This window comes from Deinococcus yavapaiensis KR-236 (genome assembly GCF_003217515.1).
In the GTDB taxonomy this organism is placed as follows: Bacteria; Deinococcota; Deinococci; order Deinococcales; family Deinococcaceae; genus Deinococcus_A; species Deinococcus_A yavapaiensis.
On sequence record NZ_QJSX01000027.1, the window covers coordinates 1 to 43,222 of the forward strand.

Here is a 43,222-nt window from a genome sequence, read left to right on the forward strand (position 1 = left end):
GTGCGGGGGTTTTTTGCGGGAGTAGCTCAGTTGGTAGAGCACCACCTTGCCAAGGTGGTTGTCGCGAGTTCGAATCTCGTCTCCCGCTCCAACCTCAGCTCACGCTCGAACGAGCGTGAGCTTTTCATTTTATGGACGGTACAGTATGTCGGTGTTCGATTTCTCGGTGATTGCAACTTCAGGACGAGCCCGAAACGCGTTGTTCACGACGCCGCGAGGAACTGTCCGCACGCCGATGTTCATGCCAGTCGGGACGCAGGGCACCGTAAAGGGAATCAGTCCTGAAGAACTGCGTGATATCGGCTCCCAGTTTATTCTTGCCAACACTTACCACTTGCTTCTGCGTCCGGGCCCGGAGATGGTCGCGCGGCACGGCGGCTTACCTGGTTTTACAGGTTATCCCGGTCCGTTCTTGACGGATTCGGGAGGCTTTCAGGTGATGAGCTTGGGGCATATGCGCCAGATCACCGAGCAAGGGGCCGTTTTCAAGAGCCACATTGACGGCAACGTCGTGGAGCTTCCACCCGAGCGGTCGATCGAGGTGCAGGAGGCGTTGGGAGCGGACGTTATCATGGCGTTCGACGAGTGTCCGCCCTATCCAGCTACAGAGGAGTACGTGTCCGCCAGCTTGGAGCGAACTGCTCGCTGGCTTGAGCGGAGCTTACGTGCCAAAACCAAGTCGGAGCAGGCCCTGTTCGCTATCGTGCAAGGCGGCGTGTTCCCCCACTTGAGAGAGCGTAGCTTGGCGTTGACGCTCCCTTTCGACACCCCAGGCTTCGCGATCGGTGGATTGGCGGTCGGGGAGGCAAAGGAAGACATGTACCCGGTCGTCTCACAAGTAACGAACGCGCTCCCAAGTGGAAAGCCACGGTACTTGATGGGAGTCGGGCATCCTGAGGACCTCGTGGCCAGCATCGCATTAGGCGTTGATATGTTCGATTGCGTGTATCCCACTCGAACCGGCCGCTTCGGCTACGCACTCACGGATGACGGGCGCTTGAACTTGAACTCGAGTAAGCCGCGAGGAGAGTTGATTCCTCTCGACGCCGATTGTGATTGTTACGCATGTCGGCACTTCACGCGTGCTTACATTGGCCATTTGCTTAAGGCTGAGGAGATGCTGGGACCGCGCATGCTTTCACTTCACAATCTGCGGTACCTGCACCGCTTGGTGGAGCGCGCCCGCTCAGCGATCGAGCGCGGAGGCTACACCGAGTGGGCGTTTGCTTGGGGCGAGCGCTACTTCAAAGGCCGAATTCCTTCATGGTTCGCCGCGGCACTGGATTCTTCCTGCTAAGAATTCTTACCCACCTCTTAACTTGTCCCTTGCCCTCACATGTGGCGGCGATTGTAATTTTCGTGCGGAACGCTGCTGGTCGCTCTTTTCAGATTCGAATCATGAAGAGTGACGGTATCTTATCTTCTCATCTTAGACTTGACCTGGTGTTCTTCATACGAGTATCATCACCGTGATCCTGATCGTCCCCGATTCTCACAAAGTGAGAGGAGCGATCTGGGTCGCGCGAAGATTCATCCGACGTCATGCATTGGGAGAGGAAACTCGGCAACTCGCCCCAGCGTCTTCTCAAAGTCGGAAGGATACAAGCGCGACAAGAGGGGGTTTGGTATGAAATTGAAGGCTCTTCTCACGTTGACCGCCGCGCTGTCGTTCGGCGTTGCTGCTGCCCAAGAGTCCGCGCCCGCGGCTCCGGCACAAGCGCCTGCGACGGCAGCCCCGGCGCTCAGCGACGTTCCCGCTGGCCACTGGGCCAAGGACGCCGTTGATCGCCTTGTTCAGCAAGGAATCGTTCTGGGCTTCCCGGACGGTACGTTCCGCGGCACCCAGAGCTTGACTCGCTATCAAGCGGCCGTCATTATCGCTCGCTTGCTCGACCAAATCGCCAAGAACGAGCCCGCCGTGCAGCAACTTGATCCGGAAACGATCACGTCGCTGCAAAACGCCGTTCAAGAACTCGCCGCCGACCTCGCGGCGCTCGGCGTCCGCGTCGCAGACCTCGAAGAGAACGCCGCGACCAAGGACGACCTGTCCACCCTCGAAGAGACGATCAACTCGTCCGTCGACTCCAAGATCGAAGAGGCCATCAACAACCTCGAGATCCCGGGTAGCAACGACGACGCGATCGAAGAACTGCGTGCGTCCATCGACGAAGTCAACACGCGCATCGAAGAGCTTTCGGGTCGCGTGGACGAAGTCGCCGGTAGCGTCGACGAAGTGTCGGGTCGCGTGGACGAAGTCGCCGGTAGCGTCGACGAAGTGTCGGGCCGCGTGGACGAAGTCGCCGGTAGCGTCGACGAAGTGTCGGGCCGCGTGGACGAAGTCGCCGGTAGCGTCGACGAAGTGTCGGGTCGCGTGGACGAAGTGTCGGGCCGTGTGGACGAAGTCGCCGGTAGCGTCGAAGACCTCACCGGTCGCGTGGACGAGCTCGCCGACAACTACGACGCGCTTCGCGCCGATGTCGACGATGCCGCCAGCAGCATCGCCGCGCTCAACGACCTCACCGTCTTGCTCAACCAAGACATCCTGAGCCTGCAAGACCGCGTGAGCGCGATCGAAGCCGACTACGTGCCTCGCGCCGACTTCGACAACCTCACCGCTCGCGTCGGTGCGGTCGAGACGCGCGTCACGACGGCCGAGACGAACATCACCAACCTGACGAATCAGGTCAACCAGCTCAACCGCTTCGCGTTCCGCGTGTCGGGCAACATCTCGCTGTCGTACTACCAAGCGCAGACCTTCGGCGATCTCGATCAAGACTTCGACATCGACCGCTTGCTGCCCGGTACCAACCTCAGCTCCGGCACGAACGGCGCGGACAACTCGAACCCGCGTGACTTCGCCGACTTCGCCCGTAACACGGGCAACGTCGTCAACACGCGCGACAACTTCGCCTCGACCAACTCGGGCGACCGTTCGGGCGCGGCGAGCGTCGGCGCGAGCGTCAGCTTCGGCTTCCTCAACAACCCCGTGCTGCGCGGAGCCAACAACACGACCCTCACCTTCGGGATTCGTCCTCAGAACGGCTCGGGCACGCTGACGGCCGCTCCTGATGGTGCCCTCGAGTCCGCGCCGCTGGTGTTCTTCGTCACTGGCCTCGCGTCGAACTTCACGTTCGGAAACGCTCCTGTGACGATCACGGCGGGCCTGTCGCCCACGGTGAAGTTCACGGAGTACGTGTTCGACAACGACGTGAACAGCCGCGGCCCCGGCATCGTCGCCACGGTCGACGGTTCGAACTTGCCCGTCATCGGCGCTTTCCGCCCGACGATCACGGCGACGTTCGGCACCACGAACAACTCCAACATCGGCGTTCCGGCGACCGTGAACGCTCCCATCACGCCCACCCCGGCGAGCGGCCCGACCACGTCGCCCGTCAACGTCGCGGCTGGCGCTGCCAACTACTTCGGCGTTCGCGCGGCGATCACGCCGATCGACACGCTGCGCCTCGGCATCAACTACGTCCAAGAAGGCTTCAACGCCAACGGCGGCGTCGTTCCGGGCACGGCCACGACGCTTCCCGTGCAACTCGGCTACCAAGGCGTTGCGGGCGCCACGGGCCGTACGGTCTTCGGCCTGAGCGCCAACGGTGGCCTCGCGGGCGTCAACATCGACAGCGAGTACGTCACGAGCCAGTTGAACGGCACGAGCCAAACCGATCAAGCGTTCTACGCTCGCGTTGGCACGACGATCGCCGGCATCTCGCTCGGTGCGAACTTCCGTAGCATCGACCCCGACTTCGCCAATGGCGGCGTCACGACGGGTAGCCCCACCAACGCTGGCTTGTCCACGGACGGCTTGCGTCCCGACTCGAACGGCGACGGCGTGTTCGGCGGCGCGGGCGACAACAACCAAGCGTTGTTCGGCGCCAACCAAACGGGCTTCGGCGTGCGCGCTGGCGTCACCATCGCTGGCATCGACCTGCGCGGCTACTTCGACCAATCCGCTCCCTACACCACCTTCGGCACCATCGGTACCACGAGCGGCGCCAACGGCACCGGCACGCGCTTCGGTGCGAGCCTCGCCACGACGCTCGGCCCCGTGACGGTGGGCGGCTACTTCGAAAGCCGCTCGGACAACGACGGCGTGGGCGTGGCTGCCGCGCAACGCTTCGGCGTCGGCGCGACCGTCGCCCTCCCGGCTGGCTTCCGCGCCTCGGCGGGCTACAACCAAGCGTCGGAAGGCGGCGTGCAAGTCGAAACGACGGGCTTCTTCGCCGGCGCCTCGGCCCTCGGCATCGACCGCAACATCGTCGTTCCGGCCGCCATCACGGCCGCCCTGCCGACGGTGCCCGCGTTCGCCGCGACGCCCCTCTCGGGCTTCGTGCCCGCTATCCCTGGCTCGAGCAACACGTTCTTCGGCGTGACGCTCCGTCACGACGGCACGGCGTCCGACGCGCTCATCCGCGGCCTCAACCTCGACTTCGGCTACCGCAGCCAATTCCGCGCGGCGACGGGCGGCTTCACCCGCACGGTCCTCAACGCGGGCGCCTCGTACAGCGGCAACCTCCTCGGTGCGACGCTCAACGCGGGCGGCGCTTACATCGCCGACAACTACGGCAGCGAGACCTCGGCGACGACCGACTCCAGCACGACCCTCATCGCCGCTGCTTCGCTCACCACGCCGACCTTCGACTTCATCTTCCGCCCGGCCCTCACGGCCGAAGTGCAAACGGCTTCGCGCGCCTTCCAAGCGCAAGCCTACACGGCCAGCTTGACGCGCACCGCCTTCGGCGTGACGCTCAACGACGTGTTCGGCCTCGCCAACACGACGGCCAGCGTTCAAGCGGCGAACCTCGACACGAACAACGTCATCTACAACGTGTTCACGTCGGGCGGCGCGGGTAGCTTCTCGCCGAGCGCCGCCGCTGGTGCCAACAACCTCCGCGGGATCTACACGAACCTCGCGATCGGTGGCGCCAACGTCTCGTACGGCCTCTTCACGCTCACGACGGACAGCGACGCCGCCGCGCCCCAAAGCACGACCGGCCAAGCGTTCCGCGTCAGCTACAACATCCCCCTCACGTTCTAAGCCTCAGCGCTTCGAACTTCGACTCCCCGCCTCGCGCGGGGAGTTTTCGTGTCTTTATAATTCGAGTCATGATCGCCGTATTCGGACATACCAACCCGGACACCGACGCCATCACCGCCGCGATGGTGTACGCGAACTTCTTGCGACGCACCGGAAAGGCGGCGGCGGCGTACCGCCTCGGAGAACTCAACAAGGAGACGGAGTTCGTCTTGCGCGCCGCGGGAGTCGAGGCGCCGCCTGTCTTGACGGACCTGCCTGGCGGTTCGACCGTCGCGCTCGTCGATCACAACGAGAGCGCCCAATCCGCGCCGAGCCTTGACGAGTCGAGCGTGAAGTTCGTCGTGGATCACCATAAGCTGGGTGACCTCAGCACGAACGAACCGATCTTCATGCGCTTCGAGCCGGTCGGGAGCACGGGCACGATCCTCACGAAGATGCACCGCGAGGCGAACCTCGCGATCCAACCGCTCGATGCACGCTTGATGCTGTCGGCCATTCTTTCGGACACCTTGCACTTTCGCAGCCCGACGACGACGCCCGAGGACCGCGAGGTGGTGTCGTACCTCGCGCAGATCGCCGACGTTGGTGATATCGGGGCCTACGCGGGCGAGATGTTCGCCGCGAAGAGTGATCTTGGTGACGTGCCCGCCGAGCGCCTCTTGAAGATGGACTACAAGGTGTTCGAGTTTGCCGGGAAGCCGTACGGATTGGGCGTTGTCGAGACGACCAACCCCGGCTACGTGATGGGGCGGGCGTCGGAGTTGCTCGCGGCGATGGACCGTGAGAAGGCCGAGGCGAACCTCGCGGGCGTGTTGCTGTCGGTCGTCGACATTCTCAACGAGACGAACAAGACGCTCGTGTTGAGCGCGACCGAAGAGAAGGTGTTGCGCGAAGCCTTCGGCGCTGGGATCGAAGGGCAAGTTGCAGACCTCGGGTCGCGCATTTCGCGCAAGAAGCAAGTTGTGCCGACGCTGGAGGCGTACTTCGGGTCTTGAGTCACGTCGATTGGTTGTTCTCCCGCCAACGCTTTGGCGTCACGCCGGGCTTGGGACGTGTTGGGGCGTTGCTGGATGCGCTCGGCTTGAGGCGACCGCCCTTCGACGTCATCCTCGTGGGAGGCACGAACGGCAAGGGCAGCACGAGCGCAACCCTGGCGAGCATTCTGACGGCATCGGGACGCCGGACGGGCTTGTTCACCTCTCCGCATCTCACGCGCTTCTCCGAGCGCTTCGTGGTGAATGGGACCGAACTGCCCGAGCTTGTCGTAGACGCGGCGCTCGGGGAGGTTCGGCCCCTCGCGGAGCAAGTGGGTGCGACGTTCTTCGAGATCGTGACGGCGCTCGGCGTGAAGCTGTTCGCCGACGCTCGTGTGGACGTCGCTGTCATGGAAGTCGGGCTGGGCGGACGACTGGACGCGACGAACGCGCTGGACCCTCTCGCGAGCGTCGTGACGAACGTCGGTTTGGACCACGTGGAGGTGCTCGGCTCGAGCGTGGAGGAGATCGCTCGCGAGAAGCGCGGAATTCTGCGCCCGCATCGGCTCGCCGTGACTGCCGTGACGGGAAGGCCCTTGGCCTTGCTCGAAGAGATGCGGGCAGACTTGTGGGCGCTCGGGCGGGAAGCGACGTTGGAGACGCGCTTCCTCGGGTGGGAAGGGTGGGACGTTCGCTTGCGTGATTCCTCGGGTGAGCTGGCCTTCGAGACGCCGCTGCTCGGCCTGCACGGGGCGAGCAATGCCGCGTTGGCTGCCCTGCTCGCGCGTCGGTTGGGCGTGGTGGACACGGCGATCGTTGCGGGCGCGCGGGCCACAAGGTGGTCCGGTCGGATGGAGCGGTTGCCGTGGCGGCGTGGTCACATGTTGCTCGATGGAGCACACAATGCCGATGGCGTGCGAGCGCTGGTCAGCGCGCTACGGCGTCTGGGCGTGGAGCGCGTCCCGGTCGTGTTCGGTGTGGCGAGGGACAAGGACATCCGCGAACTTGCTCGCGCCTTGCAGGAAATCGCCTCGGAAGTGATCGTGACGCGGGCTCTGCTCTCGCCCAGGTCGGCCGATCCCGAGGAACTCGCGCGTCTTTTCTCGGTGCCCGTGAAGGTCGCTTCGACGCCCGCCGAAGCGCTCGCACGGCTTCCCGACGTCCCGGACGGGCTCGCCGTCGTGGCAGGAAGTCTCTACCTGCTGGGCGAAGTCCGGCCCCTCGTCTTGGGCGAGTCGGGCGAGGCGCGCGAGCGTTGGCAGTGAAGCGCCGAGCTGAGAACGCGAGGACCGTGATTCGGGAATCGTTGGTACGCTGAAGGGCATGACTTCAATCGACGAGCTGAAGACGCTGTTGGGTGTCGTGAGCGATTTGAACGCGGCCAACGGACTGTTGTCGTGGGAGCAGGAGACCATGATGCCGCCCGCCGCCGCGCGCGTTCGCGGCCTACAGATTGCGACGCTGGCCAGCGTCGCGCACGAGAAGTTCACGTCTGAACGCATCGAGCAACTGCTGGCCGCACTCGAAGGCGCCAACCCCGGAGGCGACGACGCGGCGCTCGTGCGCGCGACGCGCCGTGACTACGACCGGGCCACGAAGCTTCCCGTCGAGTTCGTCGAGGAGCGTGCGCGGACGCAGAACGAGGCGCACCACGCTTGGATCGAGGCGCGCGCGAAGAGCGACTTCAAGACGTTCGCGCCTTATCTCGCGAAGATGTTCGACCTCGCTCGGCGTTACGCGGATTTCGTGGGGTACGAGGCGCATCCGTACGACGCGTTGCTGGACGACTACGAGCCGGGCGCGCGCGCCGAGGAAATCCGTCGCGTCTTCGGTCAACTGCGCGAAGAGACCCTACCGTTGCTGAGGGCGATCGTGGCAGCGGGTGACGCGACGGATTACGACGTGCTGACCCGTGACTTCCCGATCGATCTTCAGCGGACGTTCGCCCTCGAAGTCGCGCGCGACTTCGGTCTCGACCCGGAGTTCTCGCGACTCGACGTGAGCGCGCACCCGTTTCAGACGAACTTCAGCCGTGACGACATTCGCATCACGTCGCGCTTCGACGCTCGGTACTTTCCGATGAGCTTGTTCGGAACGTGGCACGAGACGGGCCACGCCATGTACGAGCGCGGCGTGTCGGCGGCCTTCGAGCGAACGCCGCTTTCGAGCGGAGCGAGCCTCGGCGTGCACGAAAGTCAGTCTCGATTGTTCGAGAATCTCGTGGGACGCTCGCGCGCCTTTTGGGAAGTTTATTTCCCGCGTTTTCAAGAGCTTTTTCCCGAACAGCTCGCCGACCAGACGGGCGAAAGCATCTACAAGGCCGTGAACCGCGTGCAGCCGAGCCTCATTCGCGTGGAGGCGGACGAGGTGACGTACAACTTCCATATCATGCTGCGCTTCGAGCTCGAGCTCGACCTGCTCGAAGGACGGCTCGCGGTGGCCGATTTGCCCGAGGCGTGGAACGCGAAGATGGCCGAGTACTTGGGAGTCACGTCGCCGAACGACGCGGATGGCGTCTTGCAGGACATCCACTGGTCGTCCGGGCTCATCGGGTACTTTCCGACGTACAGCCTCGGCAACTTGCTGAGCGTGCAACTGCTCGAGGCAGCCAAGAGCGCCGATTCTGCTGTTGCCGAAGGCTTGCGCGCGGGCCGCTTCGCGCCGCTACTGTCGTGGCTGCGCGAGAACGTGCACCGCTTCGGTCGCTCGCTGCTGCCGCGCGAAATCACCGAGCGCGCGACGGGCAAACCGCTGGAGGCGGGAGCGTACGTGCAGTATCTCAAGTCGAAGTACGCCGACATCTACGGCTTGAACTCGTGAGATGAACGAGGCGCGGGACCACCCCGTTTCAGGTGGTCCCGCCTCGTAGGTGTGCTCAAACAGCTTGGCGACGTTCGGCGTGCGCGATAAGGTAGGCGCGGGTGGCGTCGAGCCAGGCACGTGCGAGGCCGCTGTGCGGATGTTGGCGAGCTTGGAGGGCGCTTGCGGTGCGGTCGAGGTGCCGTTCGACTTGCCGCAGGGCAAGCGAGCCGCCTTCGTTTTCGACCTCGATCAAGGTGTTCATCACGAGCGTCGGATGGACTTTACCGACTTTGATGGTGTGAGCGATCGTCTCCAATGCGCGCATAACTCTCCTCCTCAGAAAACCCTTAATGTATTCTGATCTTAACGTACTCATTCGCCAATTGCAATAGAGCGACCCCTTATTCTGTCTTGACCAGATCGCAGAGCAGTGTTACACTCCGACTAACGGTGGGCCATTCTGTCAAGACCCAACCCGATCGGCGCCGCCCCAAGGGACGACGTCGCAGCCAGGAGGTGGCCATGAAATTGCACGAACGATTGCGCGAACTTCGCAGCGAGCGCGGGCTGCGGCTCAAAGACGTCGCCGAGATGGCGGGCATCAGCGTTCCGTATCTTAGTGACCTCGAGCGCGGACGCACGAACCCCAGTCTCGAAACGCTTCAAACGCTTGCCGGCGCGTACAGCATCACCGTTCACGATCTGCTCGAAGGCGTCGAGTTCTACGGCAGTCCCACGACGGGCGCCTTGCCCAAGGGGCTCTCGGACCTCGTGAACGACCCCGTCCTCGGTGTTCAGATCACGCCCGACTGGGTACAGACCCTCGCACGCATCGAGTTGCGCGGCAAGCGCCCGCGCGACAAAGGTGACTGGTACGAGATTTATCTGCACCTCAAGCGCATTCTCGACTGAATCATCAGATCTCACGTTTCGAAGAGTCCGGCATGTTGCATACTGCTGGGCTCTTCGTCGCTATAGTGGTGAGAAGCTTATGAAGAAGATTGTTCGTTTCACCCTGCTCGGACTCGGCCTCCTCGTTCTCGGCGCTTGCGCCCCCGCTCCTGCCGGCTCCGGCATCTCCTCCCCGATCGCCGCCTCGGCTCTGCAAACTGTCACCGTTCGCCCCGGCCAGAACCTTTTCGTCTCCACTCTTCTCAATCCCACTTATCTCGGAATCGACGACAGCCAAATCGACGCGACCGTGCCCGTCAATTGGGAGCGTCGCGACGTCAACAACAACGTTCAGAGCATCGAGACCCCCATCGACTGGATCCTTCTCGGAGAACCCGACGTTCCCGCCGGATGGAGCATCAGCCTCGCGAAGGCCGAACTCGTCCGCCAGATCCTATCGACGCGTGAAGACCGCGCGCGCGGTGAAACGTCCATCCGTTACCGCGATCAAGTTCGCCTCGTGTACAACGTCAAAGTTCCGCAAAACGCCCCCGAGGACGTGTACAATCTGAGCTTCAAGCTGCGCGCCCTCCCCAAGGAAGCGCAGCCGGCGATTTTGATCGTCAACGTCGAAAAGAACGCGAAGTAAGCTTCACATAATACGCTTGCCGAGCAAGCTTTCCGCCATGCCCACCATCAGGTGGGCTGTTTGGTTTTGAGCGTCGAGAATCGGATTGACTTCCACGATGTCCATGCTCGTCACGCGCCCGCTTTCGGAAAGCAACTCCATCAGCAGATGTGCTTCGCGGTAAGTGAGACCTCCGGGTACCGGCGTGCCGACTCCCGGAGCGAACGAGGGATCGAGGGCGTCCGCATCGAACGACACGTGCACGCGCTTCAAGTCCGAGAAGCGCTCCAACGTCTCCTCGGTGATGCGCGTCATGCCGAGCTGATCGACTTCCTTCATGGTGTACACGGTGATGCCGTGCTCGCGCACGAGGTCACGCTCGCGGCGATCCACGCTGCGAATGCCGATCATGACGATGTCCTCGGGCCGCATGCGCCAACCGCCGCCGATGGACGAGAGGTGCTCGTCGCCCAAGCCGACGAGATGTGCGACGGGCATGCCGTGGATGTTGCCGCTGGGACTGCTGCTCGGCGTGTTGAAATCCGTGTGCGCATCCACCCAGATCAAGCCCGCGCGCTCGCCACGGGCCGCGCCGGGCACCGTGCCCATGCTGATCGAATGGTCGCCGCCGAGTGAAATGGGGAAGACGTCGCTCGGCAAATCCAAAAGCCGCTGACACGTGCTCGAGCACGCCGAGAGAATCGCGTCGAGGAAGATCAAACCCTGATTCTGATGCTTGTCGAGGGTCTCGGGAATCGGAACGGTCACGTCTCCCAAATCGCGCACGACATGCCCCACGTCGCGCAGGGCAGCGGCGAGGCGCGCGTTGCGCAAAGCGCTGGGACCCATGTCAACTCCGCGACGGCCCGCGCCGAGATCCATCGGAACGCCGAGGATGGCAATATTCATGAAAGCCACTCTAGCAAGGCGCGCTCGGTATGCCTCACGGCGAGAAAAAGCACGGCGTCCGCTCGTCGCACATCCTGGAAAACACTGTTGGAGACGAACGCTAGGAAAGAGCGCGTGTATGAAGATGCGACTTCCAATCGAGACGCGCGCCTCCATAGACCCCCTCGTCAAGCCTTAAGATACGGAGATGACGAACGAAGCCCCTATTCTCAATGTCGCGCGATTGCTGCGCTCTCAAGGAGACGTCGAAGTCTCCGGCGAGCTGAGCGAGCTGCGCTACGAACAAGGCGGTGAGGAGCGCGTCCTGCGCTTCGCCGAGCCTGCCAAATTCCAACTGTCCGCCAACACCCTCGGCGGAGACGACATGTGGCTCTCGGGGCGCTTCCGCCCCACGTTGGTGCTGGAGTGCGGCCGTTGCTTGCGGCCGGTCGAGACGCCCGTAGGCGTCAAGGTCGGCACCCTGATGCGCTATGACCCCAGCGTCACCGAGCCGCACCTCGACGAGGGGGAGAGCGGTGAGGAAGTCTTCTTGTTCGGCGATACGAACGTCGACCTCAGCGCCCTGCTCGCCGAAAGCACCCTGGTCGAGGCGCCCGCCGTCGTGCTGCACGACCCGAATTGCAAAGGATTGTGCCAAGTGTGCGGCACGGACCTCAACGACTCGACGTGCGCCCACGAGGCCGTCGTACCCATCGAAGCGCCCGGTCAGGCGCACGAATTGCACCTCGAAGAAGACTCGCCGTTCGCGAAGTTGCGCGGCCTCGAACTTCCCGACGAGTGACGTTGACCTCCACTGCCCGCCGGACGAACGTCCGGCGGGTTTCGCGTTCCGGGACCTCCTCGTTCCACTACACTCGGGCCATGACCGAGTCGACGCCTCCCGACCCCCCGATCCTCACGCACTTCCGCGACGGCGAACCGCGCATGGTGGACGTCACCGACAAGGCTCCCACCGTGAGAAGCGCGACCGCCGAAGCCTGGGTACGCCTGCCGCCCGAGGCGAGGCGAGCTTTGGAAAGCGGCACGAATCCGAAGGGCGATCCTCTCGGCGTCGCGCGTCTCGCGGCCATCACGGGCGCGAAGCGCACCTCCGACCTCGTGCTGCTGTGTCATCCCTTGCCGATTTCCGGCGTGGACGTCGACGTGACGCTGAACGAGGAAGGCGTGCATGTTGTCGCCACGGTGCGCACGACGGGACGTACGGGCGTCGAGATGGAAGCCCTCACGGCGGTCACGGCGGCCGCCCTCAACGTCTACGACATGCTGAAGGCGGCCAGCAAGGCCATCGAGATCGACTCGGTGCGTTTGTTGTCGAAGAGTGGCGGCAAAAGCGGGGACTTCGTCCGAGCGCCCTAGCTCGGCTCCCGACTGAAGTCTTCCTCGCATCGGAGGACGGGAGGCCCGTTAGACTGAGCGGGTGAAGGTCGCTTTGCTCGATACCCTCGGCTCCCGCTACTTGCGGTTCTGGGAGCCTTACCTCGCCGACCTCGGCGTGGACGTCGCTCGGCCGACGCTGCCGAAGCGCGACGCTTATGAACTCGGACGTGAATCGCTGCCCGGAGAGGCGCCGCCCGTTCAACTCGCCTTGGGGCGCATTCTCGAACTCTCGCAGGCATCCCGTGCGGACGCCGTGCTGATGCCCGAACGCACGAGCGTCGCGGGCGATCCGTGGGGCGCCGCCTTCGCCGACGTCTTGTCGCGGCGCGTCAGCAGCCTTCCCGCCCTGCTGCCCGTTCCCGCGAGCGGAGACGCCGCCGCGTCGGCCGCGACGGAACTCGGCGTGCGCCTCACGGGCAATCCGGGACTCGTGCGCCGCGCCCTCGACCGGCGCCGTCCGCTGCTGACGCCACCACGCGAAACCATGCCGAACCTGACCGCGGCGAGTCGCCACACCCTCGCCGTGATCGGCCCGGAAGACCTGTTGGGCGAGCCTTTCTTGCTGGGCACGCTGCCCGCCGAGTTGGAGGCCCTCTCGATTCACGCGGTGTTCTCGACGCAAGTTCCCCGCGACATCCTGGCCGAACGCGGCTTGCGCGCGGGCGGCGCGACGCCTGCCGAGCGCGAGTTCGTCGGAGCTTTCCAAACCCTGGAAGGCAAGGGCCCGGTGCGCGGCTCCATTCTCGCCGTGCCCACGTCCGCCGCCGCTTACCGCACGTTCGCCGAGAAGGTCGCCAAGACGGCCCACAAGCCCGTCCTCGTGTTGGACGTGTCACCCGACCGTGACGACTGGAGCGAGGTGCGCGCCTTCGTGAACCGAGTGGCGCTCGGGGCGAGCAGTCGCTCGGCCACGAAAGGAGACGATTGATGCTGCGCTCCTTTTGGCGCTGGCTGACGGAACCCGACCCCACGCCCGGCTTCAACCTGGGCAAAATCGGAAAGCTGGCCCTCAAAGCCTTCTTGTTCGCCACGGCGCTGTCCCTGCTGCAGGTTCTGCTGCTGTCGCTGGGCTTGCGGTTCGTGGGTACGTGGTGGGGAACGTTGCTTTTGTTCTTGCTGCTTTACATCCCGTTCGCCCGCTACTTCGTCAACGACTTCACGCCGCCCGTCCGAGCCGTCACCACGGGCAAGGGCGGCAAGTCGAGCGTGCGCAAAGCGCAGAAGCGCAAGAAGTACGCGGGCGTCAAGAAGGGCGGACCGAGATTCTGAGCTTGCCCTCCCCGCGCTTTGTCGTGCTATACTCTGGCCTGTTGCCTCGTTGCCGTTCAGTGTGACGAGAGGCCCCCCGAGGTAAAGATCATGGCGAAGCATCCCGTACCGAAGAAGAAGACGAGCAAGAGCAAGCGCGACATGCGTCGCAGCCACCACGCGCTCGTCGCCCCCAACCTCGTCGAGTGCCCGCAGTGCCACAGCAAAAAGCTGCAGCACCACGTTTGCACCAGCTGCGGCTACTACGAAGGCCGTCAAGTCCTCAGCGTCTAAATTCCGCTGCTCGAAAGCGCTCCGCGACTCGCGGAGCGCTTCGCGTTGGCTCTTGGTCGGCGCGGCTACACTGCCTGCATGTCCACGCCGATCATTCTCGACTGCGATCCGGGTCATGACGACGCCGTTGCCCTGCTGCTCGCCCTCGCCAGCTCCGAATTGAGCGTGCTGGGAGTCACCGTCACGCACGGCAACGTCGAATTGGAGCGAACTCTCGCAAACACGCTCGCCCTACGCGAGTTCGCCGGGTCGGACGTGCCCGTGTACGGCGGGGCGGCGCGGCCACTCGTGCGCGCGCCTCTCACCGCGACGCACGTCCACGGTGCCAGCGGCGTCGGGAACGTCGTCCTGCCACGTCCCACTCGGGGCGCGGAGCGCGAACGCGCCGCCGAGTTCATCGTTCGGACGGCCTTGGAGCGCCCGGGGGAAGTGACGCTCGTCGCGATCGGCCCGTTGACGAACGTCGCGTTGGCGCTGCGGCTCGAACCTCGACTCGCCGCCTTCCTGAAAGGAATCGTCTTCATGGGCGGCAGCTTGTCGCACGGTAACACCACGCCCGCCGCCGAGTTCAACTTTCACGCCGACCCGCACGCGGCGCGCATCGTCTTGGAGTCGGGCGCGCGGATCACGATGTTTGGGCTCGACGCCACGCGGCAAGTGCCCATCACCCGCGCGCACGTCGAACGCTTCGAAAGGGCCGCGTCGCCATCGGCGAAGCTGTGCGGCGCCCTCCTGGACGACGCCCTCTCGCGTTTGGAAGCGCGTGGGCGCTCGGTAGGAGCGCTGCACGATCCGTGCACCGTCGCGTTTCTCGTCGATCCGGGCCTGTTCGAGACGCGCGAGTTGTTCGTGAGTGTCGACGTGAGCGAGGGCGACAATTTCGGGCGCTCCACCGCCGACTTCACGAGCGCGACGAGTCAAACGCCGAACGTCCGCGCCGCCGTGACGGCGCGCGCGGACGAATTCTACGATTTGTTGTTCGAACGCCTGAGCAACTTTCCGGCGTGAGGCGCCTTCAGTCGCTCGCCTGCACGACGGGAGACGCGCTGGGCTTGGGACGCCCGAAGCGTTTGAACGCCAGGGCGGGCTTCTCGACGGCGTACCACAGCAGCACGGCCAAGGTCAGCACGATCGGGAAGCTCACGACGAAGTTGCCGACCATGCCGAGGCGCGGCAACGCGCCCTGCACGACTTGCTGCACGAACAAGCCCATGAGGTACAAGCCGTAGCTGAAATCGCCACGCTTTCCGAAGCTGCGCAAGTTCAGCCAAGGCGCGAACGCCAAGTACAAAGTCAGGTACGTTCCGAACAGCGAGAACGCGAGCTTCATTCCCCCGACGAACGTGAACAGCGTCAGACCCGCGAAGGCGAGCAGGGCGAGCGAGCCGCGCCACGGAATGCGGTCGCGGTACAGGTAGGCCACGGCGCCCGCCAGGAAGTAACGCGGGAGGTCGAACCAGCCGTTGTGCGTGCCCGGCCACCCGAGCGCGAACAGCGCGGAGACGAGCAGGAAGAGCACGAGGACCGTGTCGCGCCGCCACACTTTGAAAAAGCCCAAGGAGGCGATCAGCACGTAGCAACCGATTTCGTAGCGCAGCGTCCAGAAGTTGTCGGACACGCCGCTCGACGGTTGATTCTGAAAGACGCCCGGCAAGTGGTTGTCGACGAAAGGCAAGACGATATTGGCGAGGTAAGCCCAGGCGCTCGAATTCGAGAAGTATGACGGGTCCGTCGACAGCAGTCGCCCCACGAGAAAGATGCCGAGCACCACGACGATCAAGGCCGGGTAGATTCGCAGAGCACGTGCCTGGAAAAAGGCGAGGATTCCTCGGCGACGTTCCCACGACATCGTGATGAGGTATCCGCTGATGACGAAGAACATCCCGACGCCGATCCAGCCGATCGTCATCTGCCCGTTCGACAAGCGGTAAAGGGGATCGGCCCACAGCGTGCCCGTCGGTACGAAGGTCGCGTGAGACACGAAGACCAGCAAAGCACCGAGAAATCGCAGGGCATCGAAGTTGTTGTCCCGCGCAAAATTGTCCTGCGTCGCGCTCACTCTTGCCTCCTCGCACGGCGAATATGCTCGTCCCGACGTGCTCGTACAGACAAGATTAGAAGGGCGGAGCGGGGTGAGCCGTGCCATTCGTGCCAGTTTGAAGCCCTCCTCAACGTCGCGTGATGACCAAGTTCATCTTGTGGGCTCAACCGTTTCGCGGCTCGTCGGGCAACGTGAAGTGCACGGTCGCTCCGCCCTCGGGCAAGTTCTCTGCCCACACGATGCCGCCGTGCTTCACGACGATTCGCCGCACCGTGGCGAGGCCCACGCCGAGCGAGGAACTCGGCAAGTCACCGTTCGCGCTCGACAGGGCGTCGAGGTGCGCCGTCGGGAAGCCGACGCCGTTGTCGTTCACCGACACGTGCCACGTGTCGTCTCGGCGCTCGGCTCCGACTTCGATCAAGGCGACGGAGCGTGTCTCCGTGAACTTCAAGGCGTTCGACAGCAGCGCCGCGAACACTTGACGAAGCAACGTCGCGTCGCCGCGCACGGTCGGCAAGTCACGAAACGTCCACGCGACCGAGCGACTGCCCACGAGCGGCGCGAGATCGGCGCGAACGTCCACCGCGAGCCGCCCGAGTGGAACGTTCGTGCGCTGCAAGGAGTCTTGGCCGCTCGTCACGAAGGTCGCGAGGGCCGTGAGGAGGTGCGTGGCCCGCTCGCTCTCGGCGCGCACGTACTCCAAGTACCGCGCTTCTCGCTCGGGCAGCTCGTCGCCGACGCGGCGCACGACCAATTCCGTGAACGAGCGGATGCGGCGCACGGGCGGCAGAAGGTCGCGCGTGACGGCGTCGGCGTAGGCGCGCATCTCCGCCGCCTGCGTCGCCACGGCTTTCGTACGCGCGGCGATGGTGTCCTCCATGGCGTCGTGCAGCAAGCCGCGAGCGAGCGCGAGGGCCGCGAGGCGAGCGAGGGTCTCCACGAAGGCGCGGTCCGACTCGGTCAACTTCGTGGACGCCGGAAACGTCAGTTGCCACGCGCCCATCGCATCGCTGCTCGTCACGAGCGGCACGACGACGTGAAAAGCAGGTCGGCGCGCGATCTCGTCGTTCGCCAAGTTCGGGTAGCGCGTCGCCACCTCCTCGTGGGCCAGGTACACGCCCATCCGTTCGCGAAGCGCGTCGGTCAGCGGGGACGGCTCGGCAGGACGGGAATGCTCGAAGAGGGACGCGACGTCGTCCGGATATCCGTACTGGCCCAGCAGGCGCACGCTTCCGTCCGGAAGAGCGCGGAGCACCGCGCCTGCTTCGGCGAGCGTGGCAGGCAGGGCCGCCGCGAGCAGGACGTCCACGATCTCGGCGGTCGTCGCCGCGCCCGCGAGCGCTTCCGTGACGGCGCCAAGACGGTGGGCGCGCTCCTCCGTGCTCTTCTGCTCGTGAATGTCGCGAACTCGCAGCAGTACCCCGTTAGTTGTGGGGTACGCGGCGACATCCAACCAGCGGCCCGAGACGCGGTCACGGCCCTCGAACGAACGGGGCGCGCCGCTTCGCGCGGCTTCGCGCACCGCGATCTCGATCGGGGACGAGGCGGCTTCCGGCACGACGTCCCACAAGGAACGCCCCGTCAAGTCGTTCGGGTCGAGTCCGAGAAAGTCGGCGCCTTCCGCGTTGACGTAGGTGATTCGCTCGGCGGCGTCGAGGTGCACGATGACCTCACGCACTGCTTCCAGCAAGGCGCGAGGATCGGGGACCATACCTTTATCTTAATAGATCTTGAACAACCCGAAGAATCAGGCGTCGAACGTGAGCCGCCACCCCTCGCCCTTGAGTTGCTCGCGCGCGCCCACGTACGAGGGCATGAGGGCGGCGACATGCCGCCAGAACCGAGGCGAGTGGTTGAGCTCTCGCAAGTGCGCGACTTCGTGCGCGCACAAGTACACGGCGAGGCGCGACGTGCCCAGCAGGATGCGTGGATTGAAACGAAGCACGCCCGAGGCGGTGCAACTGCCCCAGCGAGTCTTGGCGTGCGTGAGCTTGATGGCTCGCACCGTCACGCCGAGACGCGCGGCCATCTCGTGGGCGAGCGGCGTGAAGAACGCGATCGTTTCACGTTCGTACCATGCTCGCACCGCGTCCTTCGTGCCCTCGCAGGGCGCTTCGAGCACGGGGCCGACCCGTTGAGCGTCGCGGCGGCTCGTGAGGCGCAATGTCAACGTCTCGTCGAGGTAAGGAAGCCGCTCGCCGTCGGTGAAGGTGTAGCTCGGCGGAGTGCGCGCGGCGAAGTGACGGCGCGTCTTCTCGATCCAATCCTGCTTGCTTCGGGCCCACCGAAGCAACTCCTCCTCGGCGATGCCGTACGGAGCGTGCAGTGTCACGCCGTCGCGCGTGACGCGAAGTGCGATGGTACGGCGCTTTTGTGAGCGACGGATCGTGACGACCATACCGTTAGAATAGCAGTCGAGAAATGTGCGCAGCTCGTTACGCCGATGACAGAAGGAAGCGCTAGACTCGCGTCATGACGTCCGCCGCCCTGCGCTTCGACCGGGGAACCCTCGTGCTCGCCGAGGCTCCGGACGGTCAGCGCTGGAAGGACTTCGCAACCTGGGACGAGCGCGCCCATCGTTACCGCCTGCCCGCGTACCGCTACCGTGACTTTCTCGAAGCTCTGCGCGCGGAAGGAACCTTTGTGCGCGACGAAGCGCGCGCCTTTCAAAACCTGGAACTCAAGACCGCGCGCAACTTGGCGCCGTATCCGCATCAACAAGAAGCCCTGAGCGCGTGGAAGCGCGCGGGACGGCGCGGACTCGTCGTCCTGCCGACAGGCGCGGGCAAGACGTACCTCGCCGAACTCGCTTTGCACGCCACCCCGAGGTCGTGCCTCATCGTCGTGCCCACCCTCGACCTCATGCATCAATGGTACGCGGGCTTGCGGGCCGCGTACCCCGACGCGGCCCTCGGCCTGCTCGGCGGCGGATCGAAAGACGAGACCCCCCTGCTGATCGCCACGTACGACTCGGCCGCCATTCACGCCGAGCGCCTCGGGGATCGTTACGGCCTCGTCGTGTTCGACGAAGTTCACCATCTGGGCGGCGATTTCACGCGCGTCATCGCAGAGTACTCCATCGCTCCCTACCGCCTCGGCCTCACCGCGACGCCGCCCGGCGGCCAGCGAATGCATGACCTCACGGATCTCGTCGGGCCGCTCGTGTATTCCAAGCGGCCCGAGGAACTCGCCGGGGGCGCCCTCGCCTCGTACCGTGAAGTTCACATTCTCGTGCGCCTCTCAGATTCTGAGCGCGAACGCTACGACCGCGCCATGAGCAAACGCAACGCTTTCCTAGCTCGCGAGCGTCTCGACATCTCGCACCTCGAAGGCTGGCGGCAGTTCGTGCGCATGTCGGGACGCGGTGAGGGACGAAACGCGATGCTCGCGCACCGCGAAGCTCGCTCGCTCGCCTTCGGCACCGACGGCAAGCTGCGCGTTCTCGAGGAACTCCTCGCGCGACATGCCGACGAGCGCGTGTTGATCTTCACGAATGACAACGCCACCGTCTACCGCGTTTCGCGCGAGTTTCTGCTGCCCGCCCTCACCCACCAGACGCCCGTCAAGGAACGTGTCGCCCTCCTCGACGCATTTCGGCGAGGCGATTACCGCGTTCTCGTCACGAGCCGCGTTCTCAACGAAGGCGTTGACGTGCCCGAGGCGAGCGTGGCGATCGTCTTGTCCGGCACGGGCGAAGAACGCGAGCACACCCAGCGCCTCGGACGCATCTTGCGCCGCGCCGAAGGCAAGCAAGCCGTCTTGTACGAAGTGGTCACCGAAGGCACCACCGAAGAAGGCGTTTCCCGCCGCAGACGCGGCGAGTTCGAACGCGAAGCCGGGCCGCCCGTCGCGTACCTCGACGACATTCCCACCGCCGTGAACTGGGAGGAGTTGTGAGGGCCACATTCACCTTCGCTTGCCACCCTGCGTTCCGTGACGCACGACTCGCTGCCTGACCTCATGCTTCCGACCGAACTGCTGCTTTACCGCTACCGCGACGGGGAAGTCGTCCCGAAACGCTTGGCGCCGTCCTTTCACCTGTCGAAGCTCGCGCAGGATCTCATCGAGGTGTTCGACGCGAGCGTCGGAGGGCGCCGCGCCGAGATCACCGAGCGGGTGGCCGCCTTGGAGGGAGCCTCGATCGGCTTCAAGGTCGTGCGGGGACTCGCGCACATCCTCGCGACGGATTACTCGAAGTTCGAGGTGAAAGCTCCGCTGGAGCCCACCGTGCTGCGCTCGCGCGTGTTCGCGCTCTCGTCTCGCATGGCCGGCAAGATGGCGCGCGGCGCGATTCTCGCGCGGGTCGCCGCCGCCCTTTCCGAAGAGGGCGTGCCGCTTCGTCCTCAGGAAGTCGAGGATCACCTCTACGCGGACTTGCACGAAAATCACGTTCTCGTGGAGTTCGCGCCGCCCACACCCCAAGAACTTTTGCATCGATACAACCTCGCCCAAGTGCAAGGCATCTTGTACCGCGCGTACGCTTTGAGGATCACCGCGCACCGCAACGAGCCCGCGCGCTACAAGCAGTTGCTGCGATACCTGAAACTGTTCGGATTGATGGTCCTCGTCGAGGGCGACGCGGACCACGGCTTCACCTTGACGCTCGACGGTCCGGCCAGCCTCTTTCGTCCGTCGACGCGCTACGGCCTCGCGATGGCGAAGCTGCTGCCCGCCTTGCTGCACGTCACGAAGTGGTCGCTCGTCGCCGACGTGAGGCCGCGCGCCGATTGGGAGGACGTGCCGGAAAGCGCGACCTTCGCGCTCGACTCGGAGTGCGGACTTGTAAGCCACTACCCCGTGGACGCCGAGTTCGACTCGATGATCGAGGAGGCGTTCGCGGCGCGCTGGGCGAAAACGAAGACTTCGTGGACGTTGGAGCGGGAGGTGGACCTCGTTCCCGTTCCGGGCAGCGTCATCGTGCCCGACTTTCGCCTCGTTCACCCCGACGGGCGAAGCGTGCTGCTGGAAATCGTGGGATACTGGCGCCCCGAGTACTTGCGCAAGAAATTCAGGTCCGTCGCCGCCTCGGGTCGCACGGACCTCGTGCTTGCCGTGTCCGAGCGCCTCAACCTCGACGCGGCGGGCGTGAACCCTACGGACTTGCCGAGCGGAATTCGTCTCGTGACGTTCAAGGGGCGGCTCGAACCGAAGGCCGTGCTCGAAGCGTTGGAAGCGTCGCCCGCTTGAAGATCAGATGGCCGGCTTCGCGGACACGCTCGGGAGCCGAGCAATGCTCAGCCAAAAAGCCTCGAAGGTGTGCATCATGATGCTGAACGCGCCGAAGTCGACGGGTTTGGTGATGTACGCGTTCGCGTGAAGCTCGTAGCTGCGCTCCACGTCCCGCTCGGCCGCCGACGTCGTCAACATGATGACGGGAATGTGACGCAACTGCGGATCGTTCTTGAGGGTCGCCAGGAACTCCAAGCCGCTCATGCGCGGCATGTTGATGTCGAGCAAGATCACGTCGGGAGTCGGGGATTCCTCGTACGAACCTTCGCGGCGCAGGAACGACAAAGCTTCCACGCCGTCGCGCGCCACGTGCACCTCGTTCGGTACGCTCGCCTCCGCGAAGACTTCGCGTGTCAATACGACATCGGTGACGTTGTCTTCCACCAGCAGGATGTCGATGACACGAGGGTCGCTCACAGGACGTCCAGTCTAGCGTAACTCTCGAAACGAAGCGCCGATTTTTTTACACGGCTCAGCTCGGACGCGTCGAGATGTCGCTCGGATTGCCCGCGCGGATGTCCTCGGAAACGTACCCCTCGGGCGGCACGATCAGCAAGCGGTCGATGCGGCGCCCGTCCAAGTCCACGACTTCGAGCGTCCAACCATCCACCTCGATGCGCTCCCCGACGTTCGGAATGCTGCCCGTGTGCGACAGAACGTATCCTGCGAGGGTCGTGAACGCTTCCTCGTCGCCCGCGGGAAGCGCGAGGATCTCGCGCAAGTCGTGCATGGCAAGGGCGCCGTCCGCGAGAAACGACCCGTCGGGGCGGCGCACGAGCATCTCGGCTTCTTCGCGCTCGTCGCCGAAGACGCCCACGAGCTCCGAGATCAAGTCGTTCGCCGTCACCATCCCGGCGAGGTCGCCGTACTCGTCCACGACGAGCGCTTCGTACTGCTTGCTCTCGTTGAGTTGCATCAGCACGTCGTTCGCCCACGCGCTTTCCGGCACGTACAGCGGCTCGCGCATCGCCGACGCGACGGGCAGGTTCGGATCGAGGGCCACGGCAAGCAGATCGTCTCTGCGCAGCAAGCCGACGATGTTGTCGGGTCCGTTCGTGTACACCGGATAGCGCGAGTGCCCGAGGTGAAGCGCGTTCTCCAGCAAGGACGGCACCGGCTGGTCGAGGTCGAGCATCACGAGCTCCACGCGCGGCGTCATCACCTCGCGCACGCGGCGGTCGTTGAAGCGCAGCACTCGCTCGATGAGCTCGCTTTCGCCCGCTTCCAAAGAGCCGCTTTCCGTGGCTTGCTCTACGAGGGCGCGCACGTCCTCCTCGGTGACGTCTTGCTGCCGCTCGCCTCGTACGCCGACGAGACGCAGCAGCAGCGTCGCCGTGCGGTCGAGGACCCACACGATAGGGCGTGTCACGGCTTCCAAGAGCGCCATGAGGGGCGCGACGCGCATCGCGAGTCCCTCGGGATCGCGCAATGCCAGCCGCTTCGGAGCGAGCTCGCCCAACACGAGAGACACGAAGGTCACGAGGAGAACGATCAGCACATAGCTGACCGTGCCCGTCGCGCTTCCGAAGTACGGTCGGAGGCCCGGCTCGATGAACCGAACGAGGTTCTCGCCCGCGAAAATCGAGTTGATCGTCCCGATGAGCGTGATGCCGACTTGGACCGTGGCCAGCAGGGCGCCGGGCCGCTCGGAAAGATCGAGGGCGAGCTTCGCCGCGCGGTTGCCTTCCTCGGCGAGGCCTTCGAGGCGCGAGCGCCGCGCGGACACGAGCGCGAGTTCCGAGGACGCGAACAGGCCGTTGGCGAGCGTGAGCACGACGATGACCGCGATCACGAAGAGGGGCGAATCCACGGCCTCAGTGTACGCGAGGCCTCCACGGACGCAAGGCGAGCAAGGCCTTTCCGAAGGTCGTCTTGAGGTGCTCATCACCGTTTTTCCCGCTTGGAAAGGCGCTTTTTCAAGGAGGCTGTGACCGCCTTGTAGAACCCTTGAACGAAAGTTTCGCAAGCGCCATAAATCTGCTCGAACAAGCTTCAAATTGCGACCGTGTCGAGATTGACGCCATGATCGCGTCTTTACCCTGAGCGGCATGGAAGGCCGACAGTTCCACAACCGCATCGAATTCCGCGTCGTCGAAAACCAGACTTGGCACGGGCGCTCCATTCAGATTCTCATCGACGGACGCGACCTGACCGACCGCTTGCGCGAGTACGAGGTGTTCCTCGCGTGGCGAGAAGCGAACATGCATCAGGCGGGCCGATACGCCGGGGTGCCCGAGCATCACTGGCGGGCGTTCACGACGGCCCTGCTCGTGCAAGGCAACCAGGAAGGCATCGGAAGCTTGCTCGGCGCGCCCGGCAAGGTCATGGTGCTGACGTGCGAGTGTGGCGAAGCTTGCTGCTGGCCGATGTTCGCGCGCGTCACCCTCGGCAACGGCGTCGTCACCTGGGACGGATTCGAGCAGGTGTATCGGCCCAGTTGGGACTACTCGCGCTTCGGACCGTTCGTGTTCGAACCCGGCCAGTACCGCACGGCGATCATGAACCTCGTGCGCACCCTCCTGCCGACCGTGCAGGAACGCAAGAGCGCCTGACCGCCTAGAACATTCGTCGGCCTTCCCTTTCCGACGTTACGAGTTTCTTCACGGCTGCACCGCACGGTGTAGCCGTGATTTCTATTGTGGACGCACATGTTTGCGCCCAGCGTTATCCTCGAATCACCTCGCTTTGGTGACTTCGCATGCAACGCTTCGGAGAAGCTCCCGCCTACAGCACCCGCGCCGCCTTCCAGGCGAGCCTCGCCTGCCTCGCCGCCTCGTTGCCGCAAGGCGCCTTGAGCGTCTTCGCGCTGGACGTGAAGGGCGTCGGGGCTTGGTTCTTGCTGATCTTCACCGTCGGACTCTTCCTGCTCGGCACACTGCTGCTCGTTCGCTACTTCGAGGCGCGTGACGGCATGACCGACCTCGCGCCTCGCACGCGCCTGTACGACGTGCGTCACGAGCGCGTCGCGTACCTGCTCGGAATCGTCGTGACGAGCGCCTCGGTGCTGCTCGACGCTTGGTTCGCCTTGACCGTTCGCTGGGGCTGGTGGCACCTCCTGCCGCTCGCGCTCGCCGCGTGGGGTACTACGTTGTTCGTGCGCCTTTTGACGAGACGGGCGGGCTGAGCAGAGCGCGCCGAGACGCGTGGTACGCTCCGCTCGACATGCCCGATCTTCCGAATTGCCGCCTCGCCGGACCGCTCGTCATGGTAGACGTGCCGGGACCCGACCTCGACGATGACACCGCCGAACACTTGCGCCGCCACGGAATTCGCGCCGTGTGCCTTTTCGGCAAGAACATCCAAGACGAGTCGCAACTCGCGCGGCTCGTGACGGACTTGCGCGCCGTGATGGGCGAAGACGCCCTCATCGCCATCGATCAGGAAGGCGGCGGCGTCTTTCGAACGACCTTCCTGCCGTTCGCTCCGAGCGCCATGAGCCTCGGCGCGGCGAACGACGAGGACCTCGCGCGAAACGTCGGGCGGGCGGTCGCACGTCCGCTCGCCGCGCTCGGCATCAATTGGAACTTCGCGCCCGTCCTCGATCTCAACGTGAATGCGCTCAACCCCGTGATTGGCGACCGCGCCTTCGGCGCCGATCCAGAGCGCGTCGCTCGACTCGCCTCGGCTTGGCTCGAAGGCAGCTTGCAAGAGGGCGTGGCGGGGTGCGTGAAGCACTTTCCGGGACACGGCGACACCCACCTCGACAGCCACCTCGCCTTGCCCCGCGTGAGCAAAGCGCGCGACGTGCTCGACGACGTCGAACTCGCGCCGTTTCGCCGTGTCTTCTCGAGCGGTCGGGCGCCCGCCGTGATGACGGCGCACATCGTCTTCGAAGCGCTCGACGAGGCGTTGCCCGCCACCCTCTCGGGCGCGGTTCTCACCGAGCTCCTGCGCGACGAACTGGCGTTCGACGGCGTCGTCATCACCGACTCGATGGGCATGGCGGCGATCGACGCGAACTTCGGACGCGGTGAGGCGGGTGTCCTCGCCTTGCGAGCCGGGGCGGACATGGTGATGGCACTCGGGCGCCGAAGCGCGCAGGAAGCGACTTTGGAGGCGATTCAAAGCGCGTTGGAGCGCGGCGAAATCCAAGGCGTCGAGCGGCGCCTCGCCCGCCTGAACGCGCTCGCCGAACGCTTTCGCGCTTCTGGGCGGACATACCCCGACGAGCAGCGACGACGCGACGAGCAGTTGTTCGACGAGGCGTGGCGGCGCGGCTTGACCGCGGTGCGCGGTCCGACCCGCCCGAACCTCGGTGAGCGCGTCACCTTGATCGCCCTCGAAGGCGTCGATCGCTCGTTCGTGTCCGAGGCGGGCGTGCGCGGTGAAACGCTCGCGTCGTTCCTGCGTGACTTGTACGACCTCGACACCGTCTTCGTGCAAAATCCGGGCGACGTCGACTGGCCTGCCCTGCGCGCCTCGGGCCGCTTCCTGGCGCTCGCCACGACGTCTCGTCATCGTGCCGAAGGGTGGCGTTCGGCGACGCCGGATCTGCACTTGGCCTTGTGGAATCCTTACGCCGTGCTCGATGTGAACGCGCCCGCCATCGTGACGTACGGCTACCGCGCCGGAGCGCTTCGCGCCCTCGCCGCTTACTTGAAAGGGGAGATGGAGGCGCTCGGCACGGCCCCTGTAGACCTTCGTTAGCATCGTCTTCGTTCCAGACGTCGAAAATACCTCACACGCCTGTCTTCATCGTTCGCTAAAGTTTGGATGTACATGCATCCGTCCTCCTCGCCCGATTCCGACACGCCCGCACCTTCGACTCGGCCTTCTCGGCGACGCGTGTTCGCGAACGTCATTCTCGTCGTGCTGCTCGTCCTCGCGGGCCTGACCGCTTGGTCGGCGCCCGCCGTGCCGACCCTCACGAAATACGCGGCGCTGCCGAAGGCGCCCGAGACGACGCGGACCTTTCTCGTCGCCGGCGTCTCTCCGCGTTACGTCGGCTACCATCAGGCCGCCCCTGAGGACTACACCGGCCTCACCGATACCATCATGCTCGTGCAGCTGCGCGCGAACGAACCGACGATCCGGATGTTGAACGTGCCGCGCGACACCTGGGTCGAGTTGCCCGAACGCGGCATGAGCAAGATCAACGCCGCCTCGAACTTCGGTCCCGACGAACTCGTGAACGCCGTACGGAACTTGACGGGTGTGTCCGTCGACGGCTACGTCCTCTTGTCGCTCAACGCGTTACGGGAAGTGACCGACGCGGCGGGCGGCGTCACGGTGGACGTCAAGGAGCCGATGAAATACACGGACACCGCCGCCAAGCTTTACATCGATTTCCAACCCGGGCGTCAGCACCTCGACGGCCGACAAGCCGAAGCCTACTTGCGCTTCCGCTACGACCGCCTCGGCGATATCGGTCGCGTGGGGCGTCAGCAGGAATTCGTCGGCGCGCTGCAACGCCAACTTCTGAGTCCGCTCGGTTTGCTTCACGTGCCCAACGTCGTCGCCGCGCTCGGCTCGAACGTTCGGACGAGCTTGTCGCGCGAGGACGTCGCCGAAGTCTTCGGCGCGCTGTTGCGCCGACCGACGTTGGAGCCTCACCTGCTGCCCGGACACTTCGGCGGCATGGTATGGATTCCCGAGGACGACAAAATTCAAACGCTCGTGCATGACAAATTCGCGCTCGAAGCCGTGGCGGGCGATCCGCGCGCCCTCAAGATCGCGATCGTGAACGTGAGTGCGCCCGCCGGAAGTGCGCGCCGACTTCAAGAAAAGCTGCAAGGCTTGGGGTACGTCAACGTCACGATCGGCAACGGGGACGGCGATCGGAATCGTACGACGCTCCTGACGACGGACAAGAAGGCGGCCGAGCGCCTGCGCGACGACCTCGGTTACGGCCGCATCGTGCTCGGGGGCGTCGGCGAAGCGGGCGCGGATCTCACGATCCGGCTGGCCGCCGACTTTCCACAAAGTCAAAACTGAAGATCTCGTCGTGACGGTCCAGGAGGCGTTTACACTGCCGTCATGACGACTTCAGCACCCGCCGAACTTCCGTGGTGGCAGCGCGGCATCGTGTACCAAATCTATCCACGCTCCTTTCAAGACTCCAACGGGGACGGGGTAGGCGACTTGCGCGGCATCTCGGCGCGCCTCGACTACTTGCGGTCCTTGAACGTTGACGCGCTGTGGCTTTCGCCGATCTTCACCTCGCCGATGGCGGATTTCGGGTACGACGTCGCGAACTACGAGGACGTCGACGCGCTGTTCGGCAGCCTCGCCGACTTCGACGACCTCGTACGAGCGGCGCACGCCCAAGGTCTCAAGATCATGCTGGATCTCGTGCCGAATCACTCCAGCGATCAACATCCGTGGTTTCAGGAATCGCGTGCCAGCCGCGACAATTCCAAGCGCGACTGGTACGTCTGGCGTGACCCCGCGCCCGACGGCGGTCCACCGAACAACTGGCGCTCGTTCTTCGGCGGTCGGGCGTGGACGCTCGACGAGACGACCGGGCAGTACTACTTGCACCAGTTCCTGCCTCAGCAGCCCGAGTTGAACTGGGCGAATCCCGAGGTGCGCGCCGCCCTGCTGGACGCGATGCGCTTTTGGTTGCGGCGCGGCGTGGACGGCTTCCGGGTGGACGTCATCTGGCTCTTGGGCAAGCACGCGGAGTTCCTCGACGAACCGCTCAATCCCGAGTGGCAAGAAGGACACTTGGAGCACGGCATGCTGCAGCACGTGTACACGCAAGACCTGCCCGAGACGCACGGCTACATTCGAGAGATGCGCGCCGTCCTCGACGAGTTCTCGGCGCCCGGTCAGGAGCGCATGATGGTCGGCGAGATCTACTTGCCGCTCGAACGACTCGTGACGTACTACGGCAGTGAGGCAGGCGCCGAGTGCCACTTGCCCTTCAACTTCTTGCTCCTGACCATGAACGAGGTGACGGCGCGCGGCATCCGCGAACTCGTCACGCGCTATGACGCGGCTTGCCGTGAATTCGGCGGTTGGCCGAACTGGGTGCTGGGAAATCACGATCAGCACCGCTTCAAGTCGAAATTCGGCTTCGAGCGGTACCGAGTCATGCAGACGTTGCTGCTCACCTTGCGTGGCACACCCACGGTGTACTACGGCGACGAGATCGGGATGGAGAATGTCGAGATTCCGTTCGAGCGGATGCAGGACCCGGCGGGAATTCGTCAGCAGGACAACCCATTTGCGAGTCGTGATCCCGAACGTACACCGATGCAGTGGGACGCGTCACCGAACGCTGGCTTCAGCGAAGCGGAGCCGTGGTTGCCCTTGGGGGTGAATTACCGCGACGTGAACGTCGCCGCGCAGGAAGCAGATCCCTCGTCTGATCTGCACTTCTTTCGCGCCGTCACGAAGCTACGCCGAGACTTGCCCGAGTTGCACGCGGGCGACTTCGTGGACGTCGAGACGAACGCGGAGGACGTGTTCGCCTACGTCCGCGCGTCCGGCAGTCAACGAGTGCTCGTCGCCCTCAACTTCGGTGGGCAAGAAACTACGCTCGACTTCTCGTCGCATGCGTCGAGCGAGAAGCCCGAGGTGACCGTGTTGTTGTCGAGCGTGCCGAGGGCCGCGTCCACGCCCCTTTCGGCCGTCACGCTCGCGCCGTACCAAGCGCTGCTGCTGCGCCTGTCCTGACTTCACACTCGCCGTGACAGAATTTTGAAAGAGTTGTGAAGATAACCTGAGCCATGTTCCATTCCCGCGCCCGTGTGATCCTCGGCCTCAGCCTTCTCGCCGCCCTTTCGAGTGCCAGCGCCCAAAGAGCCGTCAAGGTAGCGACGATCAGCCCGCTCACGGGCTCCTTGGCTGCTCTCGGGCAGGACATCAAGCAAGGCGCGGAAGTGGCATTTCGTATGCATTCCGCCGCGTTGCGCGCCGCTGGCCTCAACGTCACGCTGCAGTCCTTCGACGACAACGGCAACGCGACGCGCGGCGTGAACGTCGCGCAGCAAATTCTGAGCGATTCGTCCTTTCTCGGCGTCGTCGGTCCCTTGAATTCCGGCGTGAGCTTGCGCGTCAGCGAGGTGCTTTCCAAGGGCAACATCGCCGTCATTTCCCCGACGAGCACGTCCGACACCCTCACGGAGCAGAAGTGGAACAACTTCTTCCGCGTCGTCGCTCCCGACCGAGCGCAAGCAGACGCGGCCAGCGCCTACATCGCCGACGTTCTCAAGCCGAAGTCGGTGTTCGTCGTGACGGACAACACCACGTACGGCAACAGCTTGACGCAGCAACTGCAAGGCAACCTCAAGGACAAGAACGTCCGAGTGGTGGCGTACGTCGGGGTTTCGGAGGACGCGGGGTACAAGGCCCTCGTCAACCGCGTCAAGGAGAGCGGCGCGGAACTCGTGTTCTTCGGAGGCACGCCAGACAAAGGCGGACCGTTCCTGAAGTTGCTGCGTGACGGCGGCGTCACCACCCGCTTCATGGGCGGCGACGCGCTCGACTCGGAAGTCTTGACGCGCACGGCGGGCGCGGCGGCGCGCGACACGCTCTTCACGACGGTGTTCGGTCCGGTGAGCGCCTTCGCCAACCGCTCGACCTTCGTCAACGCCTACGAAGCGGCCTTCAAGAAGGCGCCGTCGGGCATCGCCGCGTTTTCCTTCGACGCGATGAACGTGCTGCTCGACAGCCTGGAACGGGCCGCCAAGAACGGCGCTCCGACACGTGAAAGCGTCTTGGCCGCCGTTCGCACCACGAACTTCGACGCGAGCACCGCCCTCACCGGCCGTATCGCCTTCACGAAGACGGGCGAGCGCTCCAACTCCCCGCTCTTCCTGATTCGCGTATCCGACACGACCTTGACGTCGCGCGTGGAGCGCGTTTTGCGCTACACCGCCCGCTGACGCTTCGAAGTCTCCCGCGCTCCTTGCCGGTCAAGCGGTCTTGCCGACGTGAAATCACGTCGGCAAGACCGCTTTTGTCGCTTCTGCATATCCACGTCTCGAGGCGGGCGCGATTCAGGGCAAGGGCCAGCGAATCGCGCCCGCCTCGTCCGTGCGCCACACTCGGATTCCCGCCGCACGCAAGCGATTCAGCACGTCCGAGTTGGGGTGACCGTACGTGTTGCGTCCGACCGAGATGACGGCGTCACGCGGCCTCGTCTCGCTCAGAAGTGCCTCCGACGTCGAGAAGCGCGAACCGTGGTGAGCGACCTTCAGCAAATCCAAGCGTCCGAGGTTCAGACGAGATTCCACGCCGCTCGGCAAGTCGCCGAGGAAAGCCGCTCGGAAGGTTCCGACGTCCAAGCGGATCGCGACGCTGTTCTCGTTGTCCTCCTTCGAGAAGGGCCGCGCCGGCCACATCACGTCCAAGGCGGCGTTTCCCACCGTGATATGGTCGCCACGCGCCACAGCCCGCACGGGAACACGCCTCGTTTTCGCGGCGTGCAGCACCGCCGTCTCGATGGGCGCGTTCGTTCGGCGGCCCAGCCACACTTCCCCGACGGGCACTTCCGACAAGACGCTCGTCAAGCCCTCGACGTGGTCCGCGTCCGGATGTGTCAGCACGACGACGTCGAGGTCGAACACGCCGAGCGTCTTGAGGGCGGGGACGACCGTGCGCGCGCCGACGTCGAAGCTTCCTCTCGGGGTGCCGCCTCCGTCGATCAGCATCGTGAAGTCACCGAGCCGGATCAGGGTCGCGTCTCCCTGCCCGACGTCGAGGAACACGATTTCACGTGCTTGCCCTCCTGACTTTGCCGCCACCATCGTCACGAGGACACAAGCGAGGCACACGGCGCTCGCCGACCGCTCCCCGAGTCGCCGCCGCAACCACAACGTCACGCAGACGCCGAACAAGCCGTACGCGGCCCATCCCGCCGCCGAAATTTCTCCCCACGGCACGCTCGGCCAATGCCCGAAAAGGGTGACGAGCGCCAAGAGCAACTTCACGAGCGGACCGACCAGGAGGTTGATCGGTGCGGCGAGCGGCCCTGCCAGTCCCGCCATGAAGCCGAGCGGCACGAGGAGCGCCATGAGGGGCGCGGCGAGGAGATTGGCGGGCACGCTCGCAAGCGGCAGGGGAAGCGCGTGAAAGGTGTGGGCGACGATCGGCGCGGTCGAGATCTCGGCGAGCAACGTGCCCGCCAAGCCGACCTTCAACCACGTGGGCCACCTGCTCGGCAAGCGACCCTCTACACGCGGTACGAGCAGCAACGAGCCCGCCGCCAGGAAGGACAGCCGAAAGCCGACGTCGAATACCCACAGCGGCGACCACGCCAAGCTCACCAAGCCCGCGAGGCCAAGCGCCCCGAGCGCGTCGATTCGCCCTCTTCCTACCCACAGACCGATCAGGACGGCGCCGCCCTGCAACGTCGCGCGCAGCAGACTCGGAGACGGTCCGGCCAACCACACGTAGAACGCGAGGGCCAGCAGCAAGACCGGGTAGCGCGCGAGCTTCAAGGGAGTCTTTGCCAGGAGGAACGACAAGGCCGTCACGATGAGGGCGACGTTCTGGCCCGACAAGGCCATGAGGTGCGACAAGCCCGCGTGCGCGAACGCGTTGTTGGCGGCGCGCGCCCCCAGCGTCCGCGTGTTCAACTCGTCCTTGTCGCCGAGCTCGACGGCTTCCATGAAGTCTGCCTCGAGCGGCGACAACCCGAGGCGCACGCCGCCCCGAAACCAAGTGCGAGCGTCTCGCCTCGGTCGGGCGCTTAGCACCTTCGCGCCGTATAAAACGCTTCGCACACCCGACGCTCGAAGCCACGCCGAGTAATCGAACTCTCCGGGGTTACGCGGCGTGGAGGGAAGGTCGAGGCGTCCGCAGACCCGTAGTTCGCCCGGCGGGGCGCTCGGCTTCGGTGAGAGGGCCACGCTCGCTCGCGGGTCTTCCAAGCGCAAGAAGCGTCCGTCCCAGGTGCCGCTCAACGTCACGAGGGCTCCGCGCCAAGAGGCGAGCGGGTCCGGTGCCCGCTGTTCGGCGCGCTCCCTCGATCCGCCGAGCAGCGCGGCCACGAGCGCGACGAGCGTCAAGGTCGCCGGGCGCCGCGAGCGGCCACCCAAAAGCGGCAGAAGCAGCCAGGCCGCGCCCCACGCCTCGCCCGAAACGACGAGGATACCTGCCGCGAAGCCTGCGAACGCGACGAGCGACCAAGGAAGGGAAATGCTCCGCGCGAAGACTGGCACGGCGGTCTTCGTGGCGCTTCCATACCTCACTGGAAGGTCACGAGGGGGGCGAGGACGTCGATCAACTTCGGCCCGACGCCCTTCACGGCGTCGAGATCGCTCAGCGAGCGATACGGACGTGCGTCGACGATGCGCTTCGCCAAGGCGGGCCCGATTTTCGGCAAAGCTTCGAGTTGCTCTTGCGAGGCCGTGTTGAGGTTCAGCGGGCCGCTCAGCAGGGGCTCGACACTCGCTGTCGTCGGATAGGACGGCGCCGTGGTGACAGGCACGATTACGGGCGATCCCGCTCGTGTGACGCTGGGAGCGCGCGGCATCCCGAAGAGATGGGGCCAACTCGCCCACAGGCCGCACCCGAGCGCGGCAATGAGGAGTGCGGCGGTCACGAGACGTTCGTCGGTCGGCATACGTGCCGACACGGTAGGAAACGCTTCTGAACCTCGCCTAAACAACGAACGAAGTCGAGGAGAGTTCGGTCAAGACGGCTTCGCGGACTTTCCCTTGGCGCGTTTGCGGCGCACGATCCACACGACGAACCATATGGCCACCGCCCCGAGGACGATCGTGCCGACCGGTCCCACCCAGCGCTCCACTTGTTCGTAGTTGTCGCCGAGCAGGAAGCCTGCCGTGGCGAGCAGGGTACTCCACGTGGCCGTTCCGAGGCTCGTGTAGATGAGGAACTTGCCGAGAGGCATGCCGGAGATCCCGGCCGGAATGGAGAGCAGCGAACGAAGGCCGGGAACGAGACGCCCGAACAGCACGGCGCGGTGCCCGTGGCGATCGAACCACTCGTCGGCACCGCGAATCTCCTTGCCGCTGACGGTGAGCCACTTGCCGTACTTGTCCGCCCACGACGCCAAGCGCTCCTCGCCGACGGCGTGCCCCAGCAGGTACAGCGGCAACGATCCCAAGACCGATCCCAATGTTCCCGCCACGATCACCCCGACGATACTGAGATCGCCGTCTGCGGCCGTGAAGCCCGCCAAGGGCATGATGAGCTCCGACGGGAGGGGTGGAAACACGTTCTCCAAAAACATCAGGACCACGATGCCGGCGTAGCCGAGCGACGACATGAGGTGTTGAATCCATTCGACCATTGCTCTTTACCCTAAAGCACGCTCATGCGCGCGAGCACGAGAAAGGTGACGATGCCCGTTTAGACTGTGGCCATGGAAGCTACGGTGCGCGCCTTCATCTTCGATTTCGACGGCACGATCCTCGACACGGAAACGCACGAGTTTCGCCGCTGGGAGGAACTTTACCGCGAGCATGGCCAAGTACTCGCCTTGCAAGACTGGCAGCAGGGCGTCGGAACGTGGGGAGCTTTCGATCCTTGGGCGGCGCTCGAACTCGACGAGGACACGCGCCGCTCGGCACATGATCGGCTGCGGGCCGACATCTTCAAGGCGATCGCGGCGGACGACGTGCGGCCCGGCATTCGGCGAGTGTTGGCCGAAGCGCGCGAGGCGGGCGTGCGGCTCGCCATCGCCTCTTCGAGCGAACGTGCCTGGATCGAGCCATGGTTGGAGCAGCACGGCCTTCAGGACGTCTTCGAGGTGCTCGCCACACGGGACGACGTCGCCCGCGTGAAACCCGACCCGGAATTGTACTCGCTCGCCCTCGCCCGCCTCGGCTTGCAGCCCGGCGAGGCGGTCGCCGTCGAGGACTCCTTTCATGGCGCGACGGCGGCGCACCGCGCGGGACTGCGTGTCATCGTCACTCCGAACGACGTGACGAGTGGGCAGCCTTTCTTGGACGCTTGGCCGAGGGTCGATTCGCTCGAAGGGGGCTTGAACGTGCTGCTCGGGGCGGTGGGCGCGCCGCCCGTGCAGGTCACGTCGTGAGGTTCACGAACGCTTCTTGAACGGTTTCCACCACGCGCGCCGCTCAGGCTGGCCAGATTGGCCGGAATTCGCCGAGCGCTCCGCCGAAGCGGCCATGGTGGGCTTCGCCGCGCCCGCTCGTCCGAAGGTCGTGGGTGGCTTGAGGTCGTTCGAAGCGGCCACCTCGTCCAGCTTCAGGCCGCTTCGAACGCCTTGCACCTCTTCGATCGCCATCACGAAGTCGCGCGCGACCGGTCGGTCCTGCGCCGTTTTCGCCAAGCCACGCTCCACGAGGGCCGTCACGCTTTTGGGCACCTTCGATACCGTATGAACGAGCGATTTCGGATAGCTGCTGAGGTGCGCCACCATGAGCCCCTCGTACGTGTCGGACACGAAGGGACGCTCGCCCGTCAACAACTCGTACGCGAGGACGCAGAGGCTGTACACGTCGGACGCGGGCGTGCCGAGTTCTCCGCGGTAGATTTCGGGCGCCATGTAGAAGGGACTGCCCGCTCCTCGACCTCCTTGCGCGATGAAGTACGCCGCGCCGAAGTCGCCGAGCGCCGCGCGTCCCGCGTCGAGGTACACGTTTTGACTCTTGACGTCTTGATGCACCACGCCTTGAGCGTGCAGGAACGTCAAGGCGCGGGCGACGTCGGATATGATGACGAGCGCTTCGTTTTCCGGTACGCGCCCGAGTTCCAGCCAGCGCGCCAAGGTGCTTTCGGGAAAGTACCGCATGGCCAGGAAGCTGTTCGTGCCGAAGGGCACGCCCGCGTAGCCGATGACGAGGTTCTCGTGCTTGAGCTGAAGGCTGAGTCTGACTTCGTTCGCGAACCGTTCGGCCCGCTCGGGGTTTTCCAACGTCTCCTGAAAAGGCACTTTCAGGGCGACCCTTTGACCTTGCGAGTTCAAAGCGAGGTACACCCAAGCGCTGTTCCCACGCCCCAGCGTTCGCTGAAGCGTGTAATCTGGCAAGTTCGGTAGATGCTTGGTCGTCATGTCGCTCCGCACGCTGAGGAAGTCGTGAACTTAAGTTTAGAAGATTTCCGGCGCGTCGGGTGAGCAGAAACGGCCTGCTTCACATCTGCAGAGTTTCTCCCGGGTTCAGCACGTACGGCTCCACGCCTCGCTCTCTCGCCAACCGGGCGAACTCCTGCGGGTCTCCTGTTAGCGGCGGAAAAGTCCCGTAGTGCATTGGAACGGTTCGCTTCGGCTTGAGCCACTCCAGCGCTCGCGCCGCCTCGCGGGGCCCCATCGTGAAGTGATCTCCGATCGGCAAGATCGCCAGGTCCAGCCCCTCCTCACCGATGAGGGCCATGTCGCCGAACGCGTTCGTGTCGCCCGCGTGGTAGATGCGGACGCCGTCCATCTCGACGATCATGCCCGTCGGCATGCCGCCGTACCGTCCGTCGGGAAACGAGCTGGAGTGCCAAGCGGGCGTGAGCTTCACGCTGCCCCATGCGAGACGCACGGTGCCGCCGATATTCGCTGCTATGGCGTTCACGCCCTCGCCTTGCGCCCAGTATCCGATCTCGGCCGTAGCGATGATCGTCGCTCCGGCCCGCGCGAAATCCAGCGCGTTTCCCAGATGATCGCCGTGCGCGTGCGTCAGGAGCACCGCCGACACGTTTTCGCGCAGCAAGTCCTCCAGCGGCACCGGACAAGTCGGATTGCCCTGAATGAACGGATCGATGACGATTTTATGCTCGCCGGTCGAAAAGAGGAAGGCCGAGTGTCCCAGAAATCGAATCTCCATGTAAGCTCCTCGAGCAAGAGCGTACTTCACGGCATCGCCGCGCGCACCCCATCAGGAAACTCTTTCGCGAGGCGCTCCAACGTTCGCCTCGCCGTGGCGTGAAACATCTTCTCGAATGCCGCGCCGCCCCACTTCTCGGCGGTCGGCATGTCGACGTGCACGCGAAACGCGAAGCGGTAATCGAGCGTGGTTCCCTGTACGGCCCCACTTCCTCCGACTTCCGCCCATGCTTGACTCTCGAGCGTCCTCGGCGTGAGGTGCGCGCCGTCGTTCGTCAAAATCAACTCGCTTTCGAACGGAAGCGTCAACGTGCCCATCATCGGGACTTGCACGAGCATCTCGGCGCGCACGATCGATTCGCTTACGCGCACGTTTTGCAAGAAGGTCACACGCCCGAGGCTACGCTGCGGATCGCGAAGGAACGCGAGCGCCGCCTCGTGAGGCCCGGGGTACGGCAAAGAGAAGGACTGCTCGGCGTCGAAGATCACGAGGATTTAGCCTACCCACTCGATGACGATGGTGCCGCTCGCGAGCGCGTCCTTGAGTTCCGCTTCCGATGCGCTGTGCAACTTCGGCAAGTGTGCGAATCGCGGCGTGGCCGACGCGAAACCAACGCGCACGACCACCTCGTCGCGTCCCTCGTGCTTTCCGAGTCGCCATACCAAGTGTCCGCCGAGACTTTCGAGTTGCTCGGCGAGGTCGTCGGGCGGGGGAGTGTCGATCATAGCCACCTCACGAACGGCATTCGACCTTCAGCATAAAGCATGCTCGCTGTTTCAACCGTCCTTGAGACCGCGAATTTCTTCGATGAAGCGTTCGAGCGTGTCGAAATCGCGGTAGACGCTGGCGAAGCGGATGTATGCCACCTCGTCGATAGGCCGCAGGAAGTTCATCGCTTTGCGTCCGATTTCCTCGCTACTGACTTCCGTCTGGCCGACCTCGTCTTCGAAGCCGTACGCGAACGCCCGCAAAGTTTCCGGGGTTACAGGACGCTTTTCCGTGGCGAGCGTCAAGCCGCGCAGCAACTTGTCCGGGTTGAACGCTTCGCGCCGCCCGTCACGCTTCACGACCATCAACGGTTCGAGTTGCGCGCGCTCGTACGTCGTGAAGCGCCGCCCGCACGACAAGCACTCGCGGCGCCGCCGAATCGCGCCGCCCTCGTCGCTCGGACGGGAGTTGACGACCTTGCTGTCGGGCGCCGAGCAGTACGGGCACTTCATAGCAGGGACAATTCGCTCGGGCGCAGCGACGGCGCGTCGGGCAGGGGCACGTCGGCCACGATGCCGCGCAGGTGGCGAAGCTCGGGTCGCGCGAGGGCCATCACCGCCTCGGCGAGCGGGCGGTCGTGCTCTCCACCTGCCGCCGCGCGAGACGGCAGCAGCACGTTCACACGCAAGTCCTCGACGTGCGCGTGCTCGGCCAATCCTCGCAGCGCGCCGCGCTGCGGAGCGGCGTGGAGGCCCTTTTCGTCGAGGTGCGGCCCGATGAGTGTTAGCCAGGTGCTCGGCAAGCGGCGCCGCAGCACTTGCGCGACGGCCACGCTGGACTTGACGTTGCAGTTGAAGAGCTCCATCCACTCACCCTCGCTGAGTTGCGCGAACGTGCTGTGCGCGCGCTTGTCGGCGAGGTGCACGACGCCGTGCAGGGCGCCGAAGATCTCCAGGATGCGGCCTTGCGCGCTCACCCAGTCGAGAGGTACGCCGACGTCCGCCTTGATAGGAATGGCGGTGCCGCCCTCGTACTCGATGTGCGACGCGAGTTGCGCGAGCGTGTCGGCGTTTCCACCGATCAGCACGACGCTGGCGCCCGATTGCGCGAGCACGGGCGCCACGGAGCGTCCGTATCCCGCGTCGGCGGACGTGACGGCGATGACTTGAGCGTCCAGACGGCCTTCCATCCGCTCAGGATACCGCAGGGACCGAAGCGACCGCCAGGACGCGAAGAAGGCTTTCAGGCTGAAGAAGGAAGAGGGCGGAGGTACTCCAGCGGCGGGTCGCCCGCGCGGTGGCCTCGTTCGCAACGGTGGCACCAGTACGCCTGGTCGCCGTCCCGCAGCTCACACAAGTCGAGCGCGGCGCCGCATTGAGGGCACGCGTGGACGTACCCTCGGCCGCTGTCGGGATAAAGATCTTGGCGAAAGCGCGGCTTCACGTTTAGATAATAACAGAAAAAGACGAGCCGCGCGAGCCTCATTCCTCAGACGGGGAGCCCGGCGCAGCCACGCGCCGCCGAGGACGCAACATCGCCGGCTCTTTGTCGAGGTTGTACACGAAGTGCCGCGCGCGCCGCTCTCGTAGCCAAGTTTCGAGTGACAGCAAACGTGGCCGGAAGCGTACGAACTCCCGAAGTTCACGAATCGGCACGAAGCGAGCCTCCTGCACTTCCCGATCCGGATCGCGCGGCCCCAACGTCCCTCCGACCTCACGGGCATGAAAGAAGAATTGCAGGTGATGACCCCACGTCTGGGCATGGAATTCCAGCGTGAACGCCAAGTCGCGAATCTCCACCTCCAAGCCCGTCTCCTCCAACGCCTCGCGCCTGGCACCCTCCGCCACGAGCTCGTTGGGATCGAGCCCACCCTTGGGCAAACTCCACCGACCACGCTCTCGCACCAACAGCACGGTATCGCCGCGCAAAACGATCACGCCCACCCCGATGCGAATCGGCAACGACGTCGGCGCTTTCGGTGTCTTCGCCACCTTAGGAGCATTCACGGGCGCGGCCGCGGAAGCGTTTTCTCCACCCCCGCGCCCTCCGCGACGGCGCCGCCGCCGACGCGCGGGTGGCTTCGACGACGGCGCCGTCACACGCCCTCCGGCGCGAGATCGTTGAACCGTACGTGCGCGCTATGGAATTGCAGCTTCACCGTACCCACCGGGCCGTTACGCTGCTTACCGATGATGATCTCCGCGATTCCCTGCTGATCCGTTTCCTTGTTGTAATACTCGTCGCGATAAATGAACATCACGATGTCGGCGTCTTGCTCGATCGCGCCCGATTCACGAAGGTCCGACAGCATCGGGCGGTGGTTGGGTCGTTGCTCCACGGCGCGCGAAAGCTGCGAGAGAACGACGATCGGGACGTCGAGTTCACGCGCCAGACCTTTGAGACCACGCGAGATCGCGCTGATTTCCTGCTGACGGTTTTCGCTGCCGGTGCCACCTCGCCCGCCGCTCATGAGCTGCAGGTAGTCGATCACGATCATGCCAAGGTTGCCATGCTTCGCGATGATACGGCGGCACTTGCTGCGAAGCACGTTCAAGGTAAGGTCCGCCTCGTCGTCGATCACCATCGGCGTCTCGGCGAGCCGCGCCGCCGCGTTCGCGAGCCGCTCGAAATCGCGGTCGCTCAGCTGTCCCGACCGCACACGATTCATGTCGACGCGCGCCTCGCTGCACAGCATGCGCAGCGCGAGCTGCACGGCGGGCATTTCCAGCGAGAACACCGCGACCGCCTTTTCCTTGCGAAGCGCCACGTTCTGCGCGATGGACAGCGCGAAGGCCGTTTTCCCCATGGAGGGCCGCGCCGCCAAGACGTTCAGGCTGCCTTTTTGAAGGCCCGAGATCTGCTCGTCGAGGTCACGAAACCCCGTGCGCACTCCGTCGGGAATCCCCTGGCTGGTGTGCAGCAAGGTGATGTAGTCCAGCGTGTCGTGCATGACGGCGTTCATCTCTTGGAACTCGTCGGTGCCGCGCTGCTGAGCGACGTCGAACACCAGCTTCTGGCTTTTGTCGAGCAGGTCTTCGAGAGGCAGCTGCCCTTCGTAGGCGAGTTGCATGACCTTGCCGCTCGCCGAGATGAGCTGGCGCAAGGTGTGCTTTTCTTGGACGAGGCGGGCGTACGTCTCGGCGTACGCGGCGGTCGGAACGGCTTCGGAAAGGCCGATCAGGTAGGAGATGCCGCCGACGTCGTCGAGAATTCCGAGGCGCCGCAACTCGTCGGTGAGGGTGACGAGGTCGACAGGTTCGCCTTTGTCGGCGAGGCCGCGCATGGCCGTGAAGATCTTGCGGTGCGCTTCTCGGTAGAACATGTCGGCCATGACGGTGTCCCCGAGTTGTACCAGGGCGTCGTTGTCGACAAGGATCGAGCCGAGGACCGAGATCTCGGCGTCATTGGAGTGGGGCGGAATGCGCGTGACGACTTCCATGCATGAGCTCCTGGGCGCTCCGCTCGCGGCGGTCGCCTGTGTAAGAGGTGCCTCTGTTCGAGGCCACAATCTCGAACGGCCCCTGTTCGGGTGTTCGGTCGCGTCAAGCCATGATACGGGCCCGTCGGGTGTCCGTCAAAGGACTTGTTTACCCGCCAAGGACTTGCAGCTTGGCGTGCGCGACGAGAAGACGCTTGAGGCCGTGCCCGGGGAAGTACACTTGCACTTCGCGCCGCTCGCCGCTGCCGCTGCCTCCCTGGATGATGCCCTCGCCGAACTTTTCGTGCGTGACGCGCAGAGGCGGACTGCTCGCGAGGCGTCGACCGAGTTCGCGCGACGGCACGCCGACCTTCGCGCTGACTTCGGTGAGGCTGAGGCCGCGCAATTCCAAAAGTTCGCGCGCCTGCGCGAACCAGTCCTCGAGGCGTGCAGGAGGATCGGATTCGGCCACTTCATGAACGCTCTCCCCGAGGACTTCGGCGAGCAAGGCGTAAGCGCCACGCTTGTCGGTGGGACGGCGGTCGCCGGTTTCGAGGAAGGGGCTGAACGGTCGACCCACGGCAGTGCACTCGTAGCAGCCGTCGTCGCAACAAGGTCGACTGGCGATTCTCAAGGCGCGGCGCAAGAGGTCGTCGATGCTCTCGAAGGCGCGCCGCGTGACGCCCAGGCCTCCGAGCCAGTCGTCGTAGAGATAGAAGTAATTGTCCTTGCCTCCTCGAAAGGCGCCGCCGAGGTCGTTCTCGTCACAGGCGACGCGTTCGGGAACGAGTTTTTGCAAGAGGTTGAGCAGCGTATGCGCGACGCCCGTCGAGCCGTTCACACCGATTTCGAGGGCGCTCGTACGGAAGGGCGGAAGTTCCTTGACTTCCTCGAAAGCGTGCTCGGCGAGCTTCTGGTCTTGCATTCGGTCTTGGATGCGTCCACCACAGGTTTTGCACGTCCGCTCGTGCAAGGTGGGCTCGCGGTCGCACTTGACGCACACGCGGGCGAAGACCTGGCGTAGCAGCGTGTAGCCGGTGTAGCGCCGAGTGACGAGCACCGAGCCGTGCCGGTAAGCGATGGGGCCGCGTTTCGTCCACTCGCTCATGGTGTGAGGCCGCACGTCTACGCTGTACGCTCCCCGAGTGAAGAGGTGCGGAGCGTCGTGCTTCTCGACGAGGATGGCGGTGCCGCTCGCGTGCTCTTCCCAGCGGACGACCCGGTAACTTTGCCCTTCGAGCGAGAAGATCGCGCCTTCGTGCTTCTCGGTGAGGGCGTAGTGCTCGCCGGGCTGCTCCAAGGTCGCCGAGAGGCTCGCTTCTCCGCGCGCTTCCCAATCGCGCGCGTCCACGACGCTGAACTTTCCGCTGCCTTCTCCACGCAGATTCCAGTAACGCCTCCTCGGCGCGGCGGGCCTTAGATTCGCGCTGGCGAGCTCCTCGAGATGCCGCGCCTCGTGCTTCGGCGCGATGTACGCGTTGTCATGTTCGATCACGGCCTTTTCGATCGTTCCCGTCAGCAAGTCGCGGAAGTTTCCGGCGTTGCTGTAAAAGGCGTCGACGGGGTGGGGAAGACCTCGCTCGTCGAGGGCGGGCATGTACAGCACGAGCCCGGGGGAGACCCGTCCCGCTCGGCCCGCCATCTGCCGAAAAGCCATGCGTGAGCCGGGATAGCCGTCGAGGATGACGACTTCGAGATCGCCGATGTCCACGCCCGCTTCGAGCGCATTCGTCGCGAACATCACGCCGCTTCTCGCTCGTCGGAACTCGCCCAGTCGTCCTTCGCGGTCGCTGACGCCCGCCATGTAGAGGTGCGAGGCGCGCGCGTACACGGGGTGCGTGCGGTACGTCGAGTAGAGGCGCGCGGCCCTCGACCGCCCACGGAAGAAGGCCAAGGTCTTGAGGTCGTGCGCGGTGGAGGCGCTCATGACCGCGTCCCAAAAGCGTCTCGGCTGTCCAGCGTGATCGGCGAGGTAGTAACGCTTGCCGTGTCTCGCCGCGCCAGACTCGCTGACTTCCACCGGGGTGATGCCTGTGAGCTCGCGCGCGAACTCGGCGGGATTGCCGATCGTGGCGGTTGAAAGGACGACCGTGGGATCGGCGCCGAGCGCCCTGGACAATTCGAGCAGTCGGCGCAGCATCCCGGCGACCTCGCTGCCGAAGCCACCTCGATACGTGTGCGCTTCGTCGAGGACGAGGAACTTCAGCCGTGCGAGAAAACGGTGGAGGGCCGGGTGCGTGAGGCTCCAGTGGAGCTTGTCGGGCGTCGCCGTGATCATTCGGACGTCGCTGCCGAACACGGCGTCCGGCCGCGCGGCGGCTTGAAAGGACCCGATTCGCCACGGAAAGCCGCCCGCTTCGCGGAACGCCTCGAGCTTGTCGCGTTGATCTTGGCCTAGCGCGACAAGCGGGTAGACGAACAGGGCGGTCGTGTCGGCTTCGCGGGCCAAGCCTTCGAACACGGCAGGAAAAAACGCGCCCGTCTTGCCGGACGCGGTCGGTGTCGTGACGATGACGTGCCGTCCCGCCCTCAGGTGTTCGTACACCCGCGCTTGGTGGCTGTAAACGTCGGCGTGCCCGAAACCTGCGCGAACGTTCTCGGGCCATTCGAGCGTCGTGGCGGGAACGGTGACGGCGGGCGAGGGTAGGTCCTCGTGCAGCAAGGTCGCGTCACCCAGGACGTCTCGCAAAAAGCGTTCCAGACGTTCGAAGGGCGGCGGGGCGACGAGGCTCACGTCCACAGTGTAGTGCGGTCGAGCTGAAGGCCAACCGGGTGCCTCAAGTGGGGTGTTGACAAGTTGAGGGTTTGGGACTATTCTTTCTGAGCCTTCAAGGAAGGCGAGCAGGATGACAAGGTGGAAGTGAGGAAGCGGGGCCATCCGACAGGATGGTGAAGACGGTCTCTCCCCCGAGAGGCTCCAGAGCTTCAAACGAAACCCTTACGGGGTTTCACAGCCACGCGAACAA

Annotated in this window: 41 protein-coding genes and 1 tRNA gene; 23 read left to right on the forward strand and 19 right to left on the reverse strand. The window is 64.7% G+C overall.

Translation table 11 applies throughout. The annotated features are described in order from the left end of the window. Window positions 1-15 precede the first annotated feature (15 nt). From DES52_RS21200 to DES52_RS21225, 6 genes are all read left to right on the forward strand, one after another. Window positions 16-91, forward strand: a tRNA-Gly gene (locus DES52_RS21200). A gap of 60 nt (window positions 92-151) precedes the next feature. Next, on the forward strand, window positions 152-1,297 hold the full coding sequence (gene tgt / locus DES52_RS21205) for a tRNA guanosine(34) transglycosylase Tgt (RefSeq protein ID WP_110888870.1): 1,146 nt from the start codon (window positions 152-154) through the stop codon (window positions 1,295-1,297). A gap of 330 nt (window positions 1,298-1,627) precedes the next feature. After that, complete coding sequence (locus DES52_RS21210; RefSeq protein ID WP_110888833.1) at window positions 1,628-5,047, forward strand: S-layer homology domain-containing protein; 3,420 nt, start codon at window positions 1,628-1,630, stop codon at window positions 5,045-5,047. A gap of 68 nt (window positions 5,048-5,115) precedes the next feature. Continuing rightward, complete coding sequence (locus DES52_RS21215; RefSeq protein WP_110888834.1) at window positions 5,116-6,042, forward strand: manganese-dependent inorganic pyrophosphatase; 927 nt, start codon at window positions 5,116-5,118, stop codon at window positions 6,040-6,042. Beyond that, window positions 6,039-7,286: a bifunctional folylpolyglutamate synthase/dihydrofolate synthase gene (locus tag DES52_RS21220; RefSeq protein WP_110888835.1), complete on the forward strand. Its 1,248-nt coding sequence runs from the start codon at window positions 6,039-6,041 to the stop codon at window positions 7,284-7,286. Before DES52_RS21215 ends, DES52_RS21220 begins: the two co-directional genes overlap by 4 nt. 58 nt (window positions 7,287-7,344) lie before the next feature. Beyond that, window positions 7,345-8,841 (forward strand): carboxypeptidase M32, encoded by a 1,497-nt coding sequence (locus DES52_RS21225; protein WP_110888836.1) that lies wholly within the window; start codon window positions 7,345-7,347, stop codon window positions 8,839-8,841. A gap of 55 nt (window positions 8,842-8,896) precedes the next feature. On the opposite strand, the gene DES52_RS21230 is transcribed toward DES52_RS21225, so the two are convergent. Next, a complete protein-coding gene (locus tag DES52_RS21230; protein ID WP_110888837.1) occupies window positions 8,897-9,148 on the reverse strand; it encodes a hypothetical protein in 252 nt (83 codons plus the stop codon). 197 nt (window positions 9,149-9,345) lie between these two features. Between DES52_RS21230 and DES52_RS21235 the strand changes: the two genes are divergently transcribed. After that, complete coding sequence (locus DES52_RS21235) at window positions 9,346-9,735, forward strand: helix-turn-helix domain-containing protein (RefSeq protein WP_110888838.1); 390 nt, start codon at window positions 9,346-9,348, stop codon at window positions 9,733-9,735. 79 nt (window positions 9,736-9,814) lie between these two features. Continuing rightward, complete coding sequence (locus DES52_RS21240; RefSeq protein WP_110888839.1) at window positions 9,815-10,363, forward strand: hypothetical protein; 549 nt, start codon at window positions 9,815-9,817, stop codon at window positions 10,361-10,363. 3 nt (window positions 10,364-10,366) lie between these two features. On the opposite strand, the gene rocF is transcribed toward DES52_RS21240, so the two are convergent. Continuing rightward, the gene (rocF, locus tag DES52_RS21245; RefSeq protein WP_110888840.1) at window positions 10,367-11,251 is read right to left on the reverse strand and encodes an arginase; all 885 of its coding nucleotides are present in this window, start codon (window positions 11,249-11,251) and stop codon (window positions 10,367-10,369) included. Between the two features lie 187 nt (window positions 11,252-11,438). Here rocF and DES52_RS21250 point away from each other — a divergent pair, with 187 nt between their 5' ends. The 6 genes from DES52_RS21250 to DES52_RS21275 all read left to right on the forward strand — a co-directional run bounded on the left by DES52_RS21250 (window position 11,439) and on the right by DES52_RS21275 (window position 15,178). Beyond that, the gene (locus DES52_RS21250; RefSeq protein WP_110888841.1) at window positions 11,439-12,032 is read left to right on the forward strand and encodes a YceD family protein; all 594 of its coding nucleotides are present in this window, start codon (window positions 11,439-11,441) and stop codon (window positions 12,030-12,032) included. A gap of 80 nt (window positions 12,033-12,112) precedes the next feature. Further along, a complete protein-coding gene (gene moaC, locus DES52_RS21255) occupies window positions 12,113-12,607 on the forward strand; it encodes a cyclic pyranopterin monophosphate synthase MoaC (RefSeq protein ID WP_110888842.1) in 495 nt (164 codons plus the stop codon). 61 nt (window positions 12,608-12,668) lie between these two features. Beyond that, window positions 12,669-13,556 (forward strand): hypothetical protein, encoded by an 888-nt coding sequence (locus tag DES52_RS21260; protein WP_110888843.1) that lies wholly within the window; start codon window positions 12,669-12,671, stop codon window positions 13,554-13,556. Further along, window positions 13,556-13,897, forward strand: coding sequence for a hypothetical protein (locus tag DES52_RS21265; protein ID WP_110888844.1), 342 nt, complete (start codon window positions 13,556-13,558; stop codon window positions 13,895-13,897). The genes DES52_RS21260 and DES52_RS21265 overlap by 1 nt, the downstream gene beginning before the upstream one ends. A gap of 90 nt (window positions 13,898-13,987) precedes the next feature. Then, window positions 13,988-14,170 (forward strand): 50S ribosomal protein L32, encoded by a 183-nt coding sequence (gene rpmF, locus DES52_RS21270; protein WP_110888845.1) that lies wholly within the window; start codon window positions 13,988-13,990, stop codon window positions 14,168-14,170. Window positions 14,171-14,248: 78 nt separating this feature from the next. Then, a complete protein-coding gene (locus DES52_RS21275; RefSeq protein ID WP_110888846.1) occupies window positions 14,249-15,178 on the forward strand; it encodes a nucleoside hydrolase in 930 nt (309 codons plus the stop codon). 7 nt (window positions 15,179-15,185) lie between these two features. Here DES52_RS21275 and DES52_RS21280 read toward each other — a convergent pair whose 3' ends face one another. The 3 genes from DES52_RS21280 to DES52_RS21290 all read right to left on the reverse strand — a co-directional run bounded on the left by DES52_RS21280 (window position 15,186) and on the right by DES52_RS21290 (window position 18,609). Further along, window positions 15,186-16,229 (reverse strand): acyltransferase family protein, encoded by a 1,044-nt coding sequence (locus tag DES52_RS21280; RefSeq protein WP_170131211.1) that lies wholly within the window; start codon window positions 16,227-16,229, stop codon window positions 15,186-15,188. Window positions 16,230-16,374: 145 nt separating this feature from the next. Further along, on the reverse strand, window positions 16,375-17,922 hold the full coding sequence (locus DES52_RS21285) for a sensor histidine kinase (protein WP_110888848.1): 1,548 nt from the start codon (window positions 17,920-17,922) through the stop codon (window positions 16,375-16,377). 36 nt (window positions 17,923-17,958) lie between these two features. Then, window positions 17,959-18,609: a M48 family metallopeptidase gene (locus DES52_RS21290; RefSeq protein WP_110888849.1), complete on the reverse strand. Its 651-nt coding sequence runs from the start codon at window positions 18,607-18,609 to the stop codon at window positions 17,959-17,961. A 74-nt stretch (window positions 18,610-18,683) separates the two neighbouring features. Here DES52_RS21290 and DES52_RS21295 point away from each other — a divergent pair, with 74 nt between their 5' ends. Beyond that, window positions 18,684-20,108, forward strand: a complete 1,425-nt coding sequence (locus DES52_RS21295; protein ID WP_110888850.1) for a DEAD/DEAH box helicase — start codon at window positions 18,684-18,686, stop codon at window positions 20,106-20,108. A gap of 36 nt (window positions 20,109-20,144) precedes the next feature. After that, on the forward strand, window positions 20,145-21,398 hold the full coding sequence (locus DES52_RS21300) for a DUF790 family protein (protein WP_342767100.1): 1,254 nt from the start codon (window positions 20,145-20,147) through the stop codon (window positions 21,396-21,398). A 3-nt stretch (window positions 21,399-21,401) separates the two neighbouring features. Here DES52_RS21300 and DES52_RS21305 read toward each other — a convergent pair whose 3' ends face one another. After that, window positions 21,402-21,857 (reverse strand): response regulator, encoded by a 456-nt coding sequence (locus DES52_RS21305; protein ID WP_110888851.1) that lies wholly within the window; start codon window positions 21,855-21,857, stop codon window positions 21,402-21,404. Window positions 21,858-21,912: 55 nt separating this feature from the next. Next, window positions 21,913-23,250, reverse strand: coding sequence for a hemolysin family protein (locus tag DES52_RS21310; RefSeq protein WP_245901214.1), 1,338 nt, complete (start codon window positions 23,248-23,250; stop codon window positions 21,913-21,915). A 238-nt stretch (window positions 23,251-23,488) separates the two neighbouring features. Between DES52_RS21310 and DES52_RS21315 the strand changes: the two genes are divergently transcribed. The 6 genes from DES52_RS21315 (at window position 23,489) to DES52_RS21340 (ending at window position 30,271) form a co-directional block, all read left to right on the forward strand. Beyond that, window positions 23,489-23,992 carry a hypothetical protein gene (locus tag DES52_RS21315; protein ID WP_110888853.1) on the forward strand — a complete coding sequence of 168 codons (504 nt, stop codon included), beginning with the start codon at window positions 23,489-23,491 and terminating at the stop codon, window positions 23,990-23,992. A gap of 146 nt (window positions 23,993-24,138) precedes the next feature. Further along, window positions 24,139-24,564 (forward strand): hypothetical protein, encoded by a 426-nt coding sequence (locus DES52_RS21320; RefSeq protein WP_110888854.1) that lies wholly within the window; start codon window positions 24,139-24,141, stop codon window positions 24,562-24,564. A gap of 38 nt (window positions 24,565-24,602) precedes the next feature. After that, window positions 24,603-26,087 (forward strand): beta-N-acetylhexosaminidase, encoded by a 1,485-nt coding sequence (gene nagZ / locus DES52_RS21325; protein WP_245901215.1) that lies wholly within the window; start codon window positions 24,603-24,605, stop codon window positions 26,085-26,087. Window positions 26,088-26,159: 72 nt separating this feature from the next. Then, on the forward strand, window positions 26,160-27,374 hold the full coding sequence (locus DES52_RS21330) for an LCP family protein (protein WP_110888873.1): 1,215 nt from the start codon (window positions 26,160-26,162) through the stop codon (window positions 27,372-27,374). A 42-nt stretch (window positions 27,375-27,416) separates the two neighbouring features. Beyond that, on the forward strand, window positions 27,417-29,060 hold the full coding sequence (locus DES52_RS21335) for an alpha-amylase family glycosyl hydrolase (protein WP_110888855.1): 1,644 nt from the start codon (window positions 27,417-27,419) through the stop codon (window positions 29,058-29,060). 53 nt (window positions 29,061-29,113) lie between these two features. Beyond that, window positions 29,114-30,271: a branched-chain amino acid ABC transporter substrate-binding protein gene (locus tag DES52_RS21340; protein WP_110888856.1), complete on the forward strand. Its 1,158-nt coding sequence runs from the start codon at window positions 29,114-29,116 to the stop codon at window positions 30,269-30,271. Window positions 30,272-30,385: 114 nt separating this feature from the next. Here the strand turns inward: DES52_RS21340 and DES52_RS21345 are convergent, their stop codons facing one another. From DES52_RS21345 to DES52_RS21355, 3 genes are all read right to left on the reverse strand, one after another. Then, window positions 30,386-32,551, reverse strand: a complete 2,166-nt coding sequence (locus DES52_RS21345; RefSeq protein ID WP_170131212.1) for a DNA internalization-related competence protein ComEC/Rec2 — start codon at window positions 32,549-32,551, stop codon at window positions 30,386-30,388. Between the two features lie 26 nt (window positions 32,552-32,577). Further along, complete coding sequence (locus DES52_RS21350) at window positions 32,578-32,955, reverse strand: ComEA family DNA-binding protein (protein WP_110888858.1); 378 nt, start codon at window positions 32,953-32,955, stop codon at window positions 32,578-32,580. A 69-nt stretch (window positions 32,956-33,024) separates the two neighbouring features. Beyond that, window positions 33,025-33,645 (reverse strand): DedA family protein, encoded by a 621-nt coding sequence (locus DES52_RS21355; protein ID WP_110888859.1) that lies wholly within the window; start codon window positions 33,643-33,645, stop codon window positions 33,025-33,027. Between the two features lie 72 nt (window positions 33,646-33,717). Between DES52_RS21355 and DES52_RS21360 the strand changes: the two genes are divergently transcribed. Further along, window positions 33,718-34,392 (forward strand): HAD family hydrolase, encoded by a 675-nt coding sequence (locus DES52_RS21360; protein ID WP_110888860.1) that lies wholly within the window; start codon window positions 33,718-33,720, stop codon window positions 34,390-34,392. Window positions 34,393-34,395: 3 nt separating this feature from the next. Here the strand turns inward: DES52_RS21360 and DES52_RS21365 are convergent, their stop codons facing one another. From DES52_RS21365 to DES52_RS21410, 9 genes are all read right to left on the reverse strand, one after another. After that, a complete protein-coding gene (locus DES52_RS21365) occupies window positions 34,396-35,373 on the reverse strand; it encodes a serine/threonine-protein kinase (protein WP_110888861.1) in 978 nt (325 codons plus the stop codon). A gap of 79 nt (window positions 35,374-35,452) precedes the next feature. Then, window positions 35,453-36,130, reverse strand: a complete 678-nt coding sequence (locus DES52_RS21370) for a metal-dependent hydrolase (protein ID WP_110888862.1) — start codon at window positions 36,128-36,130, stop codon at window positions 35,453-35,455. Between the two features lie 26 nt (window positions 36,131-36,156). Next, on the reverse strand, window positions 36,157-36,618 hold the full coding sequence (locus tag DES52_RS21375) for a DUF3809 domain-containing protein (RefSeq protein ID WP_110888863.1): 462 nt from the start codon (window positions 36,616-36,618) through the stop codon (window positions 36,157-36,159). A 6-nt stretch (window positions 36,619-36,624) separates the two neighbouring features. Beyond that, complete coding sequence (locus tag DES52_RS21380; protein ID WP_110888864.1) at window positions 36,625-36,855, reverse strand: DUF3248 domain-containing protein; 231 nt, start codon at window positions 36,853-36,855, stop codon at window positions 36,625-36,627. 51 nt (window positions 36,856-36,906) lie between these two features. Next, complete coding sequence (nrdR, locus tag DES52_RS21385; protein ID WP_110888865.1) at window positions 36,907-37,350, reverse strand: transcriptional regulator NrdR; 444 nt, start codon at window positions 37,348-37,350, stop codon at window positions 36,907-36,909. Next, a complete protein-coding gene (locus DES52_RS21390) occupies window positions 37,347-38,027 on the reverse strand; it encodes an SDR family NAD(P)-dependent oxidoreductase (protein WP_110888866.1) in 681 nt (226 codons plus the stop codon). The genes nrdR and DES52_RS21390 overlap by 4 nt, the downstream gene beginning before the upstream one ends. Before the next feature lie 292 nt (window positions 38,028-38,319). Continuing rightward, window positions 38,320-38,937 carry an NUDIX hydrolase gene (locus DES52_RS21400; RefSeq protein ID WP_110888867.1) on the reverse strand — a complete coding sequence of 206 codons (618 nt, stop codon included), beginning with the start codon at window positions 38,935-38,937 and terminating at the stop codon, window positions 38,320-38,322. Next, complete coding sequence (gene dnaB, locus DES52_RS21405) at window positions 38,934-40,277, reverse strand: replicative DNA helicase (protein ID WP_110888868.1); 1,344 nt, start codon at window positions 40,275-40,277, stop codon at window positions 38,934-38,936. Before dnaB ends, DES52_RS21400 begins: the two co-directional genes overlap by 4 nt. A gap of 148 nt (window positions 40,278-40,425) precedes the next feature. Next, window positions 40,426-43,134, reverse strand: coding sequence for a DEAD/DEAH box helicase (locus tag DES52_RS21410; protein WP_110888869.1), 2,709 nt, complete (start codon window positions 43,132-43,134; stop codon window positions 40,426-40,428). Window positions 43,135-43,222 lie beyond the last annotated feature (88 nt).

Coding starts and splice junctions, on each gene's coding strand:
- DES52_RS21210 (WP_110888833.1), top strand. CDS start 1,628: ATGAAATTGAAGGCTCTTCTCACGTTGACCGCCGCGCTGTCGTTCGGC.
- DES52_RS21215 (WP_110888834.1), top strand. CDS start 5,116: ATGATCGCCGTATTCGGACATACCAACCCGGACACCGACGCCATCACC.
- DES52_RS21225 (WP_110888836.1), top strand. CDS start 7,345: ATGACTTCAATCGACGAGCTGAAGACGCTGTTGGGTGTCGTGAGCGAT.
- DES52_RS21230 (WP_110888837.1), bottom strand. CDS start 9,148: ATGCGCGCATTGGAGACGATCGCTCACACCATCAAAGTCGGTAAAGTC.
- DES52_RS21235 (WP_110888838.1), top strand. CDS start 9,346: ATGAAATTGCACGAACGATTGCGCGAACTTCGCAGCGAGCGCGGGCTG.
- DES52_RS21240 (WP_110888839.1), top strand. CDS start 9,815: ATGAAGAAGATTGTTCGTTTCACCCTGCTCGGACTCGGCCTCCTCGTT.
- rocF (WP_110888840.1), bottom strand. CDS start 11,251: ATGAATATTGCCATCCTCGGCGTTCCGATGGATCTCGGCGCGGGCCGT.
- DES52_RS21250 (WP_110888841.1), top strand. CDS start 11,439: ATGACGAACGAAGCCCCTATTCTCAATGTCGCGCGATTGCTGCGCTCT.
- moaC (WP_110888842.1), top strand. CDS start 12,113: ATGACCGAGTCGACGCCTCCCGACCCCCCGATCCTCACGCACTTCCGC.
- DES52_RS21265 (WP_110888844.1), top strand. CDS start 13,556: ATGCTGCGCTCCTTTTGGCGCTGGCTGACGGAACCCGACCCCACGCCC.
- rpmF (WP_110888845.1), top strand. CDS start 13,988: ATGGCGAAGCATCCCGTACCGAAGAAGAAGACGAGCAAGAGCAAGCGC.
- DES52_RS21275 (WP_110888846.1), top strand. CDS start 14,249: ATGTCCACGCCGATCATTCTCGACTGCGATCCGGGTCATGACGACGCC.
- DES52_RS21285 (WP_110888848.1), bottom strand. CDS start 17,922: ATGGTCCCCGATCCTCGCGCCTTGCTGGAAGCAGTGCGTGAGGTCATC.
- DES52_RS21290 (WP_110888849.1), bottom strand. CDS start 18,609: ATGGTCGTCACGATCCGTCGCTCACAAAAGCGCCGTACCATCGCACTT.
- DES52_RS21295 (WP_110888850.1), top strand. CDS start 18,684: ATGACGTCCGCCGCCCTGCGCTTCGACCGGGGAACCCTCGTGCTCGCC.
- DES52_RS21315 (WP_110888853.1), top strand. CDS start 23,489: ATGGAAGGCCGACAGTTCCACAACCGCATCGAATTCCGCGTCGTCGAA.
- DES52_RS21320 (WP_110888854.1), top strand. CDS start 24,139: ATGCAACGCTTCGGAGAAGCTCCCGCCTACAGCACCCGCGCCGCCTTC.
- nagZ (WP_245901215.1), top strand. CDS start 24,603: ATGCCCGATCTTCCGAATTGCCGCCTCGCCGGACCGCTCGTCATGGTA.
- DES52_RS21330 (WP_110888873.1), top strand. CDS start 26,160: ATGCATCCGTCCTCCTCGCCCGATTCCGACACGCCCGCACCTTCGACT.
- DES52_RS21335 (WP_110888855.1), top strand. CDS start 27,417: ATGACGACTTCAGCACCCGCCGAACTTCCGTGGTGGCAGCGCGGCATC.
- DES52_RS21340 (WP_110888856.1), top strand. CDS start 29,114: ATGTTCCATTCCCGCGCCCGTGTGATCCTCGGCCTCAGCCTTCTCGCC.
- DES52_RS21350 (WP_110888858.1), bottom strand. CDS start 32,955: ATGCCGACCGACGAACGTCTCGTGACCGCCGCACTCCTCATTGCCGCG.
- DES52_RS21355 (WP_110888859.1), bottom strand. CDS start 33,645: ATGGTCGAATGGATTCAACACCTCATGTCGTCGCTCGGCTACGCCGGC.
- DES52_RS21360 (WP_110888860.1), top strand. CDS start 33,718: ATGGAAGCTACGGTGCGCGCCTTCATCTTCGATTTCGACGGCACGATC.
- DES52_RS21365 (WP_110888861.1), bottom strand. CDS start 35,373: ATGACGACCAAGCATCTACCGAACTTGCCAGATTACACGCTTCAGCGA.
- DES52_RS21370 (WP_110888862.1), bottom strand. CDS start 36,130: ATGGAGATTCGATTTCTGGGACACTCGGCCTTCCTCTTTTCGACCGGC.
- DES52_RS21380 (WP_110888864.1), bottom strand. CDS start 36,855: ATGATCGACACTCCCCCGCCCGACGACCTCGCCGAGCAACTCGAAAGT.
- nrdR (WP_110888865.1), bottom strand. CDS start 37,350: ATGAAGTGCCCGTACTGCTCGGCGCCCGACAGCAAGGTCGTCAACTCC.
- DES52_RS21390 (WP_110888866.1), bottom strand. CDS start 38,027: ATGGAAGGCCGTCTGGACGCTCAAGTCATCGCCGTCACGTCCGCCGAC.
- dnaB (WP_110888868.1), bottom strand. CDS start 40,277: ATGGAAGTCGTCACGCGCATTCCGCCCCACTCCAATGACGCCGAGATC.
- DES52_RS21410 (WP_110888869.1), bottom strand. CDS start 43,134: ATGGCCCCGCTTCCTCACTTCCACCTTGTCATCCTGCTCGCCTTCCTT.